The following is a 57671-nucleotide window of genomic DNA, read 5'->3' as shown; positions in this document are numbered from 1 at the left end:
TATTACATAGGTAGAAGACTGTGCATAAAGACATTTGCCTAAAATAGTTAATGAAAAACAGAACATTAAACCAAATAATCTACAGTATTTCATATCGTTATATTTTTGAGTAATTTATATCAATTTATCTTTGTTTTACAGCGAATTATTCTATTCATCTTATTCTCACATAAAATTGAAGGATAAAAGACAAAATGTAAGCACTCACTCAACTTCTAAAAACAACTGAAAACCTATTTCCAGCAATTTTACAGCCTTATTATATAGTACCAAATAAATAGGGTAGGGGAGAACCATCAAACATACAAAAGGAATATAGTCGGTCTTTTATGAAAATCATCCTTTCGTTTTCGCCATTCAGCAATTGTAAAGCTCTGTATGGATTCATCTGGGGCTGTCATATTGGATGCTATACACAGTAAGGTCGACGGCTTACAGGTTTTCAGCAATTCTGCTAAAAGCTGATTATTCCTAAACGGGGTTTCAATAAAAATCTGCGTTTGTTTTTCACGTCCTGACTGCAGCTCCAGACTTTTAATTTCTTTGGCTCGTTCTATTTTATCGATTGGCAGATAACCATGAAAAGCAAATTTCTGACCACTGAACCCCGATGCCATAAGAGCAAGCAGAATTGAGCTTGGACCAACAAGTGGAACAACTTTGATTCCCAGCTGATGAGCACGGGCAACAATTGAAGCGCCCGGGTCAGCCACACCGGGGCATCCTGCTTCCGACATCAAACCCACATTCTTACCCTGCGTTAGGCCATCAAAAAAATCATTCATATTTCCTTTATCGCGCGCATGTTTCCCATAGTCATGAATTTTGAGTGCGCTCTGCGGAATCTTTAAACCCGCAAGTTTTAGAAATTTACGTGCTGTCTTTTCGTTTTCCACAATATACTCGTCCAATGAATTTATCGTTTCCACCAAAAAAGGAGTAAACGACTGGAAAGCTGCATCTTCACTCAAAGGAACAGGAATTAAATATAATATGCCATTTGCCATAATACAAACGTACTAATTAAGCTCGATTTGACTATACTAATTTTAAACTTAGCATTATTTAACCTTTTTAAATCATTAAAATTTCGAATTTTAAACTCATTATTAGTATTTTAGCATAAATATTTAGTGCAACAATAAACATCATTCAAATGATCACACAAATTACAGAAGGCGTAAAAATCTCGGTTGAAACCATCTATCAATCTGAGTATTCGAATCCGGACCGTGAACATTTTATGTTTGCTTATCATATTAGCATAGAAAATCTCAGCGATTACACTGTTCAATTGATAAGCCGCTATTGGAAAATTTTTGATGCAAAAGGAGACTATAGAGAAGTATCAGGTGATGGTGTAGTAGGAGAACAACCCGTTATTGAGCCTGGACAAACCCATCAATATACTTCAGGTTGCAATCTCAATAGCGAATTCGGATTTATGGAAGGATATTATAATATGATCCGAACACTAGACAACAGCAGCTTTCATGTTGAAATACCACGGTTCAATCTGATTGCAGATTACGCGTTGAATTAATTTTATCAAGGCAGTATCATTATTGCCAATTAATCATCCAACGAAGCTTTTTTCGCATCGAATAAGAAACTATTTCTTTATTTTTGCGAGCGTTCCAAATTAGCGGGTTATACCTATTCCTTTTGAATTCACGCTTCATGTGATGGAAAAGGTAAACCGAATACAGAACGCCACCCAATGCATTAAATTAGTCAGCAATCAAAAAGATTATTGATTTAATATATAAATAACTGATAATCAGAAATTTAATAAAAAAAATGATTATCAACATAATACCTACTACCGGGGATAGAGATCTCCTGGAAGGTACCGTGTTGTGTAATTTAATGAATATAATTTAGGGTGATATAACGTGAGTATTTTAGCTACAGAACAAGTCAGCCATTCTTTCCACGATCGATGGCTTTTTAAAGATTTACATTTCGGACTCCAAAAAGGAGATCGAGTAGCCTTGGTCGGAATCAATGGAACAGGTAAGTCAACCTTACTTGCCATTTTAGCAGAACGAATTCTACCGACTTCTGGAAAGGTTGTAAAAGAAAAAGGCATAAAAATTGGCTTCTTAGAACAGGATCCTGATTTCACAGGATTAAAATCTATCAATGATTTTATTTATAGTGCAGACAATGACCAGCAACGTCTTATCCGCGAATACGAAGAACTTCTTTCGGAAAGTAATATCGATGAAAAGAAGCTAGAAGATCTGACAGAGAGAATAAGCTCTTTGAATGCGTGGGAATATGAACATAATATAAAGACGATTCTCAATCGGCTAAATATTATGGATTTTCATCAGGATATTAAAAGTCTTTCAGGAGGTCAACGAAAACGGCTGGCATTAGCCAAACTTTTAATCGATGAACCTGATATCTATATCCTCGATGAGCCTACCAACCACTTGGATATAGAAACCATTGAGTGGCTAGAAAAGCTGTTAACGACAGGAAGCAAAACCGTTCTTTTGGTCACTCACGATCGTTATTTTTTAGACAATATCTGTACGGAGATACGCGAACTGGATAGGGGTAATCTCTATAATTATAAAGGAAACTATTCCTATTTTCTAGAGAAAAAATCTGAAAGAGAAGCGATCGATGCAGTGATGGTAGAGAAGAGCAGAAATCTTCTTCGTCGCGAATTGGAATGGATGCGGCGTCAACCTCAAGCACGCGGTACAAAATCCAAATCGCGTATCGATGCATATTATGAATTGGAAGAAAAATCTAAAGCTATTAAAGGAAACGACTCGGTACAACTTAGTGTAAAAGTGAGTCGACAGGGATCGAAAATATTGGAACTAGATAAAGTTTCTAAACGTTATGGCACAAAAGAAATCATACAGGATTTTTCCTATACGTTCAAAAAACTAGATCGTATTGGTCTAGCTGGAAAAAATGGAACGGGAAAATCTACCTTTTTAAACTTGATCACTGGTGAAGAATATCCTGACGCTGGAGTTATCGCTGTTGGAGAAACGACAGTATACGGATATTATAAACAAGGCGGATTGGAAGCAAATGAAAATGACCGTGTATTGGATGTTGTGAAGAATGTAGCAGATTATATTGAGATGGCAAACGGAGAGGTAATTACAGCTTCCCAGTTATTAACTCACTTTCTATTTCCTCCTGAAAAACAGTTTGGTTTTGTAAACAAGTTGAGTGGAGGAGAAAGAAAACGGCTACAGCTCATGCGTGTGTTAATGCGGAATCCAAATTTTCTTATACTCGATGAGCCTTCAAATGACTTAGATATCGACACCTTAAATGTATTGGAAGATTTTCTCGATAACTACAAGGGTATACTCATCCTGGTATCACATGATAGATATTTATTAGATAAACTAACGGATCAACTTTTTATTTTCGAAGGAAGGGGGAGAGTCCAAATCTACAATGGAAACTATGCTGACTTCAAACTCGAACAAGATGAGATCCAAAAGGCAGAGAAAGAAAGACAGAAAAAAAATATTCAAGAACAGGTAAAGCCAGTTGCAAAGGAAGAGAAGAAAAAGCTTTCTTACAAAGAGCAGCTGGAGTATAATAAACTCGAACAAGAGATAGAAAATCTCGAGCAAAATATAAAATTGAAAACGGAAGAGCTTAATCAATTAACAGATCATCTAAAGCTTTCGACACTTGCGGAGGAAATTGAATCGATACAAAAGAAGATAGATGAGAAATCAGAGAGGTGGTTATATCTTGCTGATTTTATGTAAAATTTCATAAAGCGTTTCACGTGGAACGAAGATAAAGCTTAAATTTGTAAACAAATAAAAACCACGTTTCACGTGGAACAAGAATAGAAATATGTTTAAAAAATATAATGTAATAGTAGTTGGTGCAGGTCATGCTGGCTGTGAAGCTGCAGCCGCTGCTGCGAACTTAGGTTCGTCAACATTACTCATCACAATGAATATGGGGGTAATAGCCCAAATGAGCTGTAATCCCGCTATAGGTGGAGTTGCGAAAGGTCAAATTGTACGGGAGATTGATGCGATGGGTGGATACACAGGTATCATTGCGGATAAATCAACAATCCAGTTCCGCATGCTTAATCTATCTAAAGGACCAGCTATGTGGAGCCCACGTACGCAAAATGACCGGATGCGATTCGCAGAAGAATGGAGGTTACAATTAGAGTCTCTACCTAATTTAGATATGTGGCAAGACACGGTCAAAGAGGTCATCGTAAAAAATGGTAGAGCCTGTGGCGTCATCACTTCAATGGGAATTGAAATAGAATCCGATGCTGTCGTATTAACCAACGGAACATTTTTAAATGGCGTTATCCATATCGGCGATAAGAAATTTGGAGGCGGTAGAACAGGAGAGAAGGCCGCCACAGGTTTGACCGAACAGCTTGTTTCACTCGGCTTCGAATCAGGTAGAATGAAGACCGGAACTCCCCCAAGGATAGATGGAAGAAGCCTCAACTATGCGCTGATGGAAGAACAATGGGGTGACGAAAAAAGAGGTAGATTTTCTTATACAGATGTAGATATACCCACAGAACAACGTTGCTGTTGGATCACCTATACCAACGATAAAGTACATGAAATGCTACGGACGGGTTTCGAAAAATCACCCATGTTTACCGGACGTATTAAAGGTTTGGGGCCTCGCTATTGTCCTTCGATAGAAGACAAAATTAACCGTTTTGCAGAACGTGACCGCCACCAGATATTTGTCGAACCTGAAGGTTTCAAAACAGTAGAGATTTATGTAAATGGATTTTCTACATCACTACCAGAAGATGTTCAACTAAAAGCACTACAATTCATCCCGGGCTTTGAAAATGCTAAGATGTACCGCCCAGGTTACGCCATAGAATATGACTATTTTCCGCCAATGCAATTGGATCTTACACTCGAAACGCAATTGGTAAAACATCTATTCTTTGCCGGCCAAATCAATGGTACAACAGGATATGAAGAGGCGGCTGCTCAAGGTTTCCTTGCGGGTATTAATGCACATCAACGTATCAATGATGATAAAGAACTTATCTTAAAAAGATCCGAATCATATATAGGTGTATTGGTTGATGACCTCGTAACAAAGGGAACAGAAGAACCTTACCGGATGTTTACATCAAGAGCAGAACATCGATTGTTACTCCGCCAGGATAACGCGGATATTCGCCTTACTCCATTAGCGTATAAATTGGGACTGGTAGGTGAAAAAAGAGTAAAGAAAGTACAGGATAAAATAGATAACTCTACAAATATAATCGCCTACTTAAAACAAAATTCCACTAATCTTGAAAAGATGAATACCGTACTGGCTGATGTAGGTTCAAGTGCACTTGCTCAAAAAACCAGATTAAGTAATGTATTGGCAAGACCTCAGGTTAGTATTCAAGATATCATCAAAGGGGATGAAAGTTTTGCGCAATTTGTAGCACAATTCGATAACGATACCATAGAACAAGCAGAGATCAATCTTAAATATGAAAGCTATTTCGAAAAAGAAATAGAGATTGTAAATCGCATGAAAAAGATGGAAGATAGAGAAATAAATCCGGACTTCGATTATAGTTTGTTAAATTCACTGTCCATCGAAGCAAGGCAAAAATTATCGAAGGTTAAACCACGTACACTTGGTCAAGCTTCACGAATCTCGGGCGTTTCACCTTCTGATATCAGCGTATTGATGGTTCACATGAGTTAAATAATTGATTTACAGATTTTTAATCTAAATACATATATAAGCTTGAAATAAGCGATTTAAGACAATATTCTATTTTTTATGACAACTTCTTCAAAAGAAAATAAAAGTAGCTCAGAAAGGCTAAAAAATAGCTTTACGCCAAGATTACTTATTTTAAGCTTGTTTATCATGCTTATTGCCTTATCAATACAGTGTGCGAGTATACAGCAACCAACTGGAGGGCCAAAAGATTCTATTCCGCCTAAGATTCTATTGGAAAATCCGCCGAATTTCTCGAAGAATTTTACAGAAAAAAAAATAGTCATCACTTTTGATGAATACATTAAACTCGCCAATCAACAAAAAGAATTTAGTGTGACGCCCGATATGGGGAGCAATCCGGAATTTAAAGTCAAGAAAAAAAATCTTGAAATCACCCTTCCAGATTCTCTTGAAAAGAATACCACATATAGCATCTACTTTGGTAAAGGACTTGTCGATTATAATGCAGGAAATGCATTGGTCAATTATGCTTACGTGTTTGCTACCGGAGACAAAATCGACTCGCTCAGCATATCTGGTAATGTAAAAAGTGCAATAACTAAAGAGGTAGAGAAAGAAGTTAAAGTCTTATTGATCCCCATTAGCCAAGATTCTATTTTTGGTAAAAAGAAGGCAAATATATTTACGACAACAGATACTGCAGGCAATTACAAACTAAATAATCTAAGGGAGGGAACATACCGCATTTACGCACTCCAGGAAAAAAATAATGACAGAATCTATAACGGTGCCGACGAAGAAATAGGTTTCTTAAAAGATTCTATCGTACTAGAGCGAGATCTGAGCAACATTAATCTTGAAATATTCAAGGCCACTCCAAAGAAGTTTAGAACGTTAGAAAAGAAATTTGAAAAAAATGGAAGTGTACTCCTTATTTTTAATAGAAGAGTAGAAAAACCCAACTTAAATATTCTTGATGATGAAGTAAATAATAAAGATAAAATCATACGCTTTGCAAAAACCTCTGATTCTGCGACCTTGTTTATTCCAAATTTAAAAATAGACTCTTTAAAGTTGGCCTTAACGGAAAATGAGAAACCACTGGATACCATCCTGGTTAGAAAAGGAAACGTAAAAATAGAACAAACAATAGACCCTATTTTTACACCAAATAACGGGAGGGTCGATCGCATCACTCACCTTCAAGTGTCCGCTTTCACACCAATAAAAAATATAGACAAGACAAAATTAAAATTCAAGGAAGATTCGTTGGTGCGGACCAATTATCAGCTGGCTGTGGATACAGCGAATTCAAACATCTACCACATTCGATATAATTGGAGGAAGGATAAAAAGTACCAAATTGAATTTGCAGAAGGCGCTATTACGGGCTATTTTGGAGAACAAAACAAAGAAAAAAAGCTGGATCTTACTTATGATGATAGTGAAAACTATGGGGATCTTACCTTTGATTTCACGGACCTCGATAGCAATACAACATACTTAGTCGAATTGATCAATGAGAAAAAAGACAAAGTCTATCGCTTAGACAAAATAAGCATAGATAAACCGGCAGTAGTGTATAAACAATATCCAGGCGGTAAATACAGTTTGCGTGTAATCCGAGACGATAATGATAACGGTATCTGGGATACCGGAGATGTAGAAAAAAAGACTTTTCCAGAACCCGTTGTATACTTAAACAAAGTATTCACGATACGAGCAAACTGGGAGCAAAAAGACAGTTTTTCATTAAGTGGCCTCAAGAAAGAATAATCGAGGCCACTAAAAAAGCCTTTTACACATTCCTAAGTCGTTTAAGCTAAAACCAAGAACTGTATAGAACATAATTATGCGGTAACTGTAGTAACAAATCTTTCTGTTCTTCAGTTAGCGCTTTTATTTTTTTTGCTGGCACACCGGCATATAGGAATCCGGACTCACAGCGCGTATTTTCTAAAACGACAGCCCCAGCAGCAATAATTACATTCGATTCGATCACAGCATTATCCATTACAATAGCGCCCATACCAATAAGTACGTGATCTTCAACAACGCAACCATGTACCATAGCTTGGTGTCCTATGTTTACATAACTGCCAATTGAAGTACCACATTTCTTATAAGTGCAATGTACAACAGCTCCATCTTGGATATTTGTATAGTTCCCTATTCGAATATAATTGACGTCGCCACGTATGACAGCATTAAACCAGACCGAACAATGATGTCCAATCTCAACATCACCTACAATCGTCGAATTGGGCGCTAAGAAGCACTCTTCAGCAATTAGCGGTGACTTATCCAAAACGGGTAAAATAAGTGCCATATCTCTTAGAAAATTGTATCCTGTAATATTTCGGAATGCTCGGGATGGTCAGTTGTATAATGCAATCCTCGACTTTCCTTTCGCAACATCGCCGATTTCGTAACAATGTAAGCTACTTGAATCACATTTCGTAATTCACAAAGTTTGACAGAAAGCCTGGTATTTCTATAAAACTCCTCTGTCTCCTCATATAATAGATGGAGCCGCTTAAGCGCTCTTTCAAGCCTAAAATCAGAACGGACGATACCAACATAATCGCTCATGATCTTTTGGCATTCGCGCAAATTGTGAGTCACCAAAATATCTTCATTAGAACGCGAGGTCTCAGAATCATCCCATTCAGGAACATCACTTATATGACTGATTGTTTCAACCAATTGCGTCGCATCTAAGAATATACGATGGGCATATACAAGTGCTTCAAGCAGCGAGTTGGAAGCCAGTCTATTTGCGCCATGCAAGCCTGTAGAAGAACACTCTCCGCAGGCATAAAGATTGAGAATACTGCTACGCCCAAAATCATCCACATAAATTCCACCGCAAAGATAATGCGCTGCAGGTGTCACCGGTATAAAGTCTTTGGACATGTCAAGTCCAATAGAAAGACATTTCTCATATATATTCGGAAAGTGTTTGATAATATCGTCCTTATCCCTATGCGTGATATCGAGATATACATAATCAATACCAGATTTCTTCATCTCCGCATCAATAGCTCTAGCCACGATATCTCTCGGAGCCAACGAAGCTCGCTCATCATAGTCCTCCATAAAAGACTCTCCATTGACTCTTCTTAAAATACCTCCAAATCCTCTCACTGCTTCGGATACGAGAAACGCAGGTGAGTCCTTAGGGTTATATAGTGACGTGGGATGAAATTGCATAAACTCCATATTACGCACCTTCCCTTTGGCTCTATACACCATCGCAATACCATCGCCAGTGGCAATGGTCGGATTAGTTGTGCTTGAATATACATGCCCAGCTCCACCGGAAGCCATTACCGTAACCTTACTCAAAATTTTATCTACGTGATGAGAAAATGTGTTGAAAGCATAGATACCATAACACGTGATATCCGTTTTATTCTTATCTACATATTCACCCAAATGGTGTTGTGTGATTAAATCAATGGCAAAGTAATGTGTTACAATTTCAATATTTGGATCGACATGTGCCTGCTCTAATAGTGCCCGTTCTATTTCGTAACCGGTGATATCCTTGTAATGTAATATGCGATGCGCCGAATGCCCCCCCTCCTTTGCTAAGTCATAAAGTCCAGATTCTTCCTTATCAAAGGATGTTCCGTAGGAAATCAGCTCTGCAATACGATCAGGAGCCTCGCGAACGACGTTTTCCACAATTTCAACATCACATAATCCGTCCCCAGCTATCTGAGTATCAACAATATGCTTTTCAAAGCTATCGGACTTATCCACAACAGCAGCTACCCCCCCTTGCGCATATTTTGTATTTGACTCATCCTCATTAGACTTCGTGACTATCAACACTTTACCGAATTTAGAAGCTTTTAATGCGAAGCTTAATCCAGCTATACCTGATCCAATGACCAAAAAATCGACCTTTCTATCTGCCATATATTTTAAATTCACAAACTATCCCCAAAAGTGACGATTCAAATTAACGAAAAATGTGGAAAACGTGTAAATAAAAGGTTAAATAAAAATGAAAAGTATTTAACAANNAAAATCTTTGTTTAGTTTTGTAAAGTTCAATCAGACGCTTCTACGTTTCGATATTTGGAACTTGTAAAAGATCCCATCGAAATATTCGAATCTGATTGAGTTTATTTAGTTTTTATTCATTCTATTCGCTTTCTAAAGTGGTTTAGAAAGCAATATTTATTTAATTTTTTTTTGATATGGATTTAATGTGATTTTAAGAGGCTTAATTTCAAAATCTGTTGCACTTTTTGCAATCGAAAGCTTATATAATTCGATATTTTAAGTTTTTAATTTTTATTATGGATTTTATGCAATTCTAAGGGGCTCAAATTGTTAAAAATGCTATTTGTAAATTTAGCTTAGATGCTGTGAGGTTTCAATATTCGCTATTTTAAAGAAAATAGTGCATTTTATTGGATTGTAAAGTGCCTGGATTTGTTCCAAATAGTTTATCTGTTGACTTTTTGCTTTAGAAAACTAATTTTAGTGTGCTTTAGATTTGTCTATTTCTATTTTTATAAAAATGGAAATTTAATAACTCATTCTGAGCTATTGGATTTTTTGGCATTGATTTTTCAAGCAATCAAATCATTGAAATTCTTCCAGATTGATAGATTTGAGGTGTATTGATTATAAATTTTTGAGCTTTAAGCACTTTTTAGTTAAGATATTTAACTCTTTTCTACGATGTAGATTTTATATTCAAATTTATAGACGTCAAATTTTAATTTAAACGCTTTTACAATTGAGTATTCAGTTATAATCAGATTCAAATACTTTCTGTAAGATTGTAGACGCCTTTATTTGAAAATTTGATTTTAAACGCTGAAGCAGATAATTAAAGGGATTGAGATTTTTAGATAAAATAATTTGTTCGAATAATGTATTGTAGTACAAACAATCTTGTTATATTTGTTGCCCAACGTCAATTTGTATTTGGAATTAGTGAATGTTGGCTTGTGAGATTTGAGTATTCTGAATGATGATTTAGAAGTTTTCTTATAAAGAATTCTAAAGGGGTTTATTTTTTAAATAAACGCTTTACAGATCGAATAGATTAATGTTAAATGATAATTTTATCCCCTATTCAATCCTAAGCGATTAAGTGTATTTTAGAATTTAAAAAGTGTTTTCGAATTGCTATTTATTTTAAGTCTAAAATTTATGTATTTAACTTTATATTATTTTTTTAGGTTATTATTTTAGAGCTGGTTTATTTATAGATTTTAGTAAGTAATTGGTGCGCTATAATATTTAATTCCTTTTAATAGCGATTTTATATTTATGTCTAACAGTTTTAGAAATAACAGGCTGCGCCTTTTAGTATGATTTTGTAATTCGAGTGCCAAAATAAGCCATTGATCTACAGATTTTGGATTGATTTAGCTCATTTTTTATATTAAACCTCTTTACAATTGAGTAAATACCCATTTATTGGATTATATCGTTAATATTCGATTCTCAGAGGGTTTGTTTAGAAAACACACAAGATCGATTTTGGGTAGAATTCGATAGTAGACTATTATTTTTATAAATAGGCTTTGAGATTAGTTTATAATTGAATTCGTTTTATATATATAGAAATATTCAATTCTTATCGAGTTTATTATAAATATACAGTTCCTAGATCCAGTTCCTACCTGGTTGCAATTGATTTGTCCTTATAAGATTATACTATTTACCACACCGCGAGTTTTTTTTCAAAATATGCTCTTCTAGCGCCCTTACTTTATTGCGTAAATTTTGATTGTATAGTATGCAACTAGTTGAATGTGTATTTGCAGTTCAACAGTTGTTAGCGCTGTGCTTAATATTATCTGGAATTAGTTCGAATTACAAAGCACTAATAAATCTGCAGCGCTTAATAGGCAGCTTGCGGTAAATGGAAGTTAGAATGAAAAATAGAGCTACAGACGATTGTCAAGCGCTTTATTCTCCATTTTGCTACACATATTCAGTATTCTTTCTTTTCACCGTTTCAAATTCATAGCGTATTGGCTGATTTAACCCCCTGAGAATTCAATAAAAATTTATTGATCAAGTCCTAGACCATAAATCAGTTCTATAATGACTTTAAATCCGCAAGTCGTATTAAATGTTAATAAATAAAGCTTCGTTTTGTGGCATATTTTTCATTGTTTTGTAATGTGGCGAAGAACGTTCCTTAGGCTCCGAAAGAGGAATATTAGCGAAACTGATTTTCTAACATAGAAATAGTTTACCATAAACCCGCTGAGCTTTTGATAAAGGATATATGTCTTAATTACATGCTTTATATTCGATTCTAGAAGGGTTTATTTTTAAATGATCTTTCTTTATTGTTTTTTAGAGATAATAATTTAACTATTATTTTTGAATATAAAAGCTTTATAGTTGAAGAACCATTCGGTTTTCTTTCTTGTTTGCTAATACAGATCATAACTGGGAGCGATTATCGGATCAGATTTCGGAATTGGTACCGTCCAGTAACCCGGATAATTAATACAAATCATTTGTAGCCGAAAGAATAATTGATATTTTCATTATCAACCATTAATATCCGAATGCTAGATACTATTTCCTGTTGATTTGAAGGGTAAATTGCGATCATTATATTAATTTGCTTTTAATTGACTTTTATATATGCAACAATGCTTATTTTTGTCATTCACAAAAGTTGAAACTACCCGCATGGAAATTGTAAATTATGAGCTTCAGGCCAAAGGTTATATCGATGCTCCGATCGATCCTTCATTGGATTTGGTTGAAGAAATCCAACGATTGAAGAAAGAAAAGAATGCTGTAATATTGGCTCATTATTATCAAGAGTCTGAAATTCAGGATATAGCCGATTATATTGGAGATAGCCTAGGACTATCACAAGAGGCAGCCAAGACGGATGCGGATTTAATTGTTTTTGCTGGCGTGCATTTCATGGCGGAAACAGCCAAGATACTTTCGCCTACAAAAAAGGTTATTTTACCTGATGCCAAAGCTGGTTGTTCGTTGTCGGATTCCTGTCCACCACATCTTTTTGCGAAGTTTAAAGAACAATATCCAGATCATTTGGTCATCACTTATGTGAACTGTACCGCTGAATTGAAAGCGCTTTCAGATATTGTATGTACATCAAGTAATGCTGTTCAAATAGTGGAGAGCTTGCCTGAGGACCAAAAAATCATCTTTGGTCCCGATCGTAATCTAGGGACATACGTTAAAAAGAAAACTGGCCGGGATCTAGTCCTTTGGAACGGCGCTTGTATGGTGCATGAGATTTTTTCCCAGGAGAAAATTGAACGTTTGAGAGCCGAATATCCGGATGCGAAATTTATTGCCCATCCAGAGTGTGAAGATCATATTCTAGCGAACGCAGATTATGTCGGATCTACAGCTGGAATGCTGAAATTTACTCAAAATGATGCGGCTCATTCCTATATCGTTGCTACAGAATCAGGCATTCTCCATCAGATGCAGAAAGCGAGTCCTCATAAGACTTTTATACCAGCGCCACCCAACAATGCTTGTGCATGTAATGATTGTCCACACATGAAGCTGAATACGCTTGAGAAGCTCTACAATTGCCTTAAGTTTGAATCGCCTGAAATTCTTCTTCCTGAAGATGTTATTTTTCGCGCCCAGCGTCCGATTGAACGCATGCTGGAAATATCGGCGAGCTTGGGACTATAGCGATTAGCATAATTTGGGTATTAGCGATAGAAGAAAAGACTGGTTTTCGATAGCGAGCATGAGCTTTTCTTTTTTTCATAGCAGAAACGAGAATTACGACTCGACAAGTGCGGAAAACTGTTGGATTTTATTGCGAAAACTGTTTTGTAATGTCAGTACGATCAATCTTTGAGATGATTGTTTGGCATTATCGATAATAAACTTTTAAACTTTTTAACATGTTTGATTTTGACAATACCGAGCGAACCAATTTAGAAGAAATGGGTGAGTTCGGACTGATTGATTATATAAGCAAAGCTGTGGAATTAACAGAGAAGTCTACCATTAAAGGTATAGGTGATGACGCCGCCGTTTTGGATTTTGAGGGTAAGAAAACTTTGATTTCTACTGACTTACTTTTGGAGGGAATTCATTTTGATCTTCGTTATGTTCCTTTAAAGCATCTAGGTTACAAAGCTGTTCAGGTCAATTTGAGCGATATCTACGCAATGAATGGAATAGCGTCTCAGATTACCTTTTCAATAGGCTTGTCCTCAAAATTTCCATTGGAAGCCGTCGAGGAGATTTATCAGGGAGCTTTAATTGCGTGCAAGAAATATAACGTTGATTTAATAGGAGGAGACACGTCTGCTTCAGCACAAGGATTAGTAATTTCTGTCACGAGTATAGGTTACGCTGATGCAGATCAAATCGTTTATCGTAGTGGCGCTCAGGAAGGCGATTTATTATGTGTCTCTGGCGACCTGGGGGCAGCTTACATGGGCTTACAGCTGCTTGAGCGTGAGAAGGATATTTATCTAGAAAATCCAAATGTACAACCTGATCTGGAAGGAAAAGATTACATCGTTGAGCGGCAATTAAAACCTGAAGCCCGTAAAGATATTATAGCTTTATTTGCTGATCTGGGAATTAAGCCTACAGCGATGATGGATGTTTCAGATGGGCTTGCTTCAGAGATTCTTCACATCTGCCGACAATCGGACAAAGGCTGTCGGCTATATGAAGAAAAAATTCCGCTTGATCAGATGACTTACGATACTGGACGGGAATTTGGAATTGATCCGACTGTAGCGGCGTTGAATGGCGGTGAAGACTACGAATTATTGTTTACAATCGCGCAGGCAGATCACGATAAAATTAAGAATCTGCCAGACATCAGTATTATCGGTTATATGACTCCCAGATCCGAAGGTTGCGAGATGATTTCTAAATCTGGAAATCTTTATCCGATTACAGCGCAAGGATGGAATGCTTTTAAGAAGAAAGATTAAAAAAAAGACCTGTCTTAGACAGGTCTTTTTTATGTTTCTTCAGTTTCTAAGATAAATTCTTCCTCTTCATTTGGATCTCTTCCACCAACGTTGAAATTGTTGTAGCCCAAGCCTACTTCAATCTGTAACAATCGCTGCTGAAGCATTTCAAGAATGGCCAAAAAGTTATAGACGAACTGAATTTTATTTTCTGAGTTTTTAAGAATTTCCTGAAAATCCAATTTTTTGTTAATCTCAATGAGTTCGGCTATTGCTTTCTTTTGTTGTTCAATTGTGTAAGGGTATTTGACAACCGTATGGGTTACTTCTGGCGGACGATTACGGAATTGATACATCATTTGCTCGTAGATCATCATTAGGCCATAAAGGTCGAAGTTATCCAAATTTTCGCCGCTAGAATCTAGCTTAAGTCTTTGCTGGATATCGAAACGTATATTGCCTCGGCTATAGCATTTTAGACGATTCTCTTCCAATATTCTAAGATCTTCGCAGGTTTCTTTAAATTGTTTATAGAGAATAAGTTTTTGAACAAGATCTTCCCTAAGATCAATTTCATTCTCATTATCGTCCAAATCTGGACGAGGCAATAGCATTTTAGCTTTAATACGCATCAGCGTTGAGGCAACGAAGATAAATTCACTTGCCATTTCCATATTGAGCGCTTGCATTTGGCTCACATAAGACAAAAAATCATCTGTAATCTTTGAAATTGGTATATCGTGGATGTTTAGTTCATCCCGTTCGATAAAAAATAATAGTAAATCAAAAGGTCCCTCAAATTGAGGAAGCTTGATTTCGTAGCCTTCTTCTACTTGCATATCTTATACAAATTTACATATAAAATCTTTTGCAGTAACGCTTATGCAAACTATTCATTATTTTATTTGTTGTACCTCAATATGTAAATGCGATTTATTTTAAAGATTAAATAAATTTGTCGTTACTTTGTGAGTATACATCATGTAAATAGCATACTATGCAGTTTGAGACTGGAGAACTATTAAGTAAAATAAACGATCCCTCTGATCTTAAAAAGCTAAAGGAAGACCAATTAGAACAATTAAGTCAGGAATTACGTCAATTTATTATTGATCAAGTTTCGGTTAATGGTGGTCACTTTGCAGCAAGTTTAGGAGTTGTCGAATTAACGGTAGCATTACATTACGTAATGAATACCCCCTATGATCAATTAATTTGGGATGTCGGTCATCAGGCTTATGGGCATAAAATTCTAACGGGTCGTCGCGATATATTTCATACCAATCGAATTGAGAACGGAATCTCGGGTTTTCCCAACCGTTTTGAATCCCAGTACGATGCATTCGGAGTTGGTCACTCATCGACTTCTATTTCCGCTGCGTTGGGTATGGCAGTTGCATCTCAGATAAAAGGTGAAAAAGACCGCCAGCATATCGCCGTGATCGGTGATGGCGCGTTAACAGGAGGAATGGCATTTGAAGCATTGAATCATGCAGGAATTTCTAAATCCAATCTTTTAGTAATTTTGAATGATAATTGCATGTCGATAGATCCCAATGTTGGTGCCTTAAAGGAGTATTTGACAAGTATTACCACCTCAAAACGATACAATAGATTTAGAGACGATATAGCAGCAGTATTAACTAAGATTTCCGAAGTTGGTCCTAATGCTTTGGGGATTGCCAAGAAATTGGAAAAAAGTATAAAAGGAACTTTACTGAAGAATGCTAATCTCTTTGAATCTCTAAATTTTAGATATTTTGGCCCAGTTGATGGGCACGATGTTAAGAAATTAGCAAAAACGCTTGAAGACCTTAAGCATATACCAGGCCCCAAATTATTACATGCTGTTACTGTTAAAGGAAAGGGCTTTGCGCTGGCTGAAAAAGATCAGACAAAGTGGCATGCTCCTGGTTTATTTGATAAAATTACAGGTGAGATCAAAAAATCGCTCAGTGATAAACCTGTAGCTCCCAAGTTTCAGGATGTCTTTGGACATACCTTGGTGGAGCTCGCAGAACAAAATGATAAGATCGTGGGGATAACGCCGGCAATGCCATCAGGATCTTCTATGAATATCATGATGAAAGCCATGCCCGAACGTGCTTTTGATGTGGGTATTGCTGAACAGCACGCTGTCACATTCAGTGCGGGACTCGCAACTCAGGGACTATTGCCATTCTGTAATATCTATTCGTCGTTTATGCAACGAGCATATGATCAGGTGATCCATGATGTTGCATTGCAGAATCTGAACGTCGTTTTCTGTTTGGACCGTGCGGGCGTTGTAGGCGCAGATGGTGCCACACACCATGGGGCTTATGACATCGCATTTATGCGCTGTGTGCCTAATATGACTGTCTCTGCTCCGATGAACGAGGAAGAATTACGTAATTTGATGTACACAGCTCAATTGCCGGACAAAGGACCCTTTGTCATCAGATATCCTAGAGGAAATGGTGTTATGCCAGATTGGCGCCGCCCATTTATGGAAATCGAAATTGGAAAAGGACGTCTTATAACGGAGGGAGAAGAACTTGCTATCTTAAGTTTTGGAGCTATAGGAAACGAAGCTGTTAAAGCTGTACAGCATTTGAATGAATTAGGTATACATCCAGCACATTATGATCTTCGGTTTGCCAAACCATTAGATGAATCCTTACTCCATCAAGTCTTTAAGAAGTTTAATAAGATTATTACAGTGGAAGACGGAAGTTTACAGGGGGGCATAGGCTCGGCTATATTAGAATTTATGGCTGATCATGGTTATCACAGCCAAGTAGTTCGTTTAGGTATTCCAGATAAGATCATTGAACATGCTGAACAAAATGCTCAGTGGAAGAACGCACGCTATGATGCAACTGCAATCATCGTAGAAGCTAAGAAACTTTGCGACGGAAAATTGACCAGTTCAATGGTCGGATAAAACCTATGCACTTGAAAAATAAAAAGGAGATCCAGATGGATCTCCTTTTTTTATTTTTCAAGTTTTAAGTTCATCAGGAACATCACATGTTACAATGTGTTTTTTCATTCAGGTAATTTATACGGATTTTTATTTTACAAGTATGTATTAATTTGGTGAAATGTACATTAGCAATGATGTTAAGTTGGCTTTAAATTCTTATGAATTTATTATTAAAAATATATGAACCAAAGATTGTAAATAGCTATTATTTTGGTTAATTTAGATCAGCACCTTAGGAAGCGAGAAGTAGTAAGTTTACACGTCTTTTGGTTCTTTTTTTTAAATAAATTTGGAATGTTAATAATTATTTTTAGAGATCAATTTTAGCGCTAGTTTTCCACAATTTTACACTGTAAATTGCTGACATATAATAGTTTATTAATTATTTTATATTTTAGTTTTTTAGCTGATATTTTTTTGTCATCTTCGTTCTCAGAGAAAGTTATCAACATATTTTTTGTCGCGTATTGTAAATCAACTTATTAACAATTTTAGAATGGAAAAAACGTATTCAAGTGTCTGGAATAATTGTCTTTCGATTATCAAAGATAATATACCAGCACAAAGTTTCAAGACCTGGTTTGAACCTGTGAAAGCAGTCCGTTTGGAGGGTGACGTTTTGACTATTCAAGTGCCTAGCTTATTTTTTTATGAGTGGCTAGAAGAACACTATGTGGGAATTCTTCGCAAGACCGTAAAGAAATTTTTAGGAGAACAAGGTAGATTGGAATACAATATTGTAGTAGAGAAGTCTTCAGCTTCTCATCCTTATACGACTAATCTTCCATCGAATGGCAATGGAGCGGAGGGGAAAAGGCAATCGATCCCTGTACCGGTATCTTTAAATAGAGATATCAAAAATCCATTTGTTATTCCTGGATTGAAAAAATTGCAGGTTGATCCGCAATTGAATCAAAACTATACATTCGAAAATTTTATCGAAGGTGAATGTAACCGTCTTGCTCGATCAGCAGGATATGCTGTCGCTAATAAGCCTGGCGGCACTTCATTCAATCCGTTGATGATTTATGGAGATGTTGGTTTGGGAAAGACACACCTTGCCCAAGCAATCGGAAATGAGATCAAAAGAAATCTTCCCGATAAACTGGTCATTTATGTGTCGTGTGAGAAATTCTGTCAACAGTTTGTGGATTCATTGAAAAATAATACGATCAATGATTTCGTTAACTTTTATCAGGCAATGGATGTCATTATTATGGATGACGTACACAACTTTGCTGGTAAAGAAAAAACACAGGATATCTTTTTCCATATTTTTAATCATTTGCATCAATCTGGTAAGCAGATTATTTTGACTTCAGACAAAGCACCTAAAGATTTAGCTGGTTTGGAGGAGCGTCTGCTTAGTCGTTTTAAATGGGGATTGTCTGCAGATATTCAGATTCCGGATCTTGAGACAAGGATGGCAATTTTGAAGAAGAAGATGTATTCCGATGGTATTGACTTACCAGAAAATGTCGTTGAATACGTCGCAACACAGATCGATAACAGTGTTCGTGAATTAGAGGGGGCAATGGTTTCACTTTTGGCTCAGTCTACATTGAACAAGAAAGAGATCGATTTGGGGTTAGCAAAATCGATGTTGAAGAATTTTGTAAAGAATACACACAAAGAAATTTCAATGGATTTTATTCAAAAATTAGTTTGTGAGTATTTCGAAGTTCCTGTGGATATGGTAAAGTCGAAAGTTAGAAAGCGAGAAATCGTGCAGGCCAGGCAAATTTCGATGTATTTAGCAAAGGCACATACCAAATCTTCACTCAAATCGATCGGAGCATTCTTCGGAGGAAGAGATCACTCAACTGTTATTTATGCCTGTCAAACCGTAGAGGATTTAATTGAAACTGACAAGAAATTTAAAACTTACGTGAGTGACATTATGAAAAAGTTAAAATCTTAATGTCGATTACTTTAAGTAGAAAGCAGAAAGGGCAGTCCAAAATGGATAGCCCTTTCTGCTTTTTTACCTAAAAGCTCTCTATTACATTAAAAACGCTAGCGTTTAGACATTCTCTCTTTCATTTTTTCTTGTTGTTCATCAAATAACTTAACTTGTTCAGGAGTTAGCCACGATTTGATTTTGGCAGATTGCATCTCTTGAAGTTGCTTAAATTTCTCCATGTTCGCTTTTCGATCCCCACCATCATTTCTTAGTGCAGCCCGTTGCTGAGCCTGACTTAGCGTAAGATTATAGATTGAATCTTTTTGTGTTTGATTGAGGCTTAATAATTTGTCTAAATGCTCTACACGCATTTTAGCTTGTTCTTCCGGACTACGTTGCTGACGCTGTTGAGCGGAAACAACACCTGTAGCGCTTAAAAATAAACACGCTACTGCCATTAAAATTTTCTTTTTCATCGTTTGTATAGTTTATATCATGAGTGCTTGTCGTGGCACAATCATTTGTTCATTAAAGACCGAGAAGAACTTTTAAGCTTCTCCGCTTTCATATAGAATATAAATTTGATGAAAAGGTTTAGTATAGCAGCTGCTCTTAACAAAATTTAAGGTTGATTAACACTTTGATTCACTGTATCATGTAGTCTTTTACAGAATAAGTCCTGCTGGAGCGCGTCGTGAAATCGAAGTCCGATCGGTAAGTATACCAAGTTGATAGCAGCAAAGTATTTTCTAAAAGGTTTTAAACGTTGAAAGTCTTTTTCAGTTGTCAATACTATTTTGTTGCTACTCGTCGAACTGTGGTAAGATTTTAAAATGTGATTAATATCAGATTCGTTAAAAGAATGGTGATCTCCAAAGGAGATATGTGTAATTGAATTCGTTTTGTCTTGGAGATAATCTACCATCGGTTCAGGTTTCGCAATACCAGTGACCAAAATAATGTCTTTGCCTTTGATATCAACTACACTTCCCTTACTATCAATGGGTTCGAGATAGTCAATATAACTAAATACGATTAATGCTTCTTTGTTATAATACCTGATTTTGTTTTCTATTTGTCTTTTGTCTTCGGTTGGAAGTTCAATTGGACATTTCGTAATGGCTATGATCTGAGCACGCTTAGCCTCAATAAGGAGATCTCTAAAATTTCCTGTAGGAAATACGAGCATGGGATGTGAAAACGATAGAAAATCAAATAATAATATATTGAAAAGCGGTGATAATTTTCGATGTTGATAAGCATCGTCCAAAATAATGAGTTGATGAGCGGACTCAAGTTTTTCAATTCCGGTGCAACGATCCTCACAAACCGCAACTGTGACATCTGGAAATTTATTTTTGAATTGTAAGGGCTCATCGCCGACATCCATGGCCACTGAATCCGTCTGTACTAGATAAAAACCTTTTGTACGGCGTCCATACCCTCGGCTGAGTATAGCTGTTTTATAGTGACTCTTAAGGATAGAAACCACAAATTCAGTCATTGGGCTTTTCCCCGTTCCCCCTACGGCGAGATTTCCTATAACAACGGTTGGAATATTGAAAGAGCGCGACGCAAGCAGCTTATGATCATATAATCTATTTCTTATCCAGACTACCACGGTATAGATCATAGTAAAAGGAAATAATAGATATCGTAACAAGGCTATCATTTTGGAACAACGGTTAGCCCTACGTCTGTAATTTCTTTCAACGGATTTTCTTTCATGTGCTGTTCGATAGCAATAGTATAAGTTCCTGTATCCGGAAATAGGTAATCTTTATGGATTACGGATTGATTATTGTACAAGCTGCCAGAAGATTTTCCTATCCATTTTCCATCAGCTCTGGCCATTTTTATTTCTTTACGAAAAGTGTATTGCTTTTTATCTGGACCGAGTTGATAAATAAGTACAAAAAGGTTGGAAAAAGCATATTCTGGCGTATGACGGACATCCATCAATACATCATATCGTTTGTTTTTGTCGGCGATATGAAATTTAAAACTGGGCAATGATGTATTTAGCCAAGCTTTATTACCAATAGGTTTATTTTCATTTATAACAAACGGTTGGTCACAAGAATACCCTATGCCAATACATAACAAACCAAGGAGAAGAGGAGTGCGTTTGAGTTTCATGTCTATTTATATAAAAGAATATGCCTAATGGGTTAAAATTAGGCATATTCTTTTATTCTGCTTTCGGTGTATTATTGTTATTACTGCCTTTGTTTTTATTCCGATGACGATTGAAACGCTTTTTTGGTCTATTATTAGATCCTTCTTTGCTGTCTTTATTCGCGATTGGGCTAACGGCATCGGTCGCTAGCTGAGGTTTACCACTTTGTTTTGATGGACTCTGTTCGGGTTTTTCAGCTTTCTGTCCAGTCTTATTTTCAGGTTTACCAGTATTGCTTTTGGATTTTCTCTTTTTCTTTCTTTTATTCCGATCATCAAGTCGAGTTAAGCTATCCTGTCCGACTACATTCTCGTAATCGTGCTTGATATTTTTTTCTTCTTTGATTTCATCAGTATCCATTACACTTGAAATTGCTTCCGGTTTAATGCCCTGCTTATTCATTTCTACAAATTCTCTGACTTGTTGAACGGGTAATGCAATCCAATTTTCTGCTCCAGGAAAAGAGAACCACATCAGTTTTTTGAAGATATCAGTTTTTTGAAGATAGGCGACTCCTTTTAGCGTTTCGATGCGGTCTATGTTATTAGGAATATCCTTAAGTGCATCCATATAGCTATCCAATTCATAATTGAGGCAACATTTTAATTTTCCGCATTGTCCTGCTAGCTTCAATGTATTCAGGGATAGGTTTTGATAACGTGCAGCCGATGTGGATACCGTTTTGAAATCTGTTAGCCAGGTTGAACAGCAGAGTTCACGTCCGCATGAACCAATCCCACCAAGACGACTGGCTTCTTGTCGCATACCGATCTGGCGCATTTCAATGCGTATTCTAAACGCTTCAGCCATTTTTTTAATGAGCTCCCGGAAATCGACACGACCCTCAGCGGTATAATAGAAGGTAGCCTTCGTTTTATCCCCCTGGTAATCGACATCGGAGATTTTCATCGATAAACCCAAATCCAGGGCGAGTTTGCGCGCCTTGTGCATTGTTTCCCATTCGAGATCTTTTGCTGCGTTATACTTCTCGACATCAACCTCATTAGGCTTCCGATAGATTTTTTTTGTCACCATCTCAGGGGTAACATTATTCTTTTTGAGTTGTAGTCTAACCAATTCACCTGTTAGGGATACATGGCCGACATCATAGCCCCCTGTAGAGGGCTCAACAACAACCATCTCACCCATTTCAAGGTAGATATTGTCTACATTAATAAAGAAATCTTTTCGCGATCCCTTAAATCGTACTTCGACGATATTAAATGGTTTATAGTTTGATGGCATATCCATATCGGAAAGCCAGTCATATACATCTAATTTATTACATCCGCTAGTCATGCAAGAGCCATTGTTCTGACATCCTGCCGGTGTACCATTTGCCGTGGTAGTACCGCAACCTCCGCCGGATGAGCAACTGCCACATCCCATAGTTTTCTATATTATATATTGAGTTCCTTTCGGAAACGTTTTGTACTTGTATATTAATGTTAACTGCAAAGATAAATCTAAAAATAATATTTTGGGATTTGCATTTCTTTCTACAAAATAATGTGTTTCCTCCAATAGATTTATGGTTGCTTCAATTTGTTCAAGGGTATAATGTACTGCAAATTTCTGAACAAAATCCAGTTCCTTTGCCGGTAAGAATACGAGATTGGAAAGTCCCTCTTTGATCAATATGATTTGACGCATCATATTGATTGCATAAAAAAGAAAGCTTTTTTGGTTTTCTCTACCAATTTTTGATAGCTCTTCTTCTACCAAGGAAATCATATTGGTGCCAGCATCCGAGACAATAAAACGGAGCCAGTTTACCAAAATCCCAAAATGATTATTAGTCTGCGCGTGCAATAGGTTCATTGCTTCCTGAAGATTTCCATCTGCAATAAAAGCAATTTCTGCTGCCTCTTGATCTGAAAGCTGATGTGCTTTCTTTAGATGCAGCGTGACCTCACTATGATCTAATTTTTTAATTTTGACTAATTGTGTGCGCGATATGATTGTATTTAATATTTTGTCCTGATTCTCTGCAACGAGGATAAAGAGCGTCTTTTCGGGTGGTTCTTCGATCAACTTCAATAAGGCATTGCCTTGTGTATCGAGGTATTCAGGAAGCCACATAATTAGAACCTTATAATCAGCTTCGAAAGATTTAAGACTTAGCTTCTTGATGATAGCATGGGCTTCGGCAATATTAATATTGACTTGTTTATTGTCTGCATCCAATCGGCTGCGCCAATACTCCAATCCCATGTATGGATTGGATAAAAAGGATTTTCTCCAATTGTCTGCATAATCTGTTGCTGTATCTTCCTTATGTTTGGCTATAAAAGGGTACGACATGTGTAGATCTGGATGGATCAGCTTATTATATTTTCTACAGGAGGGGCACTCGCCACAACTATCGGTTTCCTGTCGATTTTCGCAATTTAAAAACTGCGCATACGCATAGGCTAAAGCAAGACTGCCCGAACCTTCGGGACCAAGAAATAATTGCGCATGACTCACACGATTCTCCTGAACCGTGCGAACTAAATGTTCTTTGATGTCTTTATGCCCAATGATCTCTTTAAACTGCATACAATACCGCTATTATACAAATGTAATAAATATTGTGATTTATCCGGCCGAATTTGCTTTCTATACTTGTGGCGCTGTGCTTATTGATTGAAATACAAATGCTTATTTGAGCCACTGAAATCTGTTTATGTGGAAAGAAAGCAGCCTATAAAACTGAAAAATATTGATTAATTTGTGTATTATTGCACATAATAATTAGTATTCAGGAAATGAGATTCATTGTATCAACATCAATTTTATTAAAGCAGTTACAAGCTATCAATGGCGCATCCAGTACAAGTACTGTTTTGCCTATCTTGGAAAACTTTCTTTTTGAAATAAAAGACAATAACTTGACTATTTCTGCTACAGATCTGCAAACAAGTATGGTTACTTCTTTACAGATCGAAGCAAAAGAAGAAGGAAGAGTAGCCATGCCTTCGAAGATATTGATTGAGACATTAAAAACCTTGCCGGACCAACCTGTGGCATTTTCAGTAGACATGAATACCTTGGCTATTGAGATCAGTGCGGGGGATGGAAAATATAAATTGAGTGGAGAAAATGCTGACGATTTTCCTAAAATTCCTTCCATCGATAATGGTTCGGTTATTCAGATGCCAGCACCTATCTTGTCAGAAGCTATCAGTAAAACAATCTTTGCCGTCAGTAACGATGAATTAAGACCGGCTATGTCTGGTGTATTGGTGCAATTAGCAGAAAAAAATGTGACGTTTGTTTCTACTGATGCGCATAAATTGGTGCGCTATTCGAGAACTGATATTGGTGCAGAAAAGCCAGCATCCCTTATCTTACCGAAAAAGGCACTCTCATTGCTTAAATCGTCGCTACCATCTGACGATGTTACAGTATCTATAGAATATAATCAAACTAACGCGTTCTTTAGCTTTGGCAATATTAATTTGATCTGTCGTTTAATTGATGAACGTTATCCAGATTATGCCGCTGTGATTCCTCAAGTCAATCCTAACAAATTGACCGTAGATCGATTATTGTTTTTAAATACCTTGAGACGCGTGGTGATTTTCGCTAATAAAACCACACATCAGGTGCGCTTAAAGATCTCGGGAAGTGAATTGCATATCTCAGCAGAAGATTTAGATTTTTCTAACGAAGCGCATGAACGTTTGTCGTGTCAATTTGAAGGTGATGATATGGAAATTGGTTTTAATGCCAAGTTCCTCGTCGAGATGTTAAATAACCTGGAGAGTGAAGAAGTTGTTTTGGAAATGAGTACGCCAAATCGTGCCGGTTTATTGATTCCAGCAGTATCAGAAGATCATGAAGATATTTTGATGTTGGTGATGCCCGTTATGTTAAACAACGCTTAATCTTTATCACGGTTTGGAACTAATTACACATCTCATTGATTTTATTCTCCATATTGACAAACATTTGGTGGAAATAGTCAATGATTATCAGACGTGGACTTACCTTATTCTGTTTCTTATTATTTTCGTGGAAACAGGTGTGGTTGTGATGCCTTTTTTGCCAGGAGATTCTTTATTATTTGCAGCGGGTATGCTAGCCGCACAGCCAAATGATCTCAACGTATGGCTGATGATTTTTATCTTGTTAGTAGCTGCAGTTTCAGGTGACTCCCTGAATTATTCTATCGGAAAGCATTTTGGTATGCGCCTAACAAAATTTAAACTCTTCGGGAAGCAAGTTGTCAAAGACGAGCAGATTGCCAAAACGCACTCTTTTTATGAGAAATACGGTAGTAAAACTATCGTTATAGCGCGCTTTGTACCAATTGTTCGCACGCTGGCTCCTTTCGTTGGTGGTATTGGAAAGATGAATTATGGTACCTTCATCACCTATAATGTTGTAGGAGCTGTATTGTGGGTAGGTGGTATAACCCTTGCTGGATATTTCTTGGGGAATATTCCCATTATCCGCGAAAACTTCTCGAAGGTGGTGTTGATCATTATTTTTTTATCTGTATTGCCCATAATCTTTGAGCTAATAAAAGAAAAAATCAAATCAAAAAAAGGAGTCTTATAAGACTCCTTTTTTTATACATGGAAAATGGAAATCGTTTCACAATTCATTGATTTCATATTGCATATTGATCAGCATCTTTTGCAGCTGATTAATAGTTATGAAAACTGGACCTACCTGATTTTATTTTTAATCATCTTTGCAGAGACAGGATTGGTGGTTACCCCATTTCTACCCGGAGATTCTGTTTTATTTGCTCTGGGAGCTATAGTCGCTCGTCCGGATTGTCATATCTCTTTGTTGTTGATTGTTTTGATCCTAATTCTTGCGGCTATTTCCGGAGATTTCGTAAATTATGAAATTGGTAAATATGTTGGAATGAGGGTCTTTAAACCAGGATCGAAGATATTCAGACCTTCTTATCTTCAAAAAACACAAAATTTCTATGCGAAGCACGGAACGAGGACCATCATTTATGCGCGATTTGTGCCCGTTGTCAGGACTTTTGCACCATTTGTAGCAGGTATTGGCAAAATGTCCTACAAAACCTTTGGTAAATACAATATTTTGGGCGGCGCATTATGGGTTTTAGTTTTTACGCTTTCAGGTTATTATTTTGGTCAGATCCCATTTTTCAAGCATAATTTTTCGCTAGTTATTTTGGTCGTTATTTTTATGAGCTTAATACCCATGCTTGTACAGTTTTTATCGGCTAAAAATTCAAAAAAAGATTAAACGTTGGATACTAAATAGCGTCTTTTAAGGTTAAAGGGTAAGGACGAATTATTCTTACTTGAGAAGTACTCAGGTTGATGGACGAGCCATTGTTCTAAAAAGCTTTCAAGTAAACGAAGCAAATAAAATTGCCAGTATATTCGTATCTACCATTGAAAGTGCACTTTTTTCGGTATGATTGGTCCATGTTCGCATCTAAGTAGGGCGATGTGAATGATCTAGATCTTGCTTTATACAAGAAAGTTGTGCATCACGCGCTTATGAAAATAACTATTTAGGCATGAATTATTTGGTTTTCGCATTTACCTTGTTTTTTACACAGTTCGCTTTAGCACAGCGTGTCGTTGTCGATCATCGTCAAGCCCGGGAGGCCTATGAACTATTGAACAATATTCGTACAAATCCAGAGAAGTATACGAAAGAACTGAACCTTTTTAATTTGCAGAAGATAAAACGAACTAAGCTCAATTGGAATAAACAGTTGGCAGAGGTTGCCGTTTATCGCGCAAAAGATATGGCCAAGCGCTCCTATTTTGACCACGTATCACCGGAGGGCTACGGACCTAATTATTTCATAGAAGAGGCCGGTTATAAGCTTAATCCCGAATGGTTGTCAAAACGAAGCGCAAACAATTTTGAATCGATTGCTGCCAATCGAGCGAGCGCTATAGCTGCCGTTAAAGCTTTGATTATAGGGAAAGAATCTCCGGGCTATCACCACCGTACCCATTTATTGGGTATGGATCAGTGGAATGCTTCTTTATATGATATTGGAATTGGTTATGTCGAATGCAAAGGGGCAAAGCCCTATGAAAGTTACTTAGTCGTTATCATTGCTAAACACGATTGGTAAATAAGACGAGCCCTAATTTAAGGAGTATCAGCAATTAATCCCTGTAGGGTATTCAATTTTTACTGAAAAGTCATACCTTTGCATATGATAAAATCCATGACAGGATATGGCACTGCGTCTGCCGATAACGGTAAAGTCAAATATAGTGTCGAAATAAAGTCCTTAAATTCAAAATTTCTTGAATTAAATCTTCGCTTGCCCAAAATCGTTTCGGACAAGGAATTGACCCTGCGTACTGAATGTAGTAAACTTATTGAGCGTGGTAAAGTGAACCTGACTGTGATGGTTGAATACACGGATCAAACCGCTAAAGCTTCTTCCATTAATGCTGATTTACTCAAAAAATACTATAGTCAGTTGCAGCAAATTGCTGTAGAACTCAATGATACGAATGTCAATCTGTTTGAACTTGCATTAAATATGCCGGAGGTAATTACCAACAATGATGATTCGGTCGATGATGAAGAGGCTAAAGTATTGATGGATGCTTTTTATGACGCCGTCAAACGTTTCAATACCTTCCGTGAGGATGAGGGAAATGTACTAGCGGGAGACCTAAAAAAGCGCGCAGAACTAATCTTAACTTATCTTGAAGAAGTAGAATTGTTAGAAGTTGAGCGTATACCTTTGATCAGACAGCGTATCGAGCAATTTTTGAATGATACCATTGGCAAAGAAAATGTTGATCAAAATAGATTCGAACAGGAACTGGTGTACTACATCGACAAATTGGATGTGACCGAAGAAAAAGTTAGACTACGTTCCCATTGCAACTACTTTTTAAAAGCGTTTGATTCAGCCGATTCAAACGGAAAAAAATTAGGTTTTATTTCACAAGAAATGGGTCGGGAAATCAATACCCTTGGTTCTAAAGCCAATCATGCCGGCATTCAGCAGATTGTGGTCAGAATGAAAGAAGAATTGGAAAAAATAAAAGAGCAATTGCTCAACGTATTGTAAGAATGAGCGGTAAATTAATTATTTTCTCAGCACCATCGGGAGCTGGAAAAACAACAATAGTAAGAGATCTTTTAAGTAAACATAGTGATAAGATTGAATTTTCCATTTCAGCAAGTACACGTGACCCAAGAGGACAGGAAGTGAATGGAAAAGATTACTATTTTATGTCCAAAGAAGAATTTTTACATAAAGTAGCGAAACAAGAATTCATAGAATTTGAAGAAGTATATTCAGGAACATTTTATGGAACTTTGCGTTCGGAAATAGAACGTATCTGGAAAGAAGGTAAACATGTTATTTTTGATATCGATGTTGTCGGTGGTTTACGTTTAAAATCAAAATTTCCTGAACAGGCGATTTCTATTTTTGTCCAACCGCCGTCACTGGAGGTTCTTAAAGAACGTTTAACAGGACGAGGAACGGATTCTGAGGATAAATTAAAAGAACGCTTTGCTAAGGCCGAATTGGAACTTACCTATGCCAATAAATTTGATGTTATCTTGAAGAATTTTGATTTAGCTACAGCCTGTGCCGAAGCTGAAGATATTGTAATGGAATTTATCAATAAATAAATTCATGCGAAAGATTGGTTTGTTCTTCGGATCTTTTAATCCAGTGCACATAGGGCATTTGATTATAGCCAATTATATGGCCAATTTTACTGGGTTGGATGAAGTTTGGTTTGTGGTCTCTCCACAGAATCCATTTAAAAAGAAATCCACCTTGGCAGATCCCTACGACCGATTAGAAATGTTAAATCTAGCATTGGAAGACTGTGATCATCTGCGGGTCTGTGATGTTGAGTTCCATTTACCAATACCGTCCTATACAATTGATACATTAACACATCTTAAAGAAAAATATCCAAACAGGGAATTTGTACTGCTCATGGGACAAGATAATTTGGATTCTTTAGCGAAGTGGAAAAATGCAGATATTATCTTGCGTGATTATCAGATTTATGTTTACCCAAGGCCTGGGTACGACACTGAAAAATTTAGAGACCACCCCGCTATCACACTGACAGACACGCCATTAATGGAGTTGTCATCTACTTTTTTGCGAAGAGCCATTAAAGAAAATAAAAATATTCAATTTTTTACACCTCAAAAGGTGATTGAGTTTATCGATAAAAAAGGTTTATATTCTTAATATAGAAAGGTATACATAAAATATACTGTCCCCGGGTTTCATGAAATCCGGGGCTTTTTTCATCCGGAATGTGATCATTGTAAAAACGGTAGGCAGAATCAGAACCTAACGAATAATAGCATATAAAAGGAATAGTTTTTGTAGCAATAATTTCTTTATTTTTAAAGTATAAGAAATCATACGTTATGAGAAGGGGACTTTTATTTTTTATTTCTTTCCTGTGTTGGATGAATGTTTCTGCGCAAACGGCTCAAGAGGATGAAAATGGCCTTTATATGGATCCTGCTGCGATTGAGATGCGTAGTAAAATGACCATACCACCCTATGGTCTGACCAAAGTAAAGGCATTAATTGCCAAGATTATCCCTGAGGAAGATAACGAAACAACCGATGCCAGTATAAATGCAATTCCAGCAACGGATTTCAGCAGGTTATCACTGCGCGAAAAGTTTACCTATACCATGATTCATGCAGAGCTATATGCGCAGAATTGTGCTATACCTGAATATCAGACTCAAGTTGACAAAAAAATATTTGGAACATTATTGGACGGTTTTAATGAAACTTCCTGGTCACAAAGGCAGATCGATTTTTTAAATGAAAATAGGGATTCTGTAATGAAGCTTATCCAGGAATCTGTGCTCCGGAGCAAAAGAATGGGAGTAAATTACAAACATGCACTAGTGGAGATCAATGCTTGGGAAATGATTCCTTTTATTATTGATTATGCCAAGAAAACACCAAAAGATAAAGATGCATTGACGTTGCTGATGTTACTCATGAAGCGTGGCGAATATCAGGAATTTACAACGTCTACCTCTTTTAAAAAGCTATATGGTGATAATAGTAATTATTACGCTTATCTAAACTATAATAAAGAGAATGAGGCTTTGATCTTTAAACGGGCCCTGAATTATTACAAAGATAGAAAAGGTAAATAAGCAATTCGGTTTTAAGAACCGCAGTAAGATTAATAGGGTCAAATAAGAGATATAGTATAGAAGCCGTGAAAGTATGTTATAACAAATGCTAAGGAGTATGAAAAAGCTGTTCTATGTGATCGGTTTGATGTTTTTATATCTCCACTGTGTTGCTCAAGCTGGAAAATATATCCAAATTCCAGCAGGAAATTATCATTTGGGTGAAGTAAGCAGTATAGAGAATCCCAAAAGGGTTGTACATATTGAATCGTTTTGGATCTCGAAGTTTGAGCTGACAAACGCCGAATTTGAGAAATTTATTCTGGCTACAGGCTATAAGACCTTAGCAGAACGTTATCACAATGGCATGGTCTTTGAGCCTGGCTTAGGGGAGTTTCGTTGGCTACAGGATAGTACGGCTTATTGGCGCTTTCCTAACGGTATAAGTCGCGGCGGAATCGAAACCAAAATGGATCACCCTGTTACCTGTATCTCCTATAAAGATGTGCTGGCCTATTGTACATGGGCAGATTGCAGATTGCCCTCGTTTGACGAATGGGAGGTGGCGGCTAGGGCAGGAAGCGAAGGACGCTATTTCGACGGTTTCACTAAGGAAAATATGGGCGATTATGCAAATGTTTGGCATGGAAAAGATCATTTGAAGGCCGATTATTCCGATGGTTATCTCTATACTTCACCTGTTGGAAAATTCAAACCCAATCCGTTGGGACTTTATGATATCTTCGGAAATGTCTTTGAGTTTTGCACTGGAAGACTTGAAAGAGATGGTGACCGTTCTGTTTCCCACGCCCGTGGAGGCTCTTGGTGGTGTAGTAAAAATAGCTGTGCAGCTTTCAATACCGTTTATATAGGTTCTGTAAATCCAAATGCATCTTTTAGCAACCTGGGATTTAGAACCGTTAAAAACTTTCATGATTCCTTTGGATCAAAAACGGGCATGAAAGTTCGTGATGGCCTTTAAATACAGACACTTTCAGAAAAAAAGCCTTTATCCCGAGAGATAAAGACTTTTAAAACAAACTAATCTAATATCGATTGATCATTTATCTCCCCATCCAGCCACCATCTACGGTAAGAATGGTTCCATGAACATAGTCTGAAGCTCTGGAAGCAAGGAATACCGCCGGTCCTTTGAAATCTTCCGGTGTTCCCCAGCGGCCAGCAGGGATACGACTCAAAATGGACTTCGAACGTTCGGGATCTTCTCTAAGGGCCTCGGTATTGTCGGTAGCAATATAGCCTGGGGCGAATCCGTTTACATTGACACCTTTGGATGCCCACTCATTAGCAAAAGCCTTTACCATAGATCCTATGGCTCCTTTCGAGGCAGCATATCCCGGAACATTGATGCCCCCTTGGAAAGTTAATAAAGACGCTGTAAATATGATCTTTCCAGTTCCACGTGAAATCATATCCTTTCCAATTTCACGGGTTAATATAAATTGCGCATTTTGATTGATTTCGATGATTTCATCCCAGTATTCATCCGGATGTTCAGCGGCTGGTTTTCGGAGTATATTTCCAGCATTGTTACACAGAATATCGATCGTTGGATGGTCTGATTTTACTTTTTCAATAAAGCTGTAAAGCGCTGTCCGCTTAGAAAAATCGCACTGATAGGCATAGAAATTTTTTCCCAATGCTCTTACGGATTTTTCTACTGCAGAGCCTTCAATTTCTAAGGTCGCTGAGACCCCAATAATATCTGCTCCGGCTTCAGCCAATGCCTCGGCGATTGCCTTGCCAATTCCTCTTTTGCAGCCAGTCACCAAGGCTACTTTTCCACTCAAGTCAAAAGATTGCAGTATGGACATTATTTTGAATATTTTATTGTTAAGGGTTGATCTAAATTATTTCTGAATGTTTTGACATAGGACTGCCACTGGTCAAAACTTGTTATTTTACCAGCTTTGTTGAAGGCAGCACCTGCAAAATAAATAAGAGGTTTATTGTTTTTGACCGTTGTCGCTAGTAAAAATTGTTTTGGGCTATCCTTAAAAACATACTTTACACCTGGAAGAATAACTGCAGTGCCTGTAATCTTGTCTCCTTCGGCAGGTTCCCAATAGGCTAAAATGCCATTTTTTTCATCGTTTAAAACCTGAGGTTTTTCCTCTTTTCTTTTAGCGATTCCCAAAACAACTGGAGTCGAACCCGACGTTGTGTTTTTGACCGAATAGCTTATTTTATTCAACTGGCTGCCAGCATCTAAAGAAATCGTTTTTTCAACTTGTAATTGCTGGCCTTTTACACGCTCAGGCTCATGAATAAGTTTGAATGTAGTGCGTAATGGACCATTATCTAATACCTCGTACTGGCGATAATGTTTATGGTACACGACCTCTTCGCCAAAGAATGGCGTTGCGTCGCCAACCCCTAAAGTTTGTCCGACGGAATAATAGTCTAGGCCTTTTCCGTGATCAGCATGATAATCGCCGGTTTTATACCATTCATCAATAACAAGATCATTGGTCCGTTTTGCCCAAAAGTCAAAACCTTGTGCATCTTCGGAGGTACCCTCTAGTGCCTTTCCATAGGCTCTGAATGCTGCAATGTCATTTTCCCAAGCAAAATCATCCTTCCGCTCGGGGATATATCTCGCGTAGGTTTTGGAGGCGAATGCTGTGGGCTTTCTGCCATTCACGCCAAATGTCAAGGAACTTTTGGGTGCGATGACCACCTGGATCAAGACGTTTTGTACAGTGGTCTTTCCTAATTTTTCAAGCTGATAAGCGAATTCTTTTTGATCCTTATCGACAATTGTAAACACACCACCTTTTAGATCGAAATGTTTTTCGAAGGTTGCATAGGGAATACTGATCAGCTCCGTTCTAGTGCTAGCACTGGGGTTGCTTACAGTAATTGTTTTGTTATTCTGCGATAAGGCAACCGTTGAAAGCCCAAGCGCTAAACTTAATACGAATAATTTTTTCATATCACTTCAATTCTGTAATAGCACATTTGTCCATATCATCATAATCTAGATTTTCGCCGGCCATGCCCCATATGAAGGTGTAATTTGAAGTGCCCGCTCCTGAGTGAATAGACCATGGCGGTGAAATGACAGCTTGATCGTTTTGCATCCAAATATGTCTTGTTTCATCAATAGGCCCCATGAAATGCGATACAGCTTGTCCTTCGGGTAATTCAAAATAGAAATAAACTTCCATACGACGATCATGTGTATGCGATGGCATGGTATTCCATACGGACCCAGGCTTCAACTCGGTCATCCCCATCTGCAACTGACAAGTTTGTACCACTTTGTTTAATAACATCTGATTAATTGTACGGTGGTTGGATGTTTCTAATGATCCCAATTCTATTTTATTTGCATCTTCTTTCGTTACTTTTTTAGTGGGGTAACTGCAATGTGCAGGTGTCGAGTTTAAATAGAACTTTGCGGGCTGCGCCGCATCTTTGCTTGAAAAATATACTTCCTGAGCTCCCTGACCAACATAGAGCGCTTCTTTGGTATTCAGATCGTAGGTAACGCCGTCAACTTCGACCTGGCCGTTTCCTCCGACATTGATAATGCCCAATTCTCTTCTCGAAAGGAAGTAAGGTTCTTTTAATAATGCCGAGATGGTCTCTAATTTGATTTTTGAACTGACAGGCATCGCCCCCCCAGCCATATAGCGGTCATAGTGGGTATAGACAAAATTAATTTTATCTGCTTCAAAAACTTTTTCAATTAGAAAATTTTCTCTTAATCCTTGTGTGTCTAAAGTTTTGTATTCTTTGGGCCCTATTGCATAGCGGGATTCAAAATTAACGCTCATAACTGAATTATTTTCTTTGTTTGAATGCTAAATTTAAGGCTAATATTTATCAATAACGATACAATGTTACGCAAACGATGTCGTAGCACCGTTAGGTTTCAATTTTGCTCAGCATGCTCCTATTTAACTACCGGATGTCTGTCTAGCAACTTAATACCAATTCCTATACTAACAAGGAAATAACAGGGGGATTACAGGGGTTTAACAGGGGTATACCCCTGTTAAACCCCTGCTAAAACCCTGCTAAAACCCTGTAACGTGGATGTCATAGGGGTGTTAATGTCGAATTTGGTGTTAATTTGATAGGATGTTGGTCGTAATCGTATAGTTAAAAAGAATAATTGATGGTTGTATGAATATTATTTACATCTCGGTTTCAGATTTACTAACTTCGTAAATGGGAAAGAAGAACTATCGGAATAATGTCGATATGCGCTATGAACAGAAGAATAAAAATAATTTACATATGAAGCCCAATATTTTAGTTGTTAATGACGATGGTATCACAGCCCCAGGTATCAAGGTGTTGTTGGAGGAAATGCAGAAAATAGGAAATGTTGTCGTCGTTGCTCCAGATTCTGCACAATCTGGTATGGGGCACGCCATCACACTTGGCAGGCCGTTACGTTTAGATAAAATCAATTTATATGAAGGGGTTGAAATGTATCAGTGTTCAGGGACGCCGGTAGATTGTGTTAAGCTGGCTGTCAATAAAGTTTTCAAAGGTCAAAAGCCGGATATCTGTGTATCGGGCATTAATCATGGTCTCAATAATTCCATTAATGTTTTATATTCCGGCACCATGTCTGCTGCGGTAGAAGGAGCGATCGAAGGGATTCCTTCCATTGGCTTCTCGCTGGATAATTTTTCCCGTGATGCTGATTTTAGCCCTTGTAGGCCTTATGTGATATCTATTACTGAACAGGTACTGGCAAACGGCCTTCCTAAAAATACCCTGTTGAATGTCAATTTTCCACAAACTTCAAGTTTTAAAGGTATTAAAATTTGTAGGCAGGCTGGAGGGCATTGGGTCGAGGAGTTTGATGAACGTATTGATCCACATAATCGCGATTATTACTGGACAACGGGTAAATTTGTGTTGCAGGACAGGGGAGAAGATACCGATTGTTTTGCTTTAGCCAATGGCTATGTATCTGTTGTTCCTACACAGTTTGATATGACGGCGCATCATGCCATTCCTGAATTGAATTCGTGGAGTTTTGACCATCTTGAAGAAAAGAGTAGCAGTCGGAAACGTGAAAAATAATTTCTGGATAGGTTTGGGTATCGGTGCTGTATTTCCAGTATTGGCTCATATATTGGTACGTTTCACGGATCTTGCACTTCACTTTTTACCCGAGAAGCCTATGGCTATCTATACCATAGCCGTACTGATAAATTTAGTGCTATTACGTTTTGCTTATCGGTCGGAAAGCGATCATCTTGGAAAGGGAATTATTGCAAGTACTTTCTTGGCGATGATTATCTATCTGATAACGCATAAAATAACGGTTTGATTAAATCTGTAAAACTCATCGGATTGATGGGAAAAATTTGTACAACATGAAATTAACATTAGGATTTTCTCCATGCCCCAATGATACATTTATTTTTGATGCATTGATTCATCATAAGATAGATACTAAGGGATTGGATTTTGAAGTGGAATATCACGATGTGGAGACCTTAAACTTAAAAGCTTTTCAAGGCGAGCTTGATATTACCAAACTAAGTTATCATGCTTTTGCCTATGCTGTTGAGGACTATGAATTGCTCGATGCAGGGAGTGCTCTGGGCTTTGGTGTGGGGCCGATGCTAATTACGAAAGATCCAATGATGGCGAAATCACTTCAACAAAAATTGGAACGGGCAGAAAGCATGGAAGCATTCGATCAATTGAAAGTTGGCTATCCAGGAAAATATACAACGGCTAATTTTTTATTGAGCTTGGCTTTCCCCGAGTTGAAAAATAAAGTAGAACTGGTTTTTTCTGATATTGAAGGCGCCTTATTGGATGGTTCTATTGATTTAGGATTGATTATTCACGAAAATAGATTCACCTATGCGGAAAGAGGATTGCATAAAGTTGTCGATCTCGGGGACTATTGGGAGAAAACGACAAAATTTCCGATTCCTCTTGGCGGAATCGTCGTCAAACGTAGTCTACCGGAAGAAGTAAAAGATACATTGAATGCAATCTTGAAAGAAAGTGTGGAGTTTGCATTTGCCAACCCGAAGTCTGGTCTTGAGTTTATTCGCGCGCATGCACAGGAAATGAGTGAAGAGGTGATGTACAAGCATATCGAACTTTATGTCAATAAATATTCAGTAGCGTTAGATATTGAAGGACGTAACGCTATTACGAAAATGTTTGAAAAGGCTCAGGAGCTCGGTTTTATACCGCATTCGGAGAAGAAATTATTTTTGTCATAAGTTAGCTGCTACCAATGGTAGGTATATTGTGTTCAAAAAAGCATGTAAAAAGCACGAAACGAACACAAATATATGTTGGACTACTGTTAGATTTAGGGAACTGACATTTTCAATAAAAATAACGTAAAAAAAATGGGTCTAAGCTGTTAGATATCATATCTAATAACTAAATTTGCCCGATTAGTGTCAAATTGTCTGCAATTTTACTTTGGAGTCATTATTGTACAAAATCTTAAGTTGAGATAGAAAAAAAATTATGTTAAAGTTTTTAAGTAAATTATTTGGAAGTAAATCCGAGAGAGATATCAAGGGAATTCAGCCTGTGGTAGACCAAATCAAAGCTGAATATGAGAAGCTTTCAAATCTAACCAATGACGAGTTACGTGCCAAGACCGTTGATTTCAAAGAAAGAATTAAGAATTACCTAGCAGATATTGACCAAGAAATTGATTCGCTAAAGAAGGAAGCGGAACAAGATGAGGACGATATGGCAAAGAAAACTTCTATTTACGAGCAGGTGGACAAGCTGTCCAAAGACCGTGATAAGAAGTTGGAAGAGGTATTGAAGGATATTTTGCCAGAGGCATTTGCCGTGGTTAAAGAAACTTCCAGACGTTTGACGGAAAACGAAGAATTAGAAGTTACTGCCAACGATTTTGATAGAGAACTGGCTGTTTACAAACCAAATGTTATCATCAATGGTGATAAAGCGATTTGGAAAAATAAATGGATGGCAGCTGGTACTGAAGTCACTTGGAACATGGTTCATTACGATGTCCAATTGATTGGTGGTATTGTGTTACATAGCGGAAAAATCGCTGAGATGGCTACGGGAGAGGGGAAAACTTTGGTAGGAACATTACCAACTTATCTAAATGCTCTTTCTGGTCAAGGCGTGCACATCGTAACGGTGAACGATTACCTTGCTCGACGTGACTCTGAATGGAATGCTCCATTATTTGAATTCCATGGTTTATCGGTTGACTGTATCGATAAACATCAGCCAAATTCTCCACAACGTCGTAAGGCCTATCAATCGGATATCGTATATGGTACAAATAACGAGTTCGGTTTCGATTATCTACGTGATAATATGGTTCAGACTCCGGATGCATTGGTACAGGGAAAATTACACTTTGCTATGGTCGATGAGGTGGACTCCGTATTGATTGACGATGCGCGTACACCTTTGATTATCTCAGGTCCAATTCCACGTGGTGATCAACATGAGTTTTACCAATTGAAACCACGTATTGAGCGCTTGGTCCATGTTCAGAAAGCATATATCAATACCGTTTTGAATGATGCTAAAAAAGCATTGGCCGCCGGTGATTCTGATGTTGAAGGGGGCGGTTTAGCCCTATTGAGAGCTTATAGAGGTTTACCTAAAAATAAAGCTTTAATCAAATTCTTAAGTGAGGGTGGTAACCGTTCTATCTTACAAAAAGTAGAGAACTACTATATGCAGGAGCAAAATAAAAATATGCCTAAAGTAGATGCAGAACTTTATTTTGTAATAGACGAAAAGAACAATCAAGTAGAATTGACAGAGAAAGGTATCGAGTTGATTACAGCAACTGGAGAGGATCCTTCATTCTTTATTTTACCTGATGTTGGTACTGAGATTGCTGAAATTGAAAAATCTTCTTTGACTTTGGAAGAAAAGGCAGCTCAGAAAGAGGATATGTTGCGCGATTATTCGATTAAAGCGGAACGTATTCACTCGATCAACCAGCTGTTAAAAGCTTATACTTTGTTTGAAAATGATGTTGAATATATCGTTGATGAAGGTAAAGTGAAAATTGTTGACGAGCAAACAGGCCGTATTATGGATGGCCGTCGTTACTCGGATGGTTTGCACCAGGCGATCGAAGCGAAGGAAAATGTGAAAGTAGAAGATGCTACACAAACTTACGCTACGATTACATTGCAAAACTATTTCCGCATGTACCACAAGCTTTCGGGTATGACTGGTACGGCATCAACGGAGGCCGGTGAGCTTTGGGAAATTTACAAACTTGATGTAGTAGAAATTCCAACCAATCGTGTGGCTCAACGCGATGACCGTCAAGATTTGATTTATCGTACAGCACGTGAAAAATACAATGCAGTAGCCGAAGAAATTCAACGATTGACAGATGCAGGACGTCCAGTATTGGTCGGTACGACATCTGTGGAGATTTCGGAGTTGTTAAGTCGTATGCTACAACTGCGTAAGATCAAACATAATGTTTTGAATGCGAAGTTACACCAAAAAGAAGCTGATATCGTTGCTGAAGCAGGACGTCCTGGACAGGTGACTATCGCTACAAATATGGCTGGTCGTGGTACGGATATTAAATTAACAGAGGAAGTTAAAAAGGCTGGTGGTCTTGCGATTATCGGTACTGAAAGACACGAATCTCGTCGTGTTGACCGTCAGTTACGTGGTCGTGCGGGTCGTCAAGGAGATCCGGGTTCATCGCAATTCTTTGTTTCACTTGAAGACAACTTGATGCGTTTGTTTGCTTCCGAGCGGATTTCTAACATCATGGTGAAAATGGGCGTCGAAGAGGGCGAAGTGATGCAACATAGTATGTTGACCAAATCCATCGAGCGTGCGCAACGTAAAGTGGAAGAGAATAACTTCGGGATCCGTAAACGCCTATTGGAGTATGACGATGTCATGAATTCACAACGTACCGTCATCTATTCAAAACGGAAAAACGCCCTGTTTGGAGAGCGTTTAGATGTGGATTTGAATAATATGATTTTTGACGTTGCTGAAGAAATTGTTGTTGAAGCGAAAGAGCAGGGTAACTACGAAGATTTTCAAATTGAAGTAATCCGTATTTTTGCAATCACACCAGAAATTACCGCAGAAGAATTTGCTCAAGGTAAAATTGAAGCCTTGACCGAACGTCTTTTCGAGCATGCACTCGATGCTTATCATCATAAAATTGAAGCCGTTGGTGCTTTGACAGTGCCTGTTCTGAATAATGTATATGCAGAAAGAGGTCAAATTGTCGAAAACGTTGTCATTCCATTTACCGATGGTATCCGTGGCATTCAGGTTTCGGCCAATTTGAAAAAAGCGATCGAAAGCAACGGTAAAGAAGTTTTTAAGTCTTTTGAAAAAGGGATTGTTTTGGCCTTAATCGACGAGGCTTGGAAAGAGCACTTGCGTGAAATGGATGATTTGAAACAATCCGTTCAGAACGCTGTTTACGAACAGAAAGATCCGATTATCATTTATAAAATGGAGGCATTTGATTTGTTTAAAGCAATGTTGGCTTCCATGAATAAAGATGTGGTAAGCTTTATTTTCAAAGGGGAGATTCCTGGTCAAGAGCCGACTTCAATGCAAGCGAGACAGGTACAGCAGGCTCCAGTGAAAACTATTGAAACAAAAGCGGAGTTGACTTCACCTACAGGTGTCAGTGAAGAAGATGTGAACGATGGACCAAAAGAACCTGTTCGCAATGAAAATACGGTTGGACGCAATGACGAATGTCCTTGTGGTTCGGGAAAAAAATATAAAAATTGCCACGGCGCAAATAACTAATCGATAAGAAAGGTTAAACTATGCTGAAGAGAGGATTGATTTTCGTACATGTACTTGTGTTGTTTTCTGTTGTTCAAGTGAACGCGCAGGAAAAAGGTGGAGTAATTGTAACCAAAGATACGTTGATTACACAGCTTCAAAATTTCAGGGCAGCTATGGGAATCAATCCTGTCGAAAGCAAAGCGACAGCAGTGCCTTCTAAGCCCATTGTCCGATCTGCGGCATCGCGGGTCAAAGTAAGAGGCTTCCGCGTCCAGATATTTGCTGGATCGAGCAGGAATCAAGCGTTTTCGGAGCAGACACGTTTCCGAAACATGTATAAAGATATTGATACTTATATCACCTATGATGAACCCAATTATCGCGTCAAGGTAGGCGATTTTAGAAGTCGATCGGAGGCAAACGCCTTCATGCGCGAATTACGTCAGTATTTTAGCAACGTCTTTGTATTTTCGGAGAACGTTTTTGTCTATCAATAAATCAATCAACCTTTTATGGCAAGTACGAAAGAAAAAGTCCTGGCCCTAGCTCATCAATATTTTGAAGATACGGTTTCCAATCGTAGACATCTTCATCAGAATCCTGAACTTTCCTTTGAAGAATACAATACCTCGGCCTTTGTAAAATCGCAGCTGGATCAATTGGGAATTCCCTATGAGACTAAAGCAGATACGGGGATTGTCGCTTTAATCACGGGTAACCTATCTTCCAATGAAGTAATTGCATTGCGTGCAGATATGGATGCTTTACCCATTCAAGAAGTGGAGGGGCGTTCATATGCATCCAAAAACCCAGGAGTAATGCATGCCTGTGGCCATGATGTACATACATCTTCTCTTTTGGGGACAGCTAAAATATTGCATAGCCTAAAAGCTGAATTTGGAGGAACCATCAAATTGATCTTCCAACCCGGCGAGGAGCGCCTACCAGGCGGTGCCTCTTTAATGATAAAAGAAGGGGCGTTACAAGATCCTGCTCCATCGGCAATTATAGGACAGCATGTAATGCCTTTTATAGAAGTGGGAAAAGTTGGATTCCGTGAAGGTAAATATATGGCTTCATGCGACGAACTATTTATGACTGTAAAAGGAAGAGGTGGACACGGAGCTCACCCACATCAGAATATCGATCCCATTGTGATCACAGCTCAGATTATTACCGCTTTGCAACAGGTAGCCAGTCGCTTTGCAGACCCGCGTACACCAACGGTATTATCTTTTGGAAAGATAATAGCTAATGGGGCTACAAATATTATCCCCGATCAGGTTTATTTGGAAGGTACATTTCGCACATTTGACGAGAAATGGCGGGCTGAAGCCCACGAAAGAATGGTGAAAATTGCTGTTGGAATCGCCGAAAGCATGGGGGCGACCTGTGAATTTGAAGTTCGTAAAGGATATCCCTTTCTAATCAATGAGCCTGAACTCACTAAAAGTGCGCGTGCTTTTGCAGAGGAATATCTTGGAAAAGAAAACGTTGTTGACTTGGATCTGTGGCCTGCGGCGGAAGATTTTTCGTATTATTCGCAGGAAATCGACGCTTGTTTTTATCGTTTGGGTACAGGTAATGCGGCACGAGGGATATCTTCTGCTGTACATACGCCCACATTTGACGTGGATGAGGCTTCCTTGGAGATTAGCACGGGATTAATGGCTTACATCACCTTGCGTCGGCTCGGATATTAAATTCATCCCATGTCATCGCACCATATTGTCCGAGAAAATCAGGAACCGGCATTACTGATTGAAGATCTTTTCCTTATTGATGAAGAGGATCTGGGCCAGCTGTTGGAATGGAGCCCAACCATTGTAATCGAAGAAAGAACAATGGATTTACTGGATGCACGAGGGTATAAGTTCGATATTGTTTTTACAAAAAATGCCATTGATGCGTCTCAGGAGAACCTGAAGGTGATTTCTTATGATGTTGCTTTTCTAAAAGCTGCGATCGAATACCTTATAGCACATCAATATAAAGCGGTAAATATCGTTTCGGATCAGTTGGATTTAGGCTATTATCGGGCCTATCTTGAGCAAATCAATATTGTCCTTTTTTCCAACGGCTTTCGTTATTATTTTGTGACAACAGGGTTTACCAAATGGAAGGCAGAAGGCGAGCGAATTTTGATAGTTAGCGCTGATAAGGACGAAGATATTAAGTATACGGGATTGACTAAGATAAACGATAAGGAATACGAAATGGAAAATGATGGCTTATTTACTCTTGAATTTTCCGATGTAAAATACATTTTAATAGGAGAGAAGATCACATGATAACAATCGAACTGGCGGAGCAAAGTGATATCAGAAGGATTTCCAATATGGCTTTTATCATTTGGCCGCTTACTTATGGTCAAGTACTTTCGCAAGATCAAATAGACTTTATGCTGGAAAAAAATTATACGGTAGAAGCACTTGCGGAAAGTATGGTCAATGGTCAGTTTTTTTATGTATTGAAGGAAGATGGTATTGGGCAAGGATTTATTGCGTTGAGGACGCTCGAAGATCGCGTACGTATCGAAAAACTCTACTTGATGCCTGATGTACAGGGTAAAGGGTTCGGAAAAGCACTGATAGACTTCGCTTCAGAAAAAACAGTCTTAAAAGGCAGAGGTATTCTTGAACTGAATGTCAACAGGAATAACCCTGCTTATCATTTTTATTTGAAGCAGGGCTTTAAAGTGGTTCAAACTGTCGATATTCCTTATTATGACTATGTACTAAACGACTATGTTATGCAAAAGGAAGTCAAAGCGACGGCTGTTTCTTAATCCTTTAGTTTTTCGACTCGGGAAGGAGTTTGCCTGCCTTCTACAATTCCTGAGGCACCTATCGCGATAGCCTCAATACTGGAAATGATATTTTGAACATTTAGCGTAGATACTTCATCTTTTACGGTGTGATAGTATTCATCCTTGTCCATTTGGGAGGTTGAGAACGAATGTGCCGGGACCCCTTTGGCCGCTAGCACTGCATTGTCACTTCGGTAAAACAGATTCTGTTTAGTATAAGGATCGGGGTAGAATTTAAAGGTCGTATTTTTCAGATTCTCCTGCATCAATTCGCCCAGATTGGACTGATCGTATCCGGTAATGTACACTGTATTAGGACCGAATTTCGAATCTTTTCCAATCATTTCCATATTGATCATGGCCATTACTTGATCGGCATCAATGTGGTTGGAAAAATATTTTGAGCCATACATGCCCAGTTCTTCTGCGGTAAAGGCAACGAAAATAAGAGTTCTTTCATTCTTATTCTGCTTTTTGTAATAATCTGCTAGGGTCAGCATTGCTGTCACGCCAGAGGCATCATCATCTGCTCCATTGGCAATCGAATCTTGACCAACAGCCGGAAGAATACCAATATGGTCGTAATGCCCCGAAAAGATGACGTATTCGTTGGGCTTACTTTTTCCAGGAATAATGCCCGCCACGTTGAACAGTGGAAATTTTTGATGTGCCCTTTTAATTTGAATTTTATAGGTTGTCGGGATTTCCTTTGTCAGGAGATAGACAATTGAAGGTTTCTGTACAGTAGGATCTTCGAGAAATTTAGGAGTGTTAAGCATTTGACCAAAACGGACAAAATAGTTTTCAAAAGAGGGATCTACCAATACAAGTGTATTTTCTTTGGACAAAGAATGTTCTCTAAATACTTTCGAAAAATCATCACCCGATTTTATTTTCACAATAGTTATATCGCTTTTATTATCCCATTCCAAATCCATCTGGTGGCCAAGTGAAATAATATGATCTACAGGAATAATCTGGTTATTTACCGTTGCAGATTTGCTCACTGGAGAGATTTTATCTAGTTCAAAAGATTGTCTATAGCTTTGTTCCGCATAGGGTGTGAGACCTATTCTTTTCATCTCGCCGGCAATAAAATCTGCTGCTTTTTCAATGTCTTTGGTGAGCGCAGACCTACCACGCATATCGTCAGCAGCCAAGGTAGTGAGTATACGGCTAACATCTTGGCGTTCCTGGTTGGAAATAACCTGTTGTCCATAGGTAATTGCCGAAATTGCCAGCAAAGATAAGGACAAAATAATTTTAGGTATTGAATTCATATAAAGCTTAGTAATATCTGCATGAAGATAAGGAAAATTCTATAAGTGGACAGAGGGCGGAAAAAATGTAGTATATTTGACTATTAAATTGTTTGAAAATGAAAGAAGTATCTGTAGAAGAATTAAAGAATAAAATCGATAACAACGAGGATTTTCAATTGATTGATGTTCGCGAACCGTTTGAATATGAAGTATCAAATCTCAATGGATTGAATATACCCCTTTCGGGCATATTGATCGAGGCGGATAAGATCGCAAAGGATAAGCCAGTTATCGTACAATGCCGTTCAGGAAAACGTTCTGCGCAGGCAATCATGTTATTGGAACAACAGGGGTTTGACAACCTGGCAAATCTAAAAGGCGGTATACTGGCTTGGAAAGAGGAGATCGATCCCGAATTAGACGTTTATTAAGATGAAGAATTTAGAGCATCAGACTAAACAAGCTTTCCTGTTTAGTCTTGCTTTTTATATCGTCGCTATGTTGGCGCGAATAGTTAACCTTGGTATTTTCCCTATGCTAGGGAGCCTTTCGATCTTATTATCGCTGTTATGGGTAATTTTGGTTCTACGGGAAATCATGCTTTCAAGAACGATCTCCAATACTGAAAGGATGGTTATGGCTTTGACGATTGTTTTATTGAATGTTGTTGGTGGGGCATTCTATTTCTTTGGTGGATGGAGAGAACGGGTATTAGGAGTAATAAAAAAATAATATGTTAAAGTATTTTTTTCTAAATATAGTTTTAAGTTTAGCCATTGTATTTTTAATCTACAGTGGTTTTGAAGGGTATAAGGCCGGCAACATGCTGGTAACAGGATTGTCTATCGCCTTTTTGGTCGTATTGATCTATCTGCGTGTGGTTTTGAGCAAAAGAGTTCGGTCGCTTATTCAACAAAAGGAGAGCGGTAAACAACAGCCGGCTACAAAGCAAAAGAAAAAGTAAAAAAAAGAAGCCTGCGTCAAGCAGGCTTCTTTTTTTTACTTCACAAATGGTGGTTTTGTTACTTTTGCTTTGATTTTTTGATTACGGATCAGAATGAAGATTTCACTACCATCTTTTGAAAAAGCTGTATCCACATAACCCAATCCAATTGATTTTTTTAATGTTGGTGATTGCGTTCCCGAAGTCACACGTCCAATTACATTTCCTTCGGCATCGACAATTTCGTAATCATGACGTGGAATACCCCTATCAATCATTTCGAAACCAACAAGCTTTTTCTTCAAACCAGCCTCTTTCTCCGCTTTGAGTGCTTTAGCGTTCACAAAGTCTTTTGTAAACTTCGTTACCCACCCCAAGCCACCTTCTAAGGGCGATGTATTATCATCGATATCATTTCCATATAGACAGAAGCCCATTTCTAAGCGTAGGGTATCGCGGGCACCCAAACCAATTGGTTTGATTCCATAAGGCTTACCCGCCTCAAAAATAGCGTCCCAAACTTTCTGAGCATCTTCATTGGCCACATAGATTTCAAAACCACCAGCGCCAGTATATCCTGTTGCAGAGACCAAAACATTCTCTACACCCGCAAATGTACCTTTTGCAAAAGTGTAATATTCCATGGGAGCTAATTCGATATCCGTAAGCGATTGAAGTGCATCAGCAGCCTTAGGGCCTTGAACAGCAAATAAGGAAGTTTGATCTGAGATATTTTTCATCTCTACACCATCCGTATTATACTTTGATATCCAGTTCCAATCTTTTTCAATATTCGATGCGTTTACAACCAAAAAATACGTTTTATCGTCTATACGGTAAGTTAGGAAGTCATCAACTACACCGCCAGTTTCATTTGGGATATAAGCATATTGAACTTTGCCATCGTATAATTTTGACACATCATTGGAAGAGATTTTTTGAAGTAGGTCCAGGGCTTTTTCACCTTTTAGGATGAATTCACCCATATGGCTTACATCAAAAACTCCTACACCTGTACGAACTGTTTCGTGCTCATCATTAATGCCCGTATATTGTACCGGCATGTTGAAGCCTGCAAAGGGAACCATTTTTGCTCCTAAAGCAATGTGCGTCTCCGAAAGGGCAGTATTTTTTAACATAAAAATTAAGTTTTAGTCAGCTGCAAATTTAATAAAATATACGTGATTCCTCACTGTGAATCTATTTTAGAACAATCGATTTAATTGTTGACTTTAAGGGAATAGACGGTCGGTGATCATCTAGACAATCCCAGAAGCTGCGGTAATGCTAGATATACGGATAAAGGCTTCTAAAATTAGCTTTAGCATCTGTCATTGAGGTTTAATATTTCCAATACCCTGATGAAATCGGGTTGTAGGGGCGCTTTGATATGAACGTCTTCGCCCGATAAAGGATGTCTAAAGGTCAGCTCCGAGGCATGCAACAGCATGGTATCCATTTGGTACGTATCTTTCCAAAACTTGTTTTGCTTATTGCATCCATGCGGACGATCGCCAATAATAGGATGGAAGATATGCGCAAAATGGCGACGCAACTGATGCATACGTCCCGTAATGGGATTGGCCTCAACGAGACTATATCGCGATGTCGGAAATTTTCCCCAAGGAACGGACAGCTCACTTTGAGCAAGCAAACGAAAAGATGTCTGTGCTTCCTGAGTTGTACCATCGTCTCTTTTCAAGGGATAATCAATCAGACCTTCTGCTGGCGCGAAGCCCCTCAGGACGGCGAGGTATTTTTTGTCTACCTTACGCTCCTGAAAACTTTTTTGTAAATATTGGTCAGTCTCCTTATTGAGGGAAAATAGCAGTATGCCCCCGGTCTTCCTGTCCAAACGATGTGCAGGATAAACTGTTTTCCCTAACTGATCCCGAAGTAGCTGTAGCGCAAATTCTGAGGCATCGCGCGCGATAGAAGACCGGTGTACCAATAGTCCATGCGGTTTATTGATGGCAACGATGGATTCGTCTTCGTAAAGTATTTCTAAAGGCATATTAGATCTTTTTGAGCGCTGCAATAATTTCGTCTGCTTTTTCATCAATTTTTGGACTCAGCCAAATATATTTGAAAGCTCCTCCACCGATGATCTGTTCGGTACCTTGCCATTTGATTTTTGTCAAGGAAAATAAATAGTAGTTGTCTACCACGACTGAGGTTTGAATGAATTTATCGACAATATCATTACCAAAGAGCTGCATCCCCAATCCGAAGAACTGCTGATCTTTTGCGTGAAGCTGGCTTTTCAACAGCTGTTCAGCTTTAGCCCGTACAATCTTTTCGTGTTCTTCTTTGCTTGGGTTAGTCAAAATAGCGGTCAACATGACGGCGATTAGAATCAGTGCAAATATTCTTTTTTTACTCATTTTAAAATCGGGATTAAGTTTTTGACAGCATACGAGATGACTATCGACATCAAAATTATTAAATAGATATTGGATATATGCAATTGTTTCCCCAGAAAGGAATCCGTTTTTGCTGGAATGTGTTAAGAATAGCAGTTTCTAGCCGCCATTAAGAAGTGAGAAAGCCCAAGAAAAAAAGGTCCAAATAAGATATAATGTAACCGAGATGAGGAGCAAAAAAACAATTAGTATACTGATGATGATTCCAATGCCCGATCCGGTATGTTTTCCTTCGTAATAGTGTTGTCTGAGTAATTTGATGTTCTTTTCGTTGGCCTTGCTAAAAAAATCGAGCAAGTTTCCGAGAAGTGGAATGCTACCAAGAATCGCATCCAGCGAGATGTTTAAAAGCATCCGTATAACGAGCTTGGGGCTGGCGCCGTTACGCCACATGGCAAGTACAAGGATTAAAGATGTACCAAAGCCTGCTATCGCACCGCCTAGGGGAATAAGATTTAACAGCGGATCTAGGCCAAACCGAAAACCTCCAATTTTAAACTGATTATCCATTAACCAAGATATTCGGTCTATCCAACCGAAATCTTGGTCAATTTGTTTTAATTTATCTGCTGGAGTTTTCTCTCGGTGCATGATTACAATAATTCGAACGAAGCGCTGATCTCACTTGTTACTTTCATCGGTCTGATATTTAAGTCAAGTCCGCCACTGCCAGCACTATCTGCAGCTTGCTCCATCGCACCTTTATACATCGCATTGCGCATCATTGGCTGAACGCCAAAGATAATCTGCTGCGGTGTTTCAGACAATACAATAGCCTTTCCGATTTTTTGCCCTGCTGCTTCTGCTAAAATCTGTGCATTAACTTTGGCATCCAATACTGCTTTGGTTTTTAAGCTTTTTTCCAGTTCTTTTTTCTTCGAGTAATCGTACTCACTGATATAAGTACTTTGGATACCCGCTTTGTCTACGCCATCGAGTAATTGATCCAAATTATTCAAGTTGGTTACCTTAATACGATACTGTCTAGAAAGCAGAATATCGGTGTCTTTTTTCTTTTTGTCCGGTACATTGTAGCTCCAGATGTTTTGGATGGTAAAATCTTCTTTTTTGACACCAGCTTTTGTTGCCGAATCAAACAGATCTTTTTCTAATTTGTCTATTGCCGCTTTTTTCTTGGTGTTACCGTTTTCATAAAACTCTTTTAGCGTCACATCAATATAGATGATGTCGGGAGTTACTTCCTCTTCTGCACGTCCCACCGTGGATACAAACTCTTTATTAACCATTTGTTGCGCATTTAATTGAGTCATAAAACCTAAAAAGGCCAGTCCTAACACTATTTTTTTCATATTTTTTGTCTTAAAGTTTTTCTAATAATACGATTGCTATTACTGCATTGCTACAAGATTGGAGCCAAAGTTGATGAAAAAGTTTAACGGGTAAAAAAAATAAAAAGGTTAAAATTTTTGATTTTATTTCTATACCTTTAGGGAAATTAATAATATAGTGCCATGCAAGAAGGTAAAGTAAAATTCTTTAATGAAACCAAAGGTTTCGGTTTCATCATCCCTAACTCCGGCGAGAGCGAAATTTTTGTTCACGTTTCGGGATTAGTAGACAAAGTTCGTGAGAATGATAGTGTATCTTACGAAGTTGAACAAGGCCGTAAAGGTCTTAATGCGGTAAATGTAAGAGTTATCTAATTAGATTGAAGATATATTTATTGTGAAAAGGCCTATGCGAACAGCATAGGCTTTTTTATTTTTTAGCAGATATTGTTTAGGGTTTTTGTAGCAAAAAAATGAGACTGAGGCTTTGATAATTGAGTTTGGACTGATAATTGTTTATAAAGCACTTAAATTTTCAATTTAAAAATGAAGCGTACTTTAGCATTAGTTCTTTCTGCGGTCATCATGATTTCGATGTCGGCATGTTATTCAACACACCATAGTCACGGTCATGGACGTGGACCGAAAAAAATGCCTCCTGGGCAAGCAAAAAAATACTATGGAGAACGATCTGCACGGGAATTTGCTCCCGGGCAGCAAAAGAAAAAGCATAGACATTAGCAACACAGCATAAAAAAAGCTTCCACATTCCTGTGAAAGCTTTTTTATAAGGTTTTAGAATCTAAGCGAAGGGATCTTTGTCGGGTGCCGGCGGTGTTGGATTTGAAGGCTGCGAACTTCCAATTTGTGAACTTCCAAATGGATCTTGCGTACGAGCAGAACCAAATGGATCTTGGCTTTGATTAAAAGGATGGTTTGAAGCATTTTCAACAGCCTTAGGATCTGGTCCATATTGATTCGGACCTTTATCACCCTCTAGAATTTCTAAGTAAAGTAAATATAGACTTCCAACAAACGGAATTAAGGAAACCAGGATAAACCAACCCGATTTATTTGTGTCATGAAGTCTTCTTACAGTAACGGCTATCGCAGGAATCAATAACGCTAAATACGCTAGCCCCATGATACCGTAAAACAAACTCGCTAAAGTATCGCTTACAACCGACAAAATACCGCCAACGATACCGAGTGCAAAAAATAAAACAAATACAGCTAGAACGAACATCCAATATTCTTTTCGACGGGCTCTACCCTCAAAATTTGCATAGTTGTCTCGAACAACTTTTAAAAAGGCTTCTTTAAGTTCCATATTATTAATACTTTTTTTGGTGAAAATTATGTTAGTAAACTACATGTTATTTCAGCTTTGTTACAATAAATGTACCAATAATTTATCCAAGAGATCAATTATTGTAGACAAGTCGATAGCTAGCTGGAGTCTATATGCTAAATATTCAGTTAAATCGTACACTCTTATCGAAAAATCTCTTCGAGAATGTAGAGCGATTTTATTTCTTTAAAATTTGTACGGTGCAAGCGATAGAAATCAAGTACTTTCTCCAACAAAAATTGTCTATCTGAGCTGCTCATCTTAATTCGATCGCAATTTGAATATTCGGAATCAATTAAATTTCTAAAAATTGACGTATGTGGTTCTTGTAAAACAAGCGGATGTTCGGGGAGACTATCTGAAAAGGTTGCTTCGTGAAGATTGAAATAGGGGAGTACTTGTTTAGATTTGGCCGGATAGAACCCAAGGAAGCGTGTGAGTTTTATTAAAAAGACGAGATGAAAATTGGCCAGGTTTGAATGACTTTGATCCAGCCAAAGTATGGATTGATGAATAAATTCAAAAAGGTAGCTATCATGTTCTTGTTCCTTCAGTATTTTATAAAGTATTTCATTCAGAAAAAGGGCCAGCGAACTTTTGACGATATCGTAAGGTATTTCTTGCAGTGCAGGTGCTTGACGTGCTTCGGAGATCCGCTGTAGCGAACCATTATCTTTATGTGTGGCGACTATTTCCAATAAATGTAAAGGTTGGAGAATATTGGCCTTGATTTTTGCTTTAGGCTTCCTTGCTCCGGTAATAAGATAAGATTGCATGCCAAAATGTTCGGTATATAGCTGGGTAACGAGGCTACTTTCCGAATAGTTTGTTGTTTTTAAAACTACAGCTCTAGTTTTGTTCAGCATTCCCTTCTTTATCTTTTTTATGTCCTTCCCCGCGCATCTCAATAAGGGCATCTCGGTCTACCTTACGAATCATGCGATAGATTAAAGTCAGGAAGCCGACACTAAATACAATGACTCCAATCAGCATAGCGAGCTTATACCAGTTGGAACGTTGTTCCATGAGATAATATCCCCCTATCACCAGTACGACGCCGATGATTATTTCTCTTATACCCTTGCGAAGATATTTGTTCATAAATGTGAATTGTTGAAAACTATTTTTCTTTACAGAGCAAATATAATACAATAAAATCCTTTATTTTTGTCGATACCCATCCTATGTAGAACTATTTTTAAAAATAATTCCAATCATCTTGTTGCTTATCTAAAAAAAAATATAGATATTTGCAAACTCTTTGCAGAGAGTGCAAAGTATTAACATATTGTAATAAAGACAACAAAAAAATAATATCATGTCAAGAATTTGTGATTTAACAGGCAAAGCGGCGTTAACAGGGAATAACGTTTCTCACTCAAACGTTAAAACTAAACGTAAATTCTATCCAAATTTACAAACTAAACGTTTTTACATTCCAGAAGAAGATCGTTGGATTACGTTGAAAGTATCTACTTCTGCTATCAAGACTATCAACAAGAACGGGATTACAGCAGCGATCAATAAATTTATCGTTAAAGGCTCAATCTAATTGATTGTCGCGCCTGTTACATTAAGATTATTCATGAAATTTCAATCCTAATAGGATTCAAAATAAAGTAAAACAATGGCTAAAAAAGGAAATAGAGTACAAGTTATCTTAGAATGTACTGAACACAAAGAAAGTGGTCTTCCGGGAATGTCTCGTTACATCACTACTAAAAACAAAAAGAACACAACTGAGCGTTTAGAGTTGAAAAAATTCAACCCAGTATTGAGAAAAGTTACTGTTCATAAAGAAATTAAGTAAGTCACATATCTTGGCACTTGAAAGAGATGCTAAGTAAAATATTAATATACCATGGCAAAGAAAGCAGTTGCATCGTTACAAAAAGGTGGCGGTAAAGAATTTACAAAGGTTATTATTACTACTAAATCTGCAAAAACTGGCGCGTATACTTTCAAAGAAGGTATGGTTCACAACGATAAAGTGAAAGACGTAGTTGCAGCAGCTCAAAAATAACGAGTAGTATTTTCCTTTTTTAAAGTTTTTCTTTAAAAAGAATTCGATAAAAATAGCCGTTTTGGTATCCTACCGAAAGGGCTTTTTTTGTTGAGGACATTTGTTTATATTTGGACATCAATTTTCACTACACATTCCATGGGATTATTTGATTTTTTTAAGAAAAAACCACAAACACAAGAAGAAGAACAGGCCTTAGATAAGGGTTTGGAAAAAACAAAAGAAGGCTTTCTATCCAAGATTACAAAAGCTGTAGTTGGTAAGTCAACTGTGGATGACGATGTATTGGATAATCTGGAAGAAGTTTTGGTTACTTCTGATGTGGGGGTTACGACGACTTTAAAAATCATTGATCGCATACAAGCCCGTGTTGCCCGAGATAAGTACATTTCCACTTCGGAGCTAAATAATCTCTTGAAGGAGGAAATTCAAACGTTACTGGCAGAAAACAATAGCGCTGATTTCGAACATTTCAATTATGGTGAGCATAAGCCCTATGTTATTATGGTTGTGGGTGTTAATGGGGTTGGTAAAACAACAACTATTGGCAAACTGGCTCATCAGCTGAAGCAAGCTGGCAGCAAAGTTGTATTGGGTGCTGCGGATACCTTTCGTGCTGCAGCCGTTGATCAACTTAAATTATGGGGCGAGCGTGTTGGCGTTCGTGTTGTCGCTCAAGCCATGGGTTCAGACCCCGCTTCAGTGGCTTATGATACCGTAAAATCCGCTGTCGCTAATGGTGAAGATGTCTGTATCATAGATACGGCAGGGCGGTTGCACAATAAGGTTGGCTTAATGAATGAGCTGACTAAGATCAAAAATGTTATGCAAAAGGTTGTTCCGGGGGCTCCACATGAAATCTTATTGGTTTTGGATGCGTCGACAGGACAAAATGCCATTGAGCAGTGTACACAATTTACGCAGGCAACAGATGTGAATGCCTTAGCATTAACGAAGCTCGATGGAACAGCTAAGGGTGGTGTAGTTATCGGTATATCCGATCAATTTAAGATCCCCGTGAAATATATTGGTGTAGGAGAGAAAATTGGTGATCTTCAGTTGTTTAACAAAAAGGAATTTGTAGACTCCCTTTTTAAATAGAGTCTGCCTTCTAATCATATGAAGACAAAATACGCGAAACCAGCGCCTTTGATCGATAAACCACGTGTCAACGTGGTGACTTTGGGCTGTTCGAAAAATATTCACGATAGTGAAGTTCTGATGGGCCAGTTGAAAGGCAATCAGATGGAAGTTGTTCATGAAGCATCCAATATACAGGCGAATGATATTGTCGTGATCAATACCTGCGGTTTTATTGATAATGCGAAACAGGAATCAATTGATGCCATCTTGCAATATTCAGATCTAAAAGAACAGGGAAAAATCAATAAAGTGATCGTTACTGGCTGTCTTTCAGAACGGTATAAACCAGAGTTGCAGTCTGAAATCCCCAATGTTGATGCTTTTTTCGGTACGAACGATTTGCCGGATCTATTGACGTCCATTGGTGCCGATTATCGGCACGAATTGCTCGGTGAGCGACTATTGACAACACCTTCTCATTTTTCTTATTTTAAAATTGCCGAGGGGTGTAATCGCCCATGTTCTTTCTGCGCAATTCCTTTAATGCGTGGTAAGCATGTTTCCAAATCCATTGAAGATCTTGTGAAAGAAGCTAAATTCCTTGCTTCGAACGGTACCAAAGAATTGATTTTAATAGCGCAGGATCTAACTTATTATGGCCTCGACATCTATGGAAAGCGTAATCTTTCTGATCTCATGCGTCATTTATCTGATGTCGATGGTATCGAATGGATCCGACTGCAGTATGCCTATCCTTCGGGGTTTCCAATGGATATTTTGGACGCCATGAATGAACGTTCAAATATCTGTAATTACTTAGATATGCCACTGCAACATATATCTGATCCGATGTTGAAGTCTATGCGCAGAGGTACAACAAAACAGAAGCAGATTGATCTTGTCCATGCAATACGTGACAAAGTTCCGGATATCGCCTTGCGTACAACATTAATTTGTGGTTATCCAGGTGAAACTGAACAGGACTTTCAGGAGATGTTAGACTGGGTTGAAGAGACTCGTTTTGACAGGTTAGGTTGTTTTACTTATTCTCACGAAGAAAAAACACACGCACATACTTTGGAGGATAATGTACCTCAGGAAGTAAAAGAGGAGCGTGTCGAAGCGATTATGGAGTTGCAGCAAGGGATTTCGTATGATATCAATCAGTCTAAGGTTGGTCATACCTATAAAGTGCTGGTTGATCGTATAGATGGTGATTACTTTATTGGCCGCACAGAATACGACTCCCCAGAGGTTGACAATGAGGTCTTGATTCCTGCTGCAGATTCTTATGCACGTATTGGTGATTTTGTTCAGGTAAAAATTGACCGTGCCGAAGATTTCGATCTATATGGGCAGATTGTAAGGAAATAGTTTTATTAGCTTATATTTGATATTAAAACAAATGGGTCTCCTTTGAATAAAAGGGAGACCCATTTGTTTTTCACGGCAATTGTCAGTAAAATGATATAATTTAAAAGCAGCACAGGCTTTTTGTGAAAATTCAGTATTTTGTCGGGGCAAACTCGATACATTTGTACGCATACAATCCCGATTTAAAACGCTATATAGCTGTTTAAAATCAGGGTCATGACAGCCTGTTGGCACTATTGGGACGATAAAGAGAACCTGCTATTTCAGGTTACTTTAGGAGATTTTCTTTATCGATTGACAATAACAAAAGATTAACACAATTTGCAGATGAAGGCAACTTATATTGAATATAGTGAAACAAATAGTTTCTCCAAGACTTTATTGGCTTATTTAGCACATGATGAAACATTAAAACCTTTTGTTGGAAATTGGCCTACCTGGGCTGGTTTTGAAAAGCAACTGGACGAAAAGAGGCCATTTGAATACAGGAAGATTCTCGTTGAACGCCTTCAAAAGCAATATGGCGAGCTATTAGAGAATTCTCCTAATGTGGCTGCCAATATAGAACTGTTGCTCGACCAGAATTCCTATACGATCACTACGGGGCATCAGCTCAATATTTTTACTGGACCCTTGTATTTCATTTTTAAAATCATGACAGCGATACGTTTGTCAGAAGATTTGAAGGAGAAACATCCCGATAAAAATTTTATTCCAGTCTATTGGATGGCGACTGAAGATCATGATTTTGAAGAAATCAATCATACCAAAGTCTTTGGGAAGAAAATCAGTTGGGATACCCCGGCTGTTTCTGCTACCGGAAGAATGGATACAACGACGATTGTTGACGCCGTGAAGCAGTATACAAATATTTTAGGGCTTTCAGAAAACTCTACTCGGCTTACACGCATTGTGGAAGAAGCCTACCTAAACCACAATCGTTTAGCAGATGCAACCCGATATATGGTCAATGAGCTGTTTAAGTCATACGGTCTTTTGATTATTGATGCGGATGATCGGGAATTGAAGGAACTGTTTAAGCCGATTATTAAGGAAGATATCTTCTCTGAAAATAGCTTTAAGGCAATAACTTCTCGATCGGAGGAGTTGGAGTCACAAGGTTTTTCTACTCAAGTACATGCACGTGAAATTAATTTCTTTTATTTAACGGATGAATTTAGAGAACGCCTAGTGCTAACTGCTGACGGTCGATACGAAGTATTGCATCAGAATATTTATTTTACAAAGGCGGAGCTGGAGCAGGAAATCGAGCATTATCCCGAGCGTTTCAGTCCCAATGTGGTTATGCGGCCGATGTATCAAGAAATTATACTTCCTAATCTTGCTTACATTGGCGGTGGGGCCGAAATGGTCTATTGGATGCAATTAAAGTCTAACTTTGACCAATATCAGATCGATTTTCCAATTTTGATACCACGCAATTCTGCGATGATAACAGACGATAAAATAGCGGCTAAATTATTTCGCGTTGATCTTACGTTTAAGAGTATCTTTCGTTCAGCAGATGTGCTGAAGAAGGAATATGTACGGCGCCATACCAAAGAACGTCTGAATCTCAATGACGAATGGATGGAGCTGAATGCCATTTTTGGTAAGATAAAGTTGCGAACCCATAAAATTGATCCAAGTTTAGGACCGAGTACAGAGGCGGTAAAAGCACGGTTAAAAAAAGCGATCAATAATTTAGAAAAAAAACTGTTGAAAGCCGAGAAACGAAATCACCAACATGCTTTAACCGACATCGATCATGTTAAGGAAAAACTCTTTCCGGGCGGAGGACTGCAGGAAAGATCTGAGAATTTCGCTTTACTTTACATTAAACATGGTGATAACCTCTTTAAGGATCTTTACAAATATTTTAATCCTTTGGATTTTAAGTTTACGATTTTGTATTAGGAAGTCAGCTTCGGCTGACTTTTTTCTGAAGTGTTTTTATGTTATTGGCGACAAAGAACCTTCCATTTAATTTCTGTTGGTATTTGCGTGATAAGGAAGGTTTTACTGCACGTTCCGATAGCACTTTATTTGTTGGAAAACTGATTGCATTCTAGGTATACATCCTTTAAAATGTTTTGTTTATAATTTCATAATATTTCGTTTAGTTTCTGTTAATAGTTTCAGTTTAGTTTTGCTTTCATTATAAAAATCAACAACTAAATGAAAGAATTTCTACTCACAACTTGTGCTGTTGCGCTTGGGACCGGTCTTTATGCCCAAACGACGCAAGCAGGGTTTTCCGGAAAGATCACAGACGAGCACAACAAAGGGGTTCATGGTGCTTCAATTGAAGTGCGTAATGAATCAACAGGCTTTACAACGAAGACATCCACCAATGCAAATGGCGATTTCAACTTTAAGGAATTACCTTTAGGTGGTCCATATACAATTAAAGTCACTTATATAGGATATGGGGAACAGGTTCGTTCGGGATTTAATTTAAATCAAGGCGATATTGTCCGCCTGATCATTCCTATCCAAAATACGTCAAATGTATTAGAAACGGTTGAATTAACAGGAATAAGTACGCTAAAGAATAAAATCGAGAACCTAGG

The 57671-nt window shown here is 38.0% G+C and carries 59 protein-coding genes (2 of these 59 cut by a window edge); 37 read left to right on the top strand and 22 right to left on the bottom strand.

The features are described from left to right. Both B3139_RS04610 and B3139_RS04605 read right to left on the bottom strand, forming a co-directional pair. Positions 1-93, bottom strand: partial view of an alpha/beta fold hydrolase gene (locus B3139_RS04610; RefSeq protein WP_209576953.1) — the beginning only. 669 nt of this gene lie to the left of the window's left edge; only the first 93 of its 762 coding nucleotides appear in the window; it begins with the start codon at positions 91-93; the stop codon falls past the left edge of the window. A 203-nt stretch (positions 94-296) separates the two neighbouring features. Continuing rightward, positions 297-1007, bottom strand: a complete 711-nt coding sequence (locus B3139_RS04605) for an SAM-dependent methyltransferase (protein WP_209576954.1) — start codon at positions 1005-1007, stop codon at positions 297-299. Between the two features lie 149 nt (positions 1008-1156). Here B3139_RS04605 and apaG point away from each other — a divergent pair, with 149 nt between their 5' ends. The 4 genes from apaG (at position 1157) to B3139_RS04585 (ending at position 7470) form a co-directional block, all read left to right on the top strand. After that, positions 1157-1543, top strand: coding sequence for a Co2+/Mg2+ efflux protein ApaG (gene apaG, locus B3139_RS04600; protein ID WP_209576955.1), 387 nt, complete (start codon positions 1157-1159; stop codon positions 1541-1543). Positions 1544-1895: 352 nt separating this feature from the next. Further along, positions 1896-3761, top strand: a complete 1866-nt coding sequence (locus B3139_RS04595; protein ID WP_293880258.1) for an ABC-F family ATP-binding cassette domain-containing protein — start codon at positions 1896-1898, stop codon at positions 3759-3761. A gap of 91 nt (positions 3762-3852) precedes the next feature. Next, a complete protein-coding gene (gene mnmG, locus B3139_RS04590; RefSeq protein WP_293880256.1) occupies positions 3853-5712 on the top strand; it encodes a tRNA uridine-5-carboxymethylaminomethyl(34) synthesis enzyme MnmG in 1860 nt (619 codons plus the stop codon). 168 nt (positions 5713-5880) lie between these two features. Continuing rightward, complete coding sequence (locus B3139_RS04585; RefSeq protein WP_293880254.1) at positions 5881-7470, top strand: Ig-like domain-containing domain; 1590 nt, start codon at positions 5881-5883, stop codon at positions 7468-7470. A 46-nt stretch (positions 7471-7516) separates the two neighbouring features. Here the strand turns inward: B3139_RS04585 and B3139_RS04580 are convergent, their stop codons facing one another. Then, positions 7517-8023, bottom strand: a complete 507-nt coding sequence (locus B3139_RS04580) for a gamma carbonic anhydrase family protein (protein WP_293880252.1) — start codon at positions 8021-8023, stop codon at positions 7517-7519. 5 nt (positions 8024-8028) lie between these two features. Further along, a complete protein-coding gene (gene nadB, locus B3139_RS04575) occupies positions 8029-9621 on the bottom strand; it encodes an L-aspartate oxidase (RefSeq protein WP_209576960.1) in 1593 nt (530 codons plus the stop codon). Positions 9622-12378: 2757 nt separating this feature from the next. On the opposite strand from nadB, the gene nadA reads away from it, so the two are divergent. Together nadA and thiL are read left to right on the top strand one after the other, a co-directional pair. Next, on the top strand, positions 12379-13374 hold the full coding sequence (gene nadA, locus B3139_RS04570) for a quinolinate synthase NadA (protein ID WP_209577375.1): 996 nt from the start codon (positions 12379-12381) through the stop codon (positions 13372-13374). Between the two features lie 218 nt (positions 13375-13592). After that, a complete protein-coding gene (thiL, locus tag B3139_RS04565; protein ID WP_293880247.1) occupies positions 13593-14645 on the top strand; it encodes a thiamine-phosphate kinase in 1053 nt (350 codons plus the stop codon). Between the two features lie 29 nt (positions 14646-14674). On the opposite strand, the gene B3139_RS04560 is transcribed toward thiL, so the two are convergent. Then, entirely contained in the window at positions 14675-15463 is a 789-nt protein-coding gene (locus B3139_RS04560) for a segregation and condensation protein A (RefSeq protein WP_293880245.1), read from the bottom strand. A gap of 158 nt (positions 15464-15621) precedes the next feature. Between B3139_RS04560 and dxs the strand changes: the two genes are divergently transcribed. Together dxs and dnaA are read left to right on the top strand one after the other, a co-directional pair. Beyond that, positions 15622-17550: a 1-deoxy-D-xylulose-5-phosphate synthase gene (gene dxs, locus B3139_RS04555; protein WP_209576963.1), complete on the top strand. Its 1929-nt coding sequence runs from the start codon at positions 15622-15624 to the stop codon at positions 17548-17550. 538 nt (positions 17551-18088) lie between these two features. After that, on the top strand, positions 18089-19513 hold the full coding sequence (dnaA, locus tag B3139_RS04550) for a chromosomal replication initiator protein DnaA (RefSeq protein ID WP_046672557.1): 1425 nt from the start codon (positions 18089-18091) through the stop codon (positions 19511-19513). Between the two features lie 95 nt (positions 19514-19608). On the opposite strand, the gene B3139_RS04545 is transcribed toward dnaA, so the two are convergent. The 5 genes from B3139_RS04545 to B3139_RS04525 all read right to left on the bottom strand — a co-directional run bounded on the left by B3139_RS04545 (position 19609) and on the right by B3139_RS04525 (position 24215). Further along, positions 19609-19971 carry a hypothetical protein gene (locus tag B3139_RS04545; RefSeq protein WP_293880241.1) on the bottom strand — a complete coding sequence of 121 codons (363 nt, stop codon included), beginning with the start codon at positions 19969-19971 and terminating at the stop codon, positions 19609-19611. A 146-nt stretch (positions 19972-20117) separates the two neighbouring features. After that, a complete protein-coding gene (gene lpxK / locus B3139_RS04540) occupies positions 20118-21167 on the bottom strand; it encodes a tetraacyldisaccharide 4'-kinase (RefSeq protein ID WP_293880239.1) in 1050 nt (349 codons plus the stop codon). After that, the gene (locus B3139_RS04535; RefSeq protein ID WP_293880237.1) at positions 21164-21634 is read right to left on the bottom strand and encodes a gliding motility lipoprotein GldH; all 471 of its coding nucleotides are present in this window, start codon (positions 21632-21634) and stop codon (positions 21164-21166) included. The genes lpxK and B3139_RS04535 overlap by 4 nt, the downstream gene beginning before the upstream one ends. A gap of 52 nt (positions 21635-21686) precedes the next feature. After that, positions 21687-23063, bottom strand: a complete 1377-nt coding sequence (locus tag B3139_RS04530) for a PSP1 domain-containing protein (RefSeq protein ID WP_293880235.1) — start codon at positions 23061-23063, stop codon at positions 21687-21689. 6 nt (positions 23064-23069) lie between these two features. Then, the gene (locus B3139_RS04525) at positions 23070-24215 is read right to left on the bottom strand and encodes an ATP-binding protein (protein ID WP_293880233.1); all 1146 of its coding nucleotides are present in this window, start codon (positions 24213-24215) and stop codon (positions 23070-23072) included. A gap of 209 nt (positions 24216-24424) precedes the next feature. Between B3139_RS04525 and dnaN the strand changes: the two genes are divergently transcribed. The 9 genes from dnaN to B3139_RS04480 all read left to right on the top strand — a co-directional run bounded on the left by dnaN (position 24425) and on the right by B3139_RS04480 (position 31761). Then, positions 24425-25546: a DNA polymerase III subunit beta gene (gene dnaN, locus B3139_RS04520; protein ID WP_088159749.1), complete on the top strand. Its 1122-nt coding sequence runs from the start codon at positions 24425-24427 to the stop codon at positions 25544-25546. A gap of 13 nt (positions 25547-25559) precedes the next feature. Then, positions 25560-26222 carry a DedA family protein gene (locus B3139_RS04515; protein WP_209576968.1) on the top strand — a complete coding sequence of 221 codons (663 nt, stop codon included), beginning with the start codon at positions 25560-25562 and terminating at the stop codon, positions 26220-26222. A gap of 24 nt (positions 26223-26246) precedes the next feature. Then, positions 26247-26894 (top strand): DedA family protein, encoded by a 648-nt coding sequence (locus tag B3139_RS04510; protein ID WP_209576969.1) that lies wholly within the window; start codon positions 26247-26249, stop codon positions 26892-26894. Positions 26895-27174: 280 nt separating this feature from the next. Continuing rightward, entirely contained in the window at positions 27175-27747 is a 573-nt protein-coding gene (locus B3139_RS04505; RefSeq protein WP_293880229.1) for a CAP domain-containing protein, read from the top strand. Positions 27748-27831: 84 nt separating this feature from the next. Beyond that, a complete protein-coding gene (locus B3139_RS04500) occupies positions 27832-28707 on the top strand; it encodes a YicC/YloC family endoribonuclease (RefSeq protein ID WP_293880227.1) in 876 nt (291 codons plus the stop codon). Between the two features lie 2 nt (positions 28708-28709). Then, on the top strand, positions 28710-29279 hold the full coding sequence (gmk, locus tag B3139_RS04495) for a guanylate kinase (protein ID WP_293880225.1): 570 nt from the start codon (positions 28710-28712) through the stop codon (positions 29277-29279). Positions 29280-29283: 4 nt separating this feature from the next. Next, a complete protein-coding gene (nadD, locus tag B3139_RS04490) occupies positions 29284-29859 on the top strand; it encodes a nicotinate (nicotinamide) nucleotide adenylyltransferase (protein WP_293880223.1) in 576 nt (191 codons plus the stop codon). 185 nt (positions 29860-30044) lie between these two features. After that, complete coding sequence (locus B3139_RS04485; protein WP_293880221.1) at positions 30045-30800, top strand: hypothetical protein; 756 nt, start codon at positions 30045-30047, stop codon at positions 30798-30800. Between the two features lie 97 nt (positions 30801-30897). Next, complete coding sequence (locus tag B3139_RS04480; protein ID WP_293880219.1) at positions 30898-31761, top strand: SUMF1/EgtB/PvdO family nonheme iron enzyme; 864 nt, start codon at positions 30898-30900, stop codon at positions 31759-31761. An 82-nt stretch (positions 31762-31843) separates the two neighbouring features. Here B3139_RS04480 and B3139_RS04475 read toward each other — a convergent pair whose 3' ends face one another. Genes B3139_RS04475 through kduI form a run of 3 tightly spaced genes read right to left on the bottom strand, consistent with a single transcriptional unit; the run spans position 31844 to position 34582 of the window. Next, the gene (locus tag B3139_RS04475) at positions 31844-32608 is read right to left on the bottom strand and encodes an SDR family oxidoreductase (protein WP_293880365.1); all 765 of its coding nucleotides are present in this window, start codon (positions 32606-32608) and stop codon (positions 31844-31846) included. 5 nt (positions 32609-32613) lie between these two features. Beyond that, positions 32614-33735, bottom strand: a complete 1122-nt coding sequence (locus B3139_RS04470) for a DUF4861 family protein (protein WP_293880217.1) — start codon at positions 33733-33735, stop codon at positions 32614-32616. A gap of 1 nt (position 33736) precedes the next feature. Next, positions 33737-34582: a 5-dehydro-4-deoxy-D-glucuronate isomerase gene (gene kduI / locus B3139_RS04465; protein WP_293880215.1), complete on the bottom strand. Its 846-nt coding sequence runs from the start codon at positions 34580-34582 to the stop codon at positions 33737-33739. 466 nt (positions 34583-35048) lie between these two features. Here kduI and surE point away from each other — a divergent pair, with 466 nt between their 5' ends. From surE to B3139_RS04425, 8 genes are all read left to right on the top strand, one after another. Further along, complete coding sequence (surE, locus tag B3139_RS04460) at positions 35049-35849, top strand: 5'/3'-nucleotidase SurE (protein ID WP_293880363.1); 801 nt, start codon at positions 35049-35051, stop codon at positions 35847-35849. Beyond that, complete coding sequence (locus tag B3139_RS04455; protein ID WP_293880213.1) at positions 35839-36099, top strand: hypothetical protein; 261 nt, start codon at positions 35839-35841, stop codon at positions 36097-36099. Before surE ends, B3139_RS04455 begins: the two co-directional genes overlap by 11 nt. A 46-nt stretch (positions 36100-36145) precedes the next feature. Beyond that, entirely contained in the window at positions 36146-37015 is an 870-nt protein-coding gene (locus B3139_RS04450; RefSeq protein ID WP_293880211.1) for a menaquinone biosynthesis family protein, read from the top strand. Positions 37016-37271: 256 nt separating this feature from the next. Continuing rightward, positions 37272-40559, top strand: a complete 3288-nt coding sequence (secA, locus tag B3139_RS04445) for a preprotein translocase subunit SecA (protein WP_293880209.1) — start codon at positions 37272-37274, stop codon at positions 40557-40559. 20 nt (positions 40560-40579) lie between these two features. Next, the gene (locus tag B3139_RS04440) at positions 40580-41038 is read left to right on the top strand and encodes an SPOR domain-containing protein (RefSeq protein ID WP_293880207.1); all 459 of its coding nucleotides are present in this window, start codon (positions 40580-40582) and stop codon (positions 41036-41038) included. A 15-nt stretch (positions 41039-41053) separates the two neighbouring features. Beyond that, a complete protein-coding gene (locus tag B3139_RS04435) occupies positions 41054-42244 on the top strand; it encodes a M20 metallopeptidase family protein (RefSeq protein ID WP_293880205.1) in 1191 nt (396 codons plus the stop codon). Between the two features lie 9 nt (positions 42245-42253). Beyond that, the gene (locus B3139_RS04430; RefSeq protein WP_293880203.1) at positions 42254-42832 is read left to right on the top strand and encodes a hypothetical protein; all 579 of its coding nucleotides are present in this window, start codon (positions 42254-42256) and stop codon (positions 42830-42832) included. Continuing rightward, positions 42829-43329 carry a GNAT family N-acetyltransferase gene (locus B3139_RS04425; protein ID WP_293880201.1) on the top strand — a complete coding sequence of 167 codons (501 nt, stop codon included), beginning with the start codon at positions 42829-42831 and terminating at the stop codon, positions 43327-43329. Before B3139_RS04430 ends, B3139_RS04425 begins: the two co-directional genes overlap by 4 nt. Here B3139_RS04425 and B3139_RS04420 read toward each other — a convergent pair. Continuing rightward, entirely contained in the window at positions 43326-44630 is a 1305-nt protein-coding gene (locus B3139_RS04420) for a M20/M25/M40 family metallo-hydrolase (RefSeq protein ID WP_293880199.1), read from the bottom strand. The genes B3139_RS04425 and B3139_RS04420 overlap by 4 nt on opposite strands. A gap of 98 nt (positions 44631-44728) precedes the next feature. On the opposite strand from B3139_RS04420, the gene B3139_RS04415 reads away from it, so the two are divergent. Genes B3139_RS04415 through B3139_RS04405 form a run of 3 tightly spaced genes read left to right on the top strand, consistent with a single transcriptional unit; the run spans position 44729 to position 45576 of the window. Continuing rightward, positions 44729-45043, top strand: coding sequence for a rhodanese-like domain-containing protein (locus tag B3139_RS04415; RefSeq protein WP_209577005.1), 315 nt, complete (start codon positions 44729-44731; stop codon positions 45041-45043). A 1-nt stretch (position 45044) separates the two neighbouring features. Next, a complete protein-coding gene (locus tag B3139_RS04410) occupies positions 45045-45344 on the top strand; it encodes a hypothetical protein (RefSeq protein WP_293880194.1) in 300 nt (99 codons plus the stop codon). 1 nt (position 45345) lies between these two features. Further along, positions 45346-45576 carry a DUF6358 family protein gene (locus B3139_RS04405; RefSeq protein WP_293880192.1) on the top strand — a complete coding sequence of 77 codons (231 nt, stop codon included), beginning with the start codon at positions 45346-45348 and terminating at the stop codon, positions 45574-45576. 35 nt (positions 45577-45611) lie between these two features. Here B3139_RS04405 and gcvT read toward each other — a convergent pair whose 3' ends face one another. From gcvT to B3139_RS04380, 5 genes are all read right to left on the bottom strand, one after another. Then, positions 45612-46694: a glycine cleavage system aminomethyltransferase GcvT gene (gene gcvT, locus B3139_RS04400; RefSeq protein WP_293880190.1), complete on the bottom strand. Its 1083-nt coding sequence runs from the start codon at positions 46692-46694 to the stop codon at positions 45612-45614. A gap of 182 nt (positions 46695-46876) precedes the next feature. After that, positions 46877-47569, bottom strand: coding sequence for a pseudouridine synthase (locus tag B3139_RS04395; RefSeq protein WP_293880188.1), 693 nt, complete (start codon positions 47567-47569; stop codon positions 46877-46879). Position 47570: 1 nt separating this feature from the next. Continuing rightward, positions 47571-47939: a DUF4359 domain-containing protein gene (locus tag B3139_RS04390; RefSeq protein WP_209577017.1), complete on the bottom strand. Its 369-nt coding sequence runs from the start codon at positions 47937-47939 to the stop codon at positions 47571-47573. Between the two features lie 138 nt (positions 47940-48077). After that, complete coding sequence (locus B3139_RS04385) at positions 48078-48569, bottom strand: DUF4112 domain-containing protein (RefSeq protein WP_209577019.1); 492 nt, start codon at positions 48567-48569, stop codon at positions 48078-48080. A 2-nt stretch (positions 48570-48571) separates the two neighbouring features. Further along, the gene (locus tag B3139_RS04380) at positions 48572-49288 is read right to left on the bottom strand and encodes an SIMPL domain-containing protein (RefSeq protein ID WP_209577021.1); all 717 of its coding nucleotides are present in this window, start codon (positions 49286-49288) and stop codon (positions 48572-48574) included. Between the two features lie 162 nt (positions 49289-49450). Here B3139_RS04380 and B3139_RS04375 point away from each other — a divergent pair, with 162 nt between their 5' ends. Next, positions 49451-49642 (top strand): cold-shock protein, encoded by a 192-nt coding sequence (locus tag B3139_RS04375; RefSeq protein WP_209577023.1) that lies wholly within the window; start codon positions 49451-49453, stop codon positions 49640-49642. A gap of 171 nt (positions 49643-49813) precedes the next feature. Next, positions 49814-50008: a quinol oxidase subunit 4 gene (locus B3139_RS04370; RefSeq protein WP_209577025.1), complete on the top strand. Its 195-nt coding sequence runs from the start codon at positions 49814-49816 to the stop codon at positions 50006-50008. Positions 50009-50069: 61 nt separating this feature from the next. Here B3139_RS04370 and B3139_RS04365 read toward each other — a convergent pair whose 3' ends face one another. The 3 genes from B3139_RS04365 to B3139_RS04355 form a co-directional block, all read right to left on the bottom strand. Beyond that, complete coding sequence (locus B3139_RS04365) at positions 50070-50597, bottom strand: DUF805 domain-containing protein (RefSeq protein WP_209577027.1); 528 nt, start codon at positions 50595-50597, stop codon at positions 50070-50072. A 164-nt stretch (positions 50598-50761) separates the two neighbouring features. Continuing rightward, a complete protein-coding gene (gene recO, locus B3139_RS04360) occupies positions 50762-51484 on the bottom strand; it encodes a DNA repair protein RecO (protein WP_209577029.1) in 723 nt (240 codons plus the stop codon). Then, complete coding sequence (locus B3139_RS04355) at positions 51468-51719, bottom strand: signal peptidase (protein ID WP_209577031.1); 252 nt, start codon at positions 51717-51719, stop codon at positions 51468-51470. The genes recO and B3139_RS04355 overlap by 17 nt, the downstream gene beginning before the upstream one ends. A 217-nt stretch (positions 51720-51936) precedes the next feature. Here B3139_RS04355 and rpmB point away from each other — a divergent pair, with 217 nt between their 5' ends. From rpmB to B3139_RS04320, 7 genes are all read left to right on the top strand, one after another. Further along, positions 51937-52170, top strand: a complete 234-nt coding sequence (gene rpmB / locus B3139_RS04350; RefSeq protein WP_046672597.1) for a 50S ribosomal protein L28 — start codon at positions 51937-51939, stop codon at positions 52168-52170. 75 nt (positions 52171-52245) lie between these two features. Further along, positions 52246-52428, top strand: coding sequence for a 50S ribosomal protein L33 (rpmG, locus tag B3139_RS04345; RefSeq protein ID WP_002998409.1), 183 nt, complete (start codon positions 52246-52248; stop codon positions 52426-52428). A 51-nt stretch (positions 52429-52479) separates the two neighbouring features. Continuing rightward, complete coding sequence (locus tag B3139_RS04340; RefSeq protein ID WP_070562566.1) at positions 52480-52641, top strand: DUF4295 domain-containing protein; 162 nt, start codon at positions 52480-52482, stop codon at positions 52639-52641. Between the two features lie 138 nt (positions 52642-52779). Next, complete coding sequence (gene ftsY, locus B3139_RS04335; protein WP_293880131.1) at positions 52780-53742, top strand: signal recognition particle-docking protein FtsY; 963 nt, start codon at positions 52780-52782, stop codon at positions 53740-53742. 18 nt (positions 53743-53760) lie between these two features. Next, a complete protein-coding gene (gene rimO, locus B3139_RS04330) occupies positions 53761-55098 on the top strand; it encodes a 30S ribosomal protein S12 methylthiotransferase RimO (RefSeq protein ID WP_209577035.1) in 1338 nt (445 codons plus the stop codon). A gap of 327 nt (positions 55099-55425) precedes the next feature. Next, a complete protein-coding gene (gene bshC / locus B3139_RS04325; RefSeq protein ID WP_209577036.1) occupies positions 55426-57015 on the top strand; it encodes a bacillithiol biosynthesis cysteine-adding enzyme BshC in 1590 nt (529 codons plus the stop codon). 261 nt (positions 57016-57276) lie between these two features. Further along, positions 57277-57671: the 5' portion of a TonB-dependent receptor gene (locus tag B3139_RS04320; protein ID WP_209577037.1), read on the top strand. The gene runs 2785 nt beyond the window's last position; only the first 395 of its 3180 coding nucleotides appear in the window; the start codon lies at positions 57277-57279; the stop codon falls past the right edge of the window.

Origin of the sequence: Sphingobacterium sp. UBA1498 (genome assembly GCF_002325125.1) — a bacterium.
Lineage (GTDB): Bacteria > Bacteroidota > Bacteroidia > Sphingobacteriales > Sphingobacteriaceae > Sphingobacterium.
Note: the sequence above shows the minus strand (reverse complement) of the source record. Positions and strands in the feature narration are given on the sequence as shown.

Bases quoted from the DNA above. Each gene is read 5' to 3' on its own strand.
- B3139_RS04605 (WP_209576954.1), bottom strand. From the start codon at position 1,007: ATGGCAAATGGCATATTATATTTAATTCCTGTTCCTTTGAGTGAAGAT.
- apaG (WP_209576955.1), top strand. From the start codon at position 1,157: ATGATCACACAAATTACAGAAGGCGTAAAAATCTCGGTTGAAACCATC.
- mnmG (WP_293880256.1), top strand. From the start codon at position 3,853: ATGTTTAAAAAATATAATGTAATAGTAGTTGGTGCAGGTCATGCTGGC.
- B3139_RS04585 (WP_293880254.1), top strand. From the start codon at position 5,881: ATGCTTATTGCCTTATCAATACAGTGTGCGAGTATACAGCAACCAACT.
- B3139_RS04580 (WP_293880252.1), bottom strand. From the start codon at position 8,023: ATGGCACTTATTTTACCCGTTTTGGATAAGTCACCGCTAATTGCTGAA.
- nadB (WP_209576960.1), bottom strand. From the start codon at position 9,621: ATGGCAGATAGAAAGGTCGATTTTTTGGTCATTGGATCAGGTATAGCT.
- nadA (WP_209577375.1), top strand. From the start codon at position 12,379: ATGGAAATTGTAAATTATGAGCTTCAGGCCAAAGGTTATATCGATGCT.
- thiL (WP_293880247.1), top strand. From the start codon at position 13,593: ATGTTTGATTTTGACAATACCGAGCGAACCAATTTAGAAGAAATGGGT.
- B3139_RS04560 (WP_293880245.1), bottom strand. From the start codon at position 15,463: ATGCAAGTAGAAGAAGGCTACGAAATCAAGCTTCCTCAATTTGAGGGA.
- dxs (WP_209576963.1), top strand. From the start codon at position 15,622: ATGCAGTTTGAGACTGGAGAACTATTAAGTAAAATAAACGATCCCTCT.
- dnaA (WP_046672557.1), top strand. From the start codon at position 18,089: ATGGAAAAAACGTATTCAAGTGTCTGGAATAATTGTCTTTCGATTATC.
- B3139_RS04545 (WP_293880241.1), bottom strand. From the start codon at position 19,971: ATGAAAAAGAAAATTTTAATGGCAGTAGCGTGTTTATTTTTAAGCGCT.
- lpxK (WP_293880239.1), bottom strand. From the start codon at position 21,167: ATGATAGCCTTGTTACGATATCTATTATTTCCTTTTACTATGATCTAT.
- B3139_RS04535 (WP_293880237.1), bottom strand. From the start codon at position 21,634: ATGAAACTCAAACGCACTCCTCTTCTCCTTGGTTTGTTATGTATTGGC.
- B3139_RS04530 (WP_293880235.1), bottom strand. From the start codon at position 23,063: ATGGGATGTGGCAGTTGCTCATCCGGCGGAGGTTGCGGTACTACCACG.
- B3139_RS04525 (WP_293880233.1), bottom strand. From the start codon at position 24,215: ATGCAGTTTAAAGAGATCATTGGGCATAAAGACATCAAAGAACATTTA.
- dnaN (WP_088159749.1), top strand. From the start codon at position 24,425: ATGAGATTCATTGTATCAACATCAATTTTATTAAAGCAGTTACAAGCT.
- B3139_RS04510 (WP_209576969.1), top strand. From the start codon at position 26,247: ATGGAAATCGTTTCACAATTCATTGATTTCATATTGCATATTGATCAG.
- B3139_RS04505 (WP_293880229.1), top strand. From the start codon at position 27,175: ATGAATTATTTGGTTTTCGCATTTACCTTGTTTTTTACACAGTTCGCT.
- B3139_RS04500 (WP_293880227.1), top strand. From the start codon at position 27,832: ATGATAAAATCCATGACAGGATATGGCACTGCGTCTGCCGATAACGGT.
- gmk (WP_293880225.1), top strand. From the start codon at position 28,710: ATGAGCGGTAAATTAATTATTTTCTCAGCACCATCGGGAGCTGGAAAA.
- nadD (WP_293880223.1), top strand. From the start codon at position 29,284: ATGCGAAAGATTGGTTTGTTCTTCGGATCTTTTAATCCAGTGCACATA.
- B3139_RS04485 (WP_293880221.1), top strand. From the start codon at position 30,045: ATGAGAAGGGGACTTTTATTTTTTATTTCTTTCCTGTGTTGGATGAAT.
- B3139_RS04480 (WP_293880219.1), top strand. From the start codon at position 30,898: ATGAAAAAGCTGTTCTATGTGATCGGTTTGATGTTTTTATATCTCCAC.
- B3139_RS04470 (WP_293880217.1), bottom strand. From the start codon at position 33,735: ATGAAAAAATTATTCGTATTAAGTTTAGCGCTTGGGCTTTCAACGGTT.
- kduI (WP_293880215.1), bottom strand. From the start codon at position 34,582: ATGAGCGTTAATTTTGAATCCCGCTATGCAATAGGGCCCAAAGAATAC.
- surE (WP_293880363.1), top strand. From the start codon at position 35,049: ATGAAGCCCAATATTTTAGTTGTTAATGACGATGGTATCACAGCCCCA.
- B3139_RS04450 (WP_293880211.1), top strand. From the start codon at position 36,146: ATGAAATTAACATTAGGATTTTCTCCATGCCCCAATGATACATTTATT.
- secA (WP_293880209.1), top strand. From the start codon at position 37,272: ATGTTAAAGTTTTTAAGTAAATTATTTGGAAGTAAATCCGAGAGAGAT.
- B3139_RS04440 (WP_293880207.1), top strand. From the start codon at position 40,580: ATGCTGAAGAGAGGATTGATTTTCGTACATGTACTTGTGTTGTTTTCT.
- B3139_RS04435 (WP_293880205.1), top strand. From the start codon at position 41,054: ATGGCAAGTACGAAAGAAAAAGTCCTGGCCCTAGCTCATCAATATTTT.
- B3139_RS04430 (WP_293880203.1), top strand. From the start codon at position 42,254: ATGTCATCGCACCATATTGTCCGAGAAAATCAGGAACCGGCATTACTG.
- B3139_RS04425 (WP_293880201.1), top strand. From the start codon at position 42,829: ATGATAACAATCGAACTGGCGGAGCAAAGTGATATCAGAAGGATTTCC.
- B3139_RS04420 (WP_293880199.1), bottom strand. From the start codon at position 44,630: ATGAATTCAATACCTAAAATTATTTTGTCCTTATCTTTGCTGGCAATT.
- B3139_RS04415 (WP_209577005.1), top strand. From the start codon at position 44,729: ATGAAAGAAGTATCTGTAGAAGAATTAAAGAATAAAATCGATAACAAC.
- B3139_RS04410 (WP_293880194.1), top strand. From the start codon at position 45,045: ATGAAGAATTTAGAGCATCAGACTAAACAAGCTTTCCTGTTTAGTCTT.
- B3139_RS04405 (WP_293880192.1), top strand. From the start codon at position 45,346: ATGTTAAAGTATTTTTTTCTAAATATAGTTTTAAGTTTAGCCATTGTA.
- gcvT (WP_293880190.1), bottom strand. From the start codon at position 46,694: ATGTTAAAAAATACTGCCCTTTCGGAGACGCACATTGCTTTAGGAGCA.
- B3139_RS04395 (WP_293880188.1), bottom strand. From the start codon at position 47,569: ATGCCTTTAGAAATACTTTACGAAGACGAATCCATCGTTGCCATCAAT.
- B3139_RS04390 (WP_209577017.1), bottom strand. From the start codon at position 47,939: ATGAGTAAAAAAAGAATATTTGCACTGATTCTAATCGCCGTCATGTTG.
- B3139_RS04385 (WP_209577019.1), bottom strand. From the start codon at position 48,569: ATGCACCGAGAGAAAACTCCAGCAGATAAATTAAAACAAATTGACCAA.
- B3139_RS04380 (WP_209577021.1), bottom strand. From the start codon at position 49,288: ATGAAAAAAATAGTGTTAGGACTGGCCTTTTTAGGTTTTATGACTCAA.
- B3139_RS04375 (WP_209577023.1), top strand. From the start codon at position 49,451: ATGCAAGAAGGTAAAGTAAAATTCTTTAATGAAACCAAAGGTTTCGGT.
- B3139_RS04370 (WP_209577025.1), top strand. From the start codon at position 49,814: ATGAAGCGTACTTTAGCATTAGTTCTTTCTGCGGTCATCATGATTTCG.
- B3139_RS04365 (WP_209577027.1), bottom strand. From the start codon at position 50,597: ATGGAACTTAAAGAAGCCTTTTTAAAAGTTGTTCGAGACAACTATGCA.
- recO (WP_209577029.1), bottom strand. From the start codon at position 51,484: ATGCTGAACAAAACTAGAGCTGTAGTTTTAAAAACAACAAACTATTCG.
- B3139_RS04355 (WP_209577031.1), bottom strand. From the start codon at position 51,719: ATGAACAAATATCTTCGCAAGGGTATAAGAGAAATAATCATCGGCGTC.
- rpmB (WP_046672597.1), top strand. From the start codon at position 51,937: ATGTCAAGAATTTGTGATTTAACAGGCAAAGCGGCGTTAACAGGGAAT.
- rpmG (WP_002998409.1), top strand. From the start codon at position 52,246: ATGGCTAAAAAAGGAAATAGAGTACAAGTTATCTTAGAATGTACTGAA.
- B3139_RS04340 (WP_070562566.1), top strand. From the start codon at position 52,480: ATGGCAAAGAAAGCAGTTGCATCGTTACAAAAAGGTGGCGGTAAAGAA.
- ftsY (WP_293880131.1), top strand. From the start codon at position 52,780: ATGGGATTATTTGATTTTTTTAAGAAAAAACCACAAACACAAGAAGAA.
- rimO (WP_209577035.1), top strand. From the start codon at position 53,761: ATGAAGACAAAATACGCGAAACCAGCGCCTTTGATCGATAAACCACGT.
- bshC (WP_209577036.1), top strand. From the start codon at position 55,426: ATGAAGGCAACTTATATTGAATATAGTGAAACAAATAGTTTCTCCAAG.